This window comes from Bacillus basilensis, assembly GCF_050630465.1.
In the GTDB taxonomy this organism is placed as follows: Bacteria; Bacillota; Bacilli; order Bacillales; family Bacillaceae_G; genus Bacillus_A; species Bacillus_A basilensis.
The window spans coordinates 115343-171661 of sequence record NZ_JBNTQO010000002.1 but is presented as its reverse complement, the minus strand read 5'-3'; the positions used below and the strand labels follow the sequence as shown (position 1 = coordinate 171661).

Annotated in this window: 68 protein-coding genes and 1 pseudogene (2 of these 69 only partly in view); 17 read left to right on the top strand and 52 right to left on the bottom strand. The window is 36.3% G+C overall.

What is annotated here, in order from left to right; all coding sequences use genetic code 11:
* From bfmBAA to ACQVV1_RS04275, 6 genes are all read right to left on the bottom strand, one after another.
* Nucleotides 1-600, bottom strand: partial view of a 3-methyl-2-oxobutanoate dehydrogenase subunit alpha gene (gene bfmBAA, locus ACQVV1_RS04300; protein WP_431168643.1) — the 5' portion only. The gene continues 402 nt to the left of window position 1, outside the view; 600 of the gene's 1002 nt are visible here — the first part of the coding sequence; it begins with the start codon at nt 598-600; its stop codon lies beyond the left edge, outside the window.
* A 27-nt stretch (nt 601-627) separates the two neighbouring features.
* Nucleotides 628-2049 carry a dihydrolipoyl dehydrogenase gene (gene lpdA / locus ACQVV1_RS04295; protein WP_063223013.1) on the bottom strand — a complete coding sequence of 474 codons (1422 nt, stop codon included), beginning with the start codon at nt 2047-2049 and terminating at the stop codon, nt 628-630.
* 4 nt (nt 2050-2053) lie between these two features.
* The gene (gene buk / locus ACQVV1_RS04290; RefSeq protein ID WP_060632217.1) at nt 2054-3157 is read right to left on the bottom strand and encodes a butyrate kinase; all 1104 of its coding nucleotides are present in this window, start codon (nt 3155-3157) and stop codon (nt 2054-2056) included.
* Between the two features lie 87 nt (nt 3158-3244).
* Entirely contained in the window at nt 3245-4345 is a 1101-nt protein-coding gene (locus ACQVV1_RS04285) for a Leu/Phe/Val dehydrogenase (RefSeq protein WP_242252175.1), read from the bottom strand.
* 34 nt (nt 4346-4379) lie between these two features.
* Nucleotides 4380-5279: a phosphate butyryltransferase gene (gene yqiS, locus ACQVV1_RS04280; RefSeq protein WP_063223011.1), complete on the bottom strand. Its 900-nt coding sequence runs from the start codon at nt 5277-5279 to the stop codon at nt 4380-4382.
* Between the two features lie 195 nt (nt 5280-5474).
* Nucleotides 5475-7547: a sigma-54 interaction domain-containing protein gene (locus tag ACQVV1_RS04275; RefSeq protein ID WP_242252177.1), complete on the bottom strand. Its 2073-nt coding sequence runs from the start codon at nt 7545-7547 to the stop codon at nt 5475-5477.
* A 136-nt stretch (nt 7548-7683) separates the two neighbouring features.
* On the opposite strand from ACQVV1_RS04275, the gene ACQVV1_RS04270 reads away from it, so the two are divergent.
* Nucleotides 7684-7917: a DUF2627 domain-containing protein gene (locus ACQVV1_RS04270; RefSeq protein WP_431168642.1), complete on the top strand. Its 234-nt coding sequence runs from the start codon at nt 7684-7686 to the stop codon at nt 7915-7917.
* Between the two features lie 49 nt (nt 7918-7966).
* Here ACQVV1_RS04270 and ACQVV1_RS04265 read toward each other — a convergent pair whose 3' ends face one another.
* A complete protein-coding gene (locus tag ACQVV1_RS04265; protein WP_242252178.1) occupies nt 7967-8695 on the bottom strand; it encodes a glycerophosphodiester phosphodiesterase in 729 nt (242 codons plus the stop codon).
* Between the two features lie 50 nt (nt 8696-8745).
* Here ACQVV1_RS04265 and ACQVV1_RS04260 point away from each other — a divergent pair, with 50 nt between their 5' ends.
* A complete protein-coding gene (locus ACQVV1_RS04260) occupies nt 8746-8892 on the top strand; it encodes a YycC family protein (RefSeq protein ID WP_001247671.1) in 147 nt (48 codons plus the stop codon).
* A gap of 239 nt (nt 8893-9131) precedes the next feature.
* On the opposite strand, the pseudogene ACQVV1_RS04255 reads toward ACQVV1_RS04260, so the two are convergent.
* The 15 genes and pseudogenes from ACQVV1_RS04255 to accB form a co-directional block, all read right to left on the bottom strand.
* A pseudogene (locus tag ACQVV1_RS04255) lies at nt 9132-9692 on the bottom strand (PRK06770 family protein).
* Nucleotides 9693-10047: 355 nt separating this feature from the next.
* Complete coding sequence (gene spo0A, locus ACQVV1_RS04250; RefSeq protein WP_033686380.1) at nt 10048-10842, bottom strand: sporulation transcription factor Spo0A; 795 nt, start codon at nt 10840-10842, stop codon at nt 10048-10050.
* A gap of 287 nt (nt 10843-11129) precedes the next feature.
* Nucleotides 11130-12428, bottom strand: coding sequence for a SpoIVB peptidase (gene spoIVB / locus ACQVV1_RS04245; protein ID WP_063223004.1), 1299 nt, complete (start codon nt 12426-12428; stop codon nt 11130-11132).
* 118 nt (nt 12429-12546) lie between these two features.
* Entirely contained in the window at nt 12547-14286 is a 1740-nt protein-coding gene (recN, locus tag ACQVV1_RS04240; protein WP_242252181.1) for a DNA repair protein RecN, read from the bottom strand.
* A 267-nt stretch (nt 14287-14553) separates the two neighbouring features.
* On the bottom strand, nt 14554-15003 hold the full coding sequence (gene argR, locus ACQVV1_RS04235) for an arginine repressor ArgR (RefSeq protein WP_001032581.1): 450 nt from the start codon (nt 15001-15003) through the stop codon (nt 14554-14556).
* A 142-nt stretch (nt 15004-15145) separates the two neighbouring features.
* Nucleotides 15146-15985, bottom strand: coding sequence for a TlyA family RNA methyltransferase (locus ACQVV1_RS04230; RefSeq protein WP_001274744.1), 840 nt, complete (start codon nt 15983-15985; stop codon nt 15146-15148).
* Between the two features lie 3 nt (nt 15986-15988).
* Nucleotides 15989-17881 (bottom strand): 1-deoxy-D-xylulose-5-phosphate synthase, encoded by a 1893-nt coding sequence (gene dxs / locus ACQVV1_RS04225; protein ID WP_063223002.1) that lies wholly within the window; start codon nt 17879-17881, stop codon nt 15989-15991.
* Between the two features lie 303 nt (nt 17882-18184).
* Nucleotides 18185-19075, bottom strand: a complete 891-nt coding sequence (gene ispA / locus ACQVV1_RS04220; RefSeq protein WP_242252183.1) for a (2E,6E)-farnesyl diphosphate synthase — start codon at nt 19073-19075, stop codon at nt 18185-18187.
* Nucleotides 19075-19305: an exodeoxyribonuclease VII small subunit gene (gene xseB, locus ACQVV1_RS04215; protein WP_242252187.1), complete on the bottom strand. Its 231-nt coding sequence runs from the start codon at nt 19303-19305 to the stop codon at nt 19075-19077. The genes ispA and xseB overlap by 1 nt, the downstream gene beginning before the upstream one ends.
* The gene (xseA, locus tag ACQVV1_RS04210; RefSeq protein WP_242252189.1) at nt 19295-20653 is read right to left on the bottom strand and encodes an exodeoxyribonuclease VII large subunit; all 1359 of its coding nucleotides are present in this window, start codon (nt 20651-20653) and stop codon (nt 19295-19297) included. The genes xseB and xseA overlap by 11 nt, the downstream gene beginning before the upstream one ends.
* 26 nt (nt 20654-20679) lie before the next feature.
* Nucleotides 20680-21540, bottom strand: a complete 861-nt coding sequence (gene folD / locus ACQVV1_RS04205; RefSeq protein ID WP_063222998.1) for a bifunctional methylenetetrahydrofolate dehydrogenase/methenyltetrahydrofolate cyclohydrolase FolD — start codon at nt 21538-21540, stop codon at nt 20680-20682.
* Nucleotides 21541-21563: 23 nt separating this feature from the next.
* A complete protein-coding gene (gene nusB / locus ACQVV1_RS04200) occupies nt 21564-21956 on the bottom strand; it encodes a N utilization substance protein NusB (RefSeq protein ID WP_063222997.1) in 393 nt (130 codons plus the stop codon).
* A gap of 347 nt (nt 21957-22303) precedes the next feature.
* Nucleotides 22304-22696, bottom strand: a complete 393-nt coding sequence (locus tag ACQVV1_RS04195; RefSeq protein ID WP_000807630.1) for an Asp23/Gls24 family envelope stress response protein — start codon at nt 22694-22696, stop codon at nt 22304-22306.
* Nucleotides 22697-22719: 23 nt separating this feature from the next.
* Nucleotides 22720-24072 carry an acetyl-CoA carboxylase biotin carboxylase subunit gene (accC, locus tag ACQVV1_RS04190; protein WP_063222996.1) on the bottom strand — a complete coding sequence of 451 codons (1353 nt, stop codon included), beginning with the start codon at nt 24070-24072 and terminating at the stop codon, nt 22720-22722.
* Nucleotides 24073-24088: 16 nt separating this feature from the next.
* Nucleotides 24089-24577 (bottom strand): acetyl-CoA carboxylase biotin carboxyl carrier protein, encoded by a 489-nt coding sequence (gene accB, locus ACQVV1_RS04185; RefSeq protein WP_063222995.1) that lies wholly within the window; start codon nt 24575-24577, stop codon nt 24089-24091.
* Between the two features lie 469 nt (nt 24578-25046).
* Here accB and ACQVV1_RS04180 point away from each other — a divergent pair, with 469 nt between their 5' ends.
* Nucleotides 25047-25241 (top strand): DNA recombination protein RecO, encoded by a 195-nt coding sequence (locus tag ACQVV1_RS04180; protein WP_080468491.1) that lies wholly within the window; start codon nt 25047-25049, stop codon nt 25239-25241.
* A 99-nt stretch (nt 25242-25340) separates the two neighbouring features.
* On the opposite strand, the gene ACQVV1_RS04175 is transcribed toward ACQVV1_RS04180, so the two are convergent.
* From ACQVV1_RS04175 to ACQVV1_RS04135, 9 genes are read right to left on the bottom strand one after another with little or no spacing between them, the layout of a single operon-like run.
* Nucleotides 25341-25997: a SpoIIIAH-like family protein gene (locus tag ACQVV1_RS04175; RefSeq protein ID WP_063222994.1), complete on the bottom strand. Its 657-nt coding sequence runs from the start codon at nt 25995-25997 to the stop codon at nt 25341-25343.
* Nucleotides 25998-26012: 15 nt separating this feature from the next.
* Nucleotides 26013-26675 carry a stage III sporulation protein AG gene (gene spoIIIAG, locus ACQVV1_RS04170; protein WP_242252191.1) on the bottom strand — a complete coding sequence of 221 codons (663 nt, stop codon included), beginning with the start codon at nt 26673-26675 and terminating at the stop codon, nt 26013-26015.
* Between the two features lie 4 nt (nt 26676-26679).
* Nucleotides 26680-27297 (bottom strand): stage III sporulation protein AF, encoded by a 618-nt coding sequence (gene spoIIIAF, locus ACQVV1_RS04165; protein ID WP_242252192.1) that lies wholly within the window; start codon nt 27295-27297, stop codon nt 26680-26682.
* Between the two features lie 12 nt (nt 27298-27309).
* A complete protein-coding gene (spoIIIAE, locus tag ACQVV1_RS04160) occupies nt 27310-28482 on the bottom strand; it encodes a stage III sporulation protein AE (RefSeq protein WP_242252194.1) in 1173 nt (390 codons plus the stop codon).
* Between the two features lie 10 nt (nt 28483-28492).
* Complete coding sequence (gene spoIIIAD, locus ACQVV1_RS04155; protein ID WP_077317075.1) at nt 28493-28876, bottom strand: stage III sporulation protein AD; 384 nt, start codon at nt 28874-28876, stop codon at nt 28493-28495.
* Between the two features lie 23 nt (nt 28877-28899).
* Nucleotides 28900-29103 carry a stage III sporulation protein AC gene (spoIIIAC, locus tag ACQVV1_RS04150; RefSeq protein WP_000020914.1) on the bottom strand — a complete coding sequence of 68 codons (204 nt, stop codon included), beginning with the start codon at nt 29101-29103 and terminating at the stop codon, nt 28900-28902.
* Nucleotides 29104-29117: 14 nt separating this feature from the next.
* Entirely contained in the window at nt 29118-29633 is a 516-nt protein-coding gene (gene spoIIIAB, locus ACQVV1_RS04145) for a stage III sporulation protein SpoIIIAB (RefSeq protein WP_016086319.1), read from the bottom strand.
* The gene (gene spoIIIAA, locus ACQVV1_RS04140) at nt 29627-30553 is read right to left on the bottom strand and encodes a stage III sporulation protein AA (RefSeq protein WP_242252197.1); all 927 of its coding nucleotides are present in this window, start codon (nt 30551-30553) and stop codon (nt 29627-29629) included. Before spoIIIAA ends, spoIIIAB begins: the two co-directional genes overlap by 7 nt.
* A 27-nt stretch (nt 30554-30580) precedes the next feature.
* Nucleotides 30581-30862 (bottom strand): YqhV family protein, encoded by a 282-nt coding sequence (locus ACQVV1_RS04135; protein ID WP_000816054.1) that lies wholly within the window; start codon nt 30860-30862, stop codon nt 30581-30583.
* Between the two features lie 190 nt (nt 30863-31052).
* On the opposite strand from ACQVV1_RS04135, the gene ACQVV1_RS04130 reads away from it, so the two are divergent.
* On the top strand, nt 31053-31373 hold the full coding sequence (locus ACQVV1_RS04130) for a hypothetical protein (RefSeq protein ID WP_063222990.1): 321 nt from the start codon (nt 31053-31055) through the stop codon (nt 31371-31373).
* 36 nt (nt 31374-31409) lie between these two features.
* Here ACQVV1_RS04130 and efp read toward each other — a convergent pair whose 3' ends face one another.
* From efp to ACQVV1_RS04110, 4 genes are read right to left on the bottom strand one after another with little or no spacing between them, the layout of a single operon-like run.
* Nucleotides 31410-31967 (bottom strand): elongation factor P, encoded by a 558-nt coding sequence (gene efp / locus ACQVV1_RS04125; RefSeq protein ID WP_063222989.1) that lies wholly within the window; start codon nt 31965-31967, stop codon nt 31410-31412.
* Nucleotides 31968-31988: 21 nt separating this feature from the next.
* Nucleotides 31989-33050: a Xaa-Pro dipeptidase gene (gene pepQ / locus ACQVV1_RS04120; RefSeq protein ID WP_242252199.1), complete on the bottom strand. Its 1062-nt coding sequence runs from the start codon at nt 33048-33050 to the stop codon at nt 31989-31991.
* Nucleotides 33051-33054: 4 nt separating this feature from the next.
* A complete protein-coding gene (gene aroQ / locus ACQVV1_RS04115) occupies nt 33055-33495 on the bottom strand; it encodes a type II 3-dehydroquinate dehydratase (RefSeq protein WP_063222987.1) in 441 nt (146 codons plus the stop codon).
* Between the two features lie 52 nt (nt 33496-33547).
* Entirely contained in the window at nt 33548-34036 is a 489-nt protein-coding gene (locus tag ACQVV1_RS04110; protein WP_242252200.1) for a YqhR family membrane protein, read from the bottom strand.
* 244 nt (nt 34037-34280) lie between these two features.
* Between ACQVV1_RS04110 and ACQVV1_RS04105 the strand changes: the two genes are divergently transcribed.
* Nucleotides 34281-35201, top strand: coding sequence for a DUF1385 domain-containing protein (locus ACQVV1_RS04105; protein ID WP_431168641.1), 921 nt, complete (start codon nt 34281-34283; stop codon nt 35199-35201).
* A gap of 79 nt (nt 35202-35280) precedes the next feature.
* Complete coding sequence (locus ACQVV1_RS04100; protein ID WP_063222984.1) at nt 35281-35682, top strand: SA1362 family protein; 402 nt, start codon at nt 35281-35283, stop codon at nt 35680-35682.
* On the opposite strand, the gene ACQVV1_RS04095 is transcribed toward ACQVV1_RS04100, so the two are convergent.
* The 3 genes from ACQVV1_RS04095 to splB all read right to left on the bottom strand — a co-directional run bounded on the left by ACQVV1_RS04095 (nt 35679) and on the right by splB (nt 37993).
* Complete coding sequence (locus tag ACQVV1_RS04095; protein WP_431168640.1) at nt 35679-36341, bottom strand: HAD-IA family hydrolase; 663 nt, start codon at nt 36339-36341, stop codon at nt 35679-35681. The two genes, ACQVV1_RS04100 and ACQVV1_RS04095, sit on opposite strands and share 4 nt — an antisense overlap.
* A 53-nt stretch (nt 36342-36394) precedes the next feature.
* Nucleotides 36395-36823, bottom strand: coding sequence for a transcriptional regulator MntR (gene mntR, locus ACQVV1_RS04090; protein WP_001143080.1), 429 nt, complete (start codon nt 36821-36823; stop codon nt 36395-36397).
* Nucleotides 36824-36967: 144 nt separating this feature from the next.
* A complete protein-coding gene (gene splB / locus ACQVV1_RS04085; RefSeq protein WP_063222982.1) occupies nt 36968-37993 on the bottom strand; it encodes a spore photoproduct lyase in 1026 nt (341 codons plus the stop codon).
* 156 nt (nt 37994-38149) lie between these two features.
* On the opposite strand from splB, the gene ACQVV1_RS04080 reads away from it, so the two are divergent.
* The 4 genes from ACQVV1_RS04080 (at nt 38150) to ACQVV1_RS04065 (ending at nt 40885) form a co-directional block, all read left to right on the top strand.
* Nucleotides 38150-38467, top strand: coding sequence for a PadR family transcriptional regulator (locus tag ACQVV1_RS04080; RefSeq protein ID WP_000556083.1), 318 nt, complete (start codon nt 38150-38152; stop codon nt 38465-38467).
* Nucleotides 38468-38472: 5 nt separating this feature from the next.
* Nucleotides 38473-39159, top strand: coding sequence for a DUF1129 domain-containing protein (locus tag ACQVV1_RS04075; protein ID WP_431168639.1), 687 nt, complete (start codon nt 38473-38475; stop codon nt 39157-39159).
* Between the two features lie 7 nt (nt 39160-39166).
* Nucleotides 39167-39847, top strand: a complete 681-nt coding sequence (locus ACQVV1_RS04070) for a DUF1048 domain-containing protein (protein WP_431168694.1) — start codon at nt 39167-39169, stop codon at nt 39845-39847.
* Nucleotides 39848-40036: 189 nt separating this feature from the next.
* Complete coding sequence (locus ACQVV1_RS04065) at nt 40037-40885, top strand: hypothetical protein (RefSeq protein WP_431168638.1); 849 nt, start codon at nt 40037-40039, stop codon at nt 40883-40885.
* A 28-nt stretch (nt 40886-40913) separates the two neighbouring features.
* Here the strand turns inward: ACQVV1_RS04065 and ACQVV1_RS04060 are convergent, their stop codons facing one another.
* Nucleotides 40914-41750 carry a lipoate--protein ligase family protein gene (locus ACQVV1_RS04060; protein WP_242252205.1) on the bottom strand — a complete coding sequence of 279 codons (837 nt, stop codon included), beginning with the start codon at nt 41748-41750 and terminating at the stop codon, nt 40914-40916.
* A gap of 171 nt (nt 41751-41921) precedes the next feature.
* Between ACQVV1_RS04060 and ACQVV1_RS04055 the strand changes: the two genes are divergently transcribed.
* Nucleotides 41922-42305 carry a rhodanese-like domain-containing protein gene (locus ACQVV1_RS04055; RefSeq protein WP_060632246.1) on the top strand — a complete coding sequence of 128 codons (384 nt, stop codon included), beginning with the start codon at nt 41922-41924 and terminating at the stop codon, nt 42303-42305.
* 39 nt (nt 42306-42344) lie between these two features.
* Here the strand turns inward: ACQVV1_RS04055 and ACQVV1_RS04050 are convergent, their stop codons facing one another.
* Nucleotides 42345-42881: a DNA polymerase III subunit delta gene (locus ACQVV1_RS04050; protein ID WP_242252206.1), complete on the bottom strand. Its 537-nt coding sequence runs from the start codon at nt 42879-42881 to the stop codon at nt 42345-42347.
* 378 nt (nt 42882-43259) lie between these two features.
* Between ACQVV1_RS04050 and ACQVV1_RS04045 the strand changes: the two genes are divergently transcribed.
* From ACQVV1_RS04045 to ACQVV1_RS04025, 5 genes are all read left to right on the top strand, one after another.
* Nucleotides 43260-44237 carry a LacI family DNA-binding transcriptional regulator gene (locus ACQVV1_RS04045; RefSeq protein ID WP_242252207.1) on the top strand — a complete coding sequence of 326 codons (978 nt, stop codon included), beginning with the start codon at nt 43260-43262 and terminating at the stop codon, nt 44235-44237.
* Nucleotides 44238-44333: 96 nt separating this feature from the next.
* Entirely contained in the window at nt 44334-44915 is a 582-nt protein-coding gene (locus tag ACQVV1_RS04040) for a TetR/AcrR family transcriptional regulator (RefSeq protein WP_003267456.1), read from the top strand.
* A gap of 71 nt (nt 44916-44986) precedes the next feature.
* Nucleotides 44987-45319 (top strand): DMT family transporter, encoded by a 333-nt coding sequence (locus tag ACQVV1_RS04035; RefSeq protein WP_000312339.1) that lies wholly within the window; start codon nt 44987-44989, stop codon nt 45317-45319.
* Nucleotide 45320: 1 nt separating this feature from the next.
* Nucleotides 45321-45635: a DMT family transporter gene (locus ACQVV1_RS04030; protein ID WP_242252208.1), complete on the top strand. Its 315-nt coding sequence runs from the start codon at nt 45321-45323 to the stop codon at nt 45633-45635.
* A gap of 15 nt (nt 45636-45650) precedes the next feature.
* Nucleotides 45651-45908: a DUF3975 family protein gene (locus ACQVV1_RS04025; RefSeq protein WP_242252209.1), complete on the top strand. Its 258-nt coding sequence runs from the start codon at nt 45651-45653 to the stop codon at nt 45906-45908.
* Nucleotides 45909-45925: 17 nt separating this feature from the next.
* On the opposite strand, the gene ACQVV1_RS04020 is transcribed toward ACQVV1_RS04025, so the two are convergent.
* The 12 genes from ACQVV1_RS04020 to gcvT all read right to left on the bottom strand — a co-directional run bounded on the left by ACQVV1_RS04020 (nt 45926) and on the right by gcvT (nt 55062).
* Nucleotides 45926-46111 (bottom strand): hypothetical protein, encoded by a 186-nt coding sequence (locus ACQVV1_RS04020; protein WP_242252210.1) that lies wholly within the window; start codon nt 46109-46111, stop codon nt 45926-45928.
* 251 nt (nt 46112-46362) lie between these two features.
* Entirely contained in the window at nt 46363-46956 is a 594-nt protein-coding gene (locus ACQVV1_RS04015) for an ABC-2 transporter permease (RefSeq protein ID WP_242252211.1), read from the bottom strand.
* A gap of 14 nt (nt 46957-46970) precedes the next feature.
* Nucleotides 46971-47594, bottom strand: a complete 624-nt coding sequence (locus ACQVV1_RS04010; RefSeq protein WP_242252213.1) for an ABC-2 transporter permease — start codon at nt 47592-47594, stop codon at nt 46971-46973.
* Between the two features lie 32 nt (nt 47595-47626).
* A complete protein-coding gene (locus ACQVV1_RS04005; protein ID WP_431168637.1) occupies nt 47627-48259 on the bottom strand; it encodes an ABC-2 transporter permease in 633 nt (210 codons plus the stop codon).
* 14 nt (nt 48260-48273) lie between these two features.
* Nucleotides 48274-48942 (bottom strand): ABC-2 transporter permease, encoded by a 669-nt coding sequence (locus ACQVV1_RS04000; protein ID WP_242252219.1) that lies wholly within the window; start codon nt 48940-48942, stop codon nt 48274-48276.
* Nucleotides 48923-49795 carry an ABC transporter ATP-binding protein gene (locus ACQVV1_RS03995; protein ID WP_242252221.1) on the bottom strand — a complete coding sequence of 291 codons (873 nt, stop codon included), beginning with the start codon at nt 49793-49795 and terminating at the stop codon, nt 48923-48925. Before ACQVV1_RS03995 ends, ACQVV1_RS04000 begins: the two co-directional genes overlap by 20 nt.
* 3 nt (nt 49796-49798) lie before the next feature.
* Nucleotides 49799-50173, bottom strand: a complete 375-nt coding sequence (locus tag ACQVV1_RS03990; protein WP_097950576.1) for a GntR family transcriptional regulator — start codon at nt 50171-50173, stop codon at nt 49799-49801.
* Between the two features lie 118 nt (nt 50174-50291).
* Nucleotides 50292-50483 carry a hypothetical protein gene (locus tag ACQVV1_RS03985; protein WP_000535935.1) on the bottom strand — a complete coding sequence of 64 codons (192 nt, stop codon included), beginning with the start codon at nt 50481-50483 and terminating at the stop codon, nt 50292-50294.
* 70 nt (nt 50484-50553) lie between these two features.
* Complete coding sequence (locus ACQVV1_RS03980) at nt 50554-50757, bottom strand: DUF3929 family protein (protein WP_000639160.1); 204 nt, start codon at nt 50755-50757, stop codon at nt 50554-50556.
* A gap of 368 nt (nt 50758-51125) precedes the next feature.
* Nucleotides 51126-52601 (bottom strand): aminomethyl-transferring glycine dehydrogenase subunit 2, encoded by a 1476-nt coding sequence (gene gcvPB, locus ACQVV1_RS03975; RefSeq protein ID WP_016086298.1) that lies wholly within the window; start codon nt 52599-52601, stop codon nt 51126-51128.
* A complete protein-coding gene (gene gcvPA, locus ACQVV1_RS03970; RefSeq protein ID WP_063222969.1) occupies nt 52598-53941 on the bottom strand; it encodes an aminomethyl-transferring glycine dehydrogenase subunit 1 in 1344 nt (447 codons plus the stop codon). Before gcvPA ends, gcvPB begins: the two co-directional genes overlap by 4 nt.
* Before the next feature lie 20 nt (nt 53942-53961).
* Complete coding sequence (gene gcvT, locus ACQVV1_RS03965; RefSeq protein ID WP_063222968.1) at nt 53962-55062, bottom strand: glycine cleavage system aminomethyltransferase GcvT; 1101 nt, start codon at nt 55060-55062, stop codon at nt 53962-53964.
* 391 nt (nt 55063-55453) lie between these two features.
* On the opposite strand from gcvT, the gene ACQVV1_RS03960 reads away from it, so the two are divergent.
* Nucleotides 55454-56319 carry the 5' portion of a DEAD/DEAH box helicase gene (locus ACQVV1_RS03960; RefSeq protein WP_063222967.1) on the top strand. The gene runs 817 nt beyond the window's last position, so 866 of the gene's 1683 nt are visible here — the first part of the coding sequence; it begins with the start codon at nt 55454-55456; the stop codon falls past the right edge of the window.

The following is a 56319-nucleotide window of genomic DNA, read 5'->3' as shown; positions in this document are numbered from 1 at the left end:
ACATGCTAATTGTTTTTCAACTGGAATAGAGATTGCATATTTATTATTTTCACACATGAAAATAACAGGAAGTTTGTGTACACCAGCAAAGTTTGCCCCTTCATGGAAGTCACCTTGGTTTGAAGAACCTTCTCCGAATGTAACAAACGTTACTAAATCTTTCTTCTCCATTTTTCCAGCTAGTGCAATACCAACTGCATGTGGTACTTGCGTTGTTACTGGAGATGAACCTGTAACAATACGATTTTTCTTTTGACCGAAGTGACCAGGCATTTGACGACCACCAGAGTTTGGATCTCCAGCTTTCGCGAAAGCAGACAACATAAGTTCTTTAGCTGTCATACCAAACGCTAGTACAACACCCATATCACGGTAGTATGGTAATGCATAATCTTTTTCTCTATCAAGAGCGAACGCTGCCCCAACTTGTGCAGCCTCTTGTCCTTGACAAGAAATTACGAATGGAATTTTACCAGCACGGTTTAATAACCACATACGTTCGTCAATTTTACGTGCAAGTAACATCGTACGGAACATTTCTAATACTTGCTCATCACTTAAGCCAAGCTCTTCATGGCGCTTTTCTTTTACTTCTGCCATTTTTCATAACCTCCTAAATCCACATTTTTATGCGTGTAACGCTTTTCCATCTACAGCTAATGCTGCTTCACCAATCGCCTCAGATAATGATGGATGCGGATGAATTGTATGTGCTACTTCCCAAGGTGTTGCATCAAGTACTCTTGCAAGACCAGCTTCAGAAATCATATCTGTTACATGTGGTCCAATCATATGAACACCAAGAATGTCATTTGTTTCTTCATCAACTACAAGTTTTACAAATCCATCAGATTCTCCGTATACAAGTGCTTTTCCGATTGCACGGAATGAGAACTTACCTACTTTTAACTTATAGCCTTTTTCTTTCGCTTCTTGTTCTGTTAAACCAACAGAAGCAACTTCTGGACTGCTATATACGCATTTTGATACCATAGAATAATCGATTGGTGTAACTTCTTTACCAGCAATATGTTCTACTGCAACAATTCCTTCATGAGAAGCAACGTGAGCAAGCTGTAAGCCACCGATTACATCTCCAATTGCGTAAATATGAGATTCTTTCGTTTGATAAAACTCATTTGTTTGAATGTATCCTTTTTCCACAACGATATCTGTATTCTCTAAACCAATGTTTTGCGTATTAGCTTGTCTTCCTACAGATACAAGCATTTTTTCTGCTTTAAATTCTTTATTCTCACCGTTATGTTCAGCTTGAATTGTTACTCCATTATCTTTTACCAATGTTTCTGGTAATACTTTTGCACCAGTTACCACTTTAATACCTTTTTTCTTGAATAGACGTTGCATTTCTTTTGAAACGTCCTGATCCTCTAGTGGTAATATCGTTTTCGCATACTCTAACACTGTAACTTCTACACCGAAGTCAGCAAGCATAGACGCCCACTCAATACCGATTACACCGCCACCAACGATAATAATCGAACTAGGAAGCGTTTCCATTTTTAGAGCGTGATCGGAAGACATTACGTACTCTCCGTCTAACTCTAAACCTGGTAATGAATTTGGACGAGAACCTGTTGCAACAAGTACATTTTTTGGAATTAACATTTCATTTTCTTCTCCACTTGCAAGTTCAACTGAAATTGTACCTGGCATTGGAGAGAAAATAGATGGGCCAAGAATACGGCCAATACCTTCAAACACATCAATTTTACCTTGTTTCATTAAATGCTGAACGCCTTTATGAAGCTGCGTTACAATCTTTTCTTTGCGCTCTTGTACTTTAGCAAAGTTTAGTTCTACATTACTTGCAATAACTCCGAACTCTTCTCCTTTTTTAGCAGTTGCGTATACTTCTGCACTACGTAAAAGAGCTTTACTAGGAATACATCCTTTGTGTAAACAAGTACCACCAAGATTTTCTTTTTCAACAAGTGCTGTTTTTAATCCTAGTTGTGATGCGCGAATAGCAGCAACATATCCACCTGTACCACCGCCAACGATGACTAAATCATATTCTCTTGCCATTATCTCAACCCCTAGCTACTGTTTGTTTTTCTCTTACAACATACTCTTTCGGCGCTTCTTCTTCACGTAATACACGAAGTGCCCCTTCTGCTAACGCTTCTAACTCATCTTCCCCTGGATGTACGATAACATCTGCAATCCAGTCCACTCGTTCTTTTATTTCATCAACAAGAATTTTACTGTACGCAAGTCCACCAGTTAATACGATTGCATCGATTTTCCCGTGAAGCACAGCACTTGCTCCGCCAATTTCTTTCGCAACTTGATATGCCATTGCTTTATAAATAAGAGTTGCTTCAGGATCACCTTTTTCAACCATTTGTTCTACTTTAATCGCATCATTTGTACCGATTAGACTTACAAGTCCACCTTGTCCGACAAGCTGTTTCACCATTTCGTCTCGGTAATACTCACCAGAGAAACACATTTCAACTAGCTGTCCTACTGGTACTGTACCAGCACGCTCTGGGCTAAATGGTCCTTCTCCGTTTAAGCCATTATTTACATCGATAACTTTTCCTTTTTTATGAGCACCAACCGTAATACCTCCGCCCATATGTGTAACTAATAAATTTAAATCCTCGTATTTGTGATTTAATTGATCAGCTACTTTACGAGCAACCGCTTTTTGATTTAATGCATGGAAGATACTTTTGCGTTCCATACCAGCAATACCGCTGATACGAGCAATTGGCTCCATCTCATCTACAACGACAGGGTCCACAATGAATGCAGGAATATTTAATCCAGAAGCAATTTCATAGGCTAAAATGCCTCCTAGGTTTGAAGCGTGATGACCACTAAACCCATTTTTTAAATCTTCTAACATCGCATCGTTTACTGTATACGTACCGCCTTCGATTGGACGAAGTAATCCACCACGCCCACAAACAGCGTTTAATTTTGAAATGTTAATACCATGAGAATGTAGAACTTCTAAAATCGTTTCTTTACGAAACTCATATTGGTCAATAATTCGCTTATATTTTCCAATCTGTTCTACGTCATGACGAATCGTTTCTTCTAGAACAGGTCTTTCATTATCAAAAACACCAATTTTTGTGGATGTACTACCTGGGTTAATAACAAGAATTCGATTTACAGACAATGTTGCTACCTCCACTAATAAATTTAAAAGGAAGTGGAAACCTCATAAGAGGTAACCACACCTTTTGTAAAAGTTATATATGAATGATTAGCGACGGCTAATAATGTCATGACCGTTGCGTAAGTATGTGCTACGAGAGTTTTTCAAGCTTGCAATGCGCTCTTCAGCTAGACGATCTGCTGCTACATAAGTTGGTATGCCATCACGTTTTGAAATTTCGATTACTTTTGCAATTGTGTCATAGATAGACTCAACACGTTTTAGTGCACGTTCTCTATTGTATCCATATAATTCATCTGCTACGTTAATTACGCCACCTGCATTAATTACATAGTCCGGTGCGTATACAATACCCATTTCATGAATGATGTCACCGTGACGATCTTCTTTTAATTGGTTATTTGCAGAACCTGCGATTACTTTTGCTTTAAGTTGTGGAATAGTTTCATCATTAACTGTTGCACCTAATGCACATGGTGCGTAAATATCACATTCAACACCGTAAATTTCATTTGGTTCAACTGCTGCCGCACCAAATTCTTCTACTGCACGTTGTACAGCTTCTTTATTAATATCTGTAACGATTAATTTTGCTCCTTCAGCGTGTAAATGTTTACATAGGTGGTATGCTACGTTACCAACACCTTGAACAGCAATTACTTTTCCTTCTAAATTATCAGTACCGAAAGCTTCTTTCGCAGCTGCTTTCATACCACGGTAAACACCGTATGCAGTTACTGGAGATGGGTTACCAGAAGAACCGAATGATGGTGAAATACCCGTTACAAAGTCAGTTTCTTCGTGGATAATATCCATATCATCTACTGTTGTACCAACATCTTCAGCTGTAATATAACGTCCGTTTAGCCCTTGAATATAGCGTCCTAATGCACGGAACATCGCTTCGCTCTTATCTTTACGTGGGTCACCGATAATTACTGTTTTCGCACCACCTAAGTTTAGACCAGCTGCTGCGTTTTTGTATGTCATCCCTTTTGCAAGACGCAATGCATCTTCAATCGCCGCTTCTTCAGAATCATATGTCCACATCCTTGTTCCACCAAGAGCTGGTCCAAGTGTTGTATCATGAATTGCAATAATTGCTTTTAAACCAGATTCTTTATCTTGACAAAATACTACTTGCTCATAATCATATTTTTCTAAGTATTCGAAGATTTCTAATGTCATTGTCGTTTCCCCCTAATGTTTTACCCTTTTTGGTTTATTTTGAAGCAGTCGCAACTGCCAATGCTAATGAATATACTTTTGTTTCTGCTGAATCAGCACGAGATGTTAAAACAATCGGTGCTTTTGCGCCAGCAATCATTGCTCCTACTTTTGCATCCGCAAAGTATACGAGTGATTTGTATAGCACATTTCCAGCTTCAATCGTTGGGACGAGTAAAATGTCTGCCTTACCTGCTACATCACTTACTATGCCTTTATGTTCTGCTGCAATTTGTGATACTGCATTATCTAAAGCAAGTGGTCCATCAACGACACAATTTTTAATTTGTCCGCGACGATTCATTTGAGTTAACATCGCTGCATCAATTGTTGCTTGCATCGCAGGATTCACAACCTCTACCGCTGCAATTGGCGCTACCTTTGGCAAATCCATTCCTATTGCCCGGGCAACTTCTACAGTATTCTGTATAATAGCAGCTTTTTGTGTTACATCAGGTGCAATGTTCATCGCTGCATCTGTAACAAAAATCAGACGATTGTAATTTGGAACTTCAAATGCTGCAACGTGTGAAAGTACGCTACCTTTACGAAGTCCCCACTCTTTATTTAATACAGCTTTCAAAATATTTGCTGTTGGGATGTTCCCCTTCATAAGCACATCTGCTTCGCCATTTCTTACAGCTTTAACAGAAAGTTCTGCAGCCTCAGCACTTGATGCCGCTGCAATCACTTCAATATGTTCTGAAGTTTGTAAACCATGTTCTTGTAGCATCCCCATTATTTTTTCTTGATTTCCATATAGACGAAATTGAGCTAGCTGTAATGTAATTGCCTTCGCTACAGCTTCAATTACTTCATGATCTTCAGCTACTGCTACAGCCACCGTTTTTTTAGGCTGGCCTGCCGCTTGATCAATTAAGTGTTCTAACTTCATATTTTGTAATCAACCCTTTCCGTCGTCCCTCGTCTTTTTATAAAGCAAATACCGTGCCAACTTTTAAAAGTGGTCTTACCAATAATGAAAACGCATTCAAAATGCAGTAAAATCAATACTTTGGAAAATAACAAAAGATTCTGTCTTATTTTGTCACTTTTTGTATACCATGCAATAAATTGCACGGTACGCAATTTATTGCATGCTATTTTTTGCACACTCATACTTTTCCAGCTTGTAATATAAGTTTCGAACCGAAATTCCTAACGCTCTTGCAGTTTGCGTTTTATTTCCACCAAACCTCTCTAAATATTCATGAATGATATTCCCTTCAAATTCTGTTACTAAATGTTCTAGTGGCTTTTCTTCTAACTCAGGTAATAAATGTGTTTGCTTTGACTCCACCTGCTCTTCATTATGTAATGGCGGTAAATGGTGTACATCAATATAGGTCTCGTTATAATTCATAAAGATAATAGCTCTCCCCAAAATATTTTCAAGTTCCCTCACATTCCCTGGCCATTCATATGATTGTAAATATGAAATAGCCGAATCAGTGAGCCCCTCTATATTTCGGCCATAATCTTGGTTTATTTTTTGAATTAATCTTTCTGCGATTGCCGGTATATCTCCTTTACGCTGACGAAGAGATGGAATTTGAATTGGAATTTTATTTAACCGATAATATAAATCCTCTCTAAACTCTCCTTCTAAAATGGCCTTTTCTAAATTCACATGTGTCGCCGCAATTACCCTAACATTTATCGGGATTGCTTTCGTCCCACCAACTTTTACAATCTCTTTTTCTTGCAACACGCGAAGGAGTTTCGCTTGTGTGTTTGCAGACAATTCTCCTATTTCATCTAAAAAGATACTGCCGTTATTCGCTTCCTCAAAGAATCCACGCTTCCCGCCTCTTTTCGCTCCAGAAAATGCACCTTCCTCATAACCGAATAATTCACTTTCTAACAACGTCTCCGAAATAGCCGCACAGTTTACACGAACGAACTTATTATATTTTCGATTACTTCCATTATGGATGGCATGCGCAAATAATTCTTTACCTGTCCCTGACTCTCCGCGTAGTAATACTGTTGCTGGTGTATTCGCCCCAAGTTTCGCCTGTTCAATAGCAGCCGTTGTTTCATCTGAATTTCCGACAATATCCTCAAATGAATATTTCGCTTCTAACGTTCGAATAATTTGCCTTGCTCTATTCAATTCATTTGTTAACTTTTGAATTTCTGATACGTCACGAATTACACCGACGCTTCCTTTCAATATTCCATCAACAATAACTGGCGCTACGTTTACAATTACATCTCGCTTTTTCTGCCCAATCTTCATATGTATGCCGCGTACCGCCCTACGTGTTCGAAGTACTTTCATATGCATACTTTCACCTTCTACAATATCGGTTGTAGCTGGTTTCCCAATAATGTCTTCTTCTGTTAAACCTGTTAATTTCGTATACGCAGGATTAATTACTAACCCTCTTCCTTTTTCATCCACGACCGAAATTGCTTCCTCAGAGGAGTTGATAATCGCCTCAAGTAACGTTTGAATCTCTTTTAAATCCGTAACTTCTTCTGCAAGGTCTACCACTTCTGTTATATCTTTAAAAATCGCAAATGCCCCTTGCACCTCGCCTCCCTCTTTTAATATCGGAATGCGGGTTGTAATAATTTTCTTTTCATTTTCCAACGTCAGTTCATAATTCACTTCTATTTGTTTCGTACGTATAATACGAAGCAACTTACTAGTCGGAATAACTTCTAAAATATATTTCCCCACCGCATCTTCCTTTTTATACCCGATAATACGCTCTGCACTTTTATTAAATAGGCGAACTTGTCCCTCTCGGTCGATCACAATCATACCGTCATGCGTAGAATTTAAAATTAAATCCCCTTGCTGCGTCTGTTCTTCTAACTTTCCAATTAAATCTTCCTTCTCATGTGCTAATCTCGTAACAATTTTCGCAATATCACCTGGTATAAGAAGAGTATCTTTATGCTTTTTCTTTAATAACTCTTTATGTAATTCATCATCACCTGTCATATCAAACATTACATCAATGCGCATAGAAAGAAACGGCGTTACACTCTCTCCAATTGTAACCCCGTATTCCTTAGCCATTTGCAATCCTTTTGCTATCGGATTTATATCAATAATCCCTATAATTTGAAATATATTCGAACTTTGCAACAGATTCAGCAGTGTACTGCCACCTTCACCTGCACCAACAATTAAAACTTTTTGTTTCATATATTACACTTCCTCTCGAAGTATCTCTGCAAAATTTTTCACACCCTTATCTTACTCGTTCAGCCCCCTCTTGACAAACCCCCTTTTCATATAACATCATTAAAATAAACAAAATAATCTGAAAAGGAGCGTTTATATGCAGCGTTACCTTGCTCTATTATTAGCACTCATCCCTATTTCATTAGCTGTGTTTGGCATTAAGTTAATGAGAGATACTGTGTTCGGAATTCTATTTCCTCCACTCTCTATACTATGGTTACAATTTTTAATCGGCGCTCTCTGCTTCGCGCTCGGGTTTTATATTTTTGGTGGCTTCGTCTTACACCGAGATCGTAAACAAAATAAAGTACAAGCTCGCTTTAGAAGATAGGAAAGCCCTACTATTTACAAATAAAAAAATGAGACCGTTACACGCGGTCTCATTTTTTTATTTGCAATAACGTTCTTGCCGTTTCAGGATAATCCGTAATAATCGCCGATATATTTATCTCAAAATATTTCAGCATAAGTGTTTCTTCATTAATTGTATAGGGCCGAACCTCTACATCACTTTCCATCGTTAGTTCAGCAACGGCATCTTGAAGATAACGATAATTAGGGTGCACTGCTGTAGCCCCCATTTTTTTTGCATATGCCCACGGACTATGCAAACCTTCGCGATATAAAATCGCTGTTTGAATATCTGGTGCCATCATATGACACCTTTTCATACTGTAGTGATTAAATGAAGAAAATATAACACGATCTTCTAGATTAAATTTTCGTACAAGCGTTATGACTTCTTCCTCTAAACCTCTGTATGGAATTTTATTATTTTTAAGTTCAATATTAAGTAGTAACTGTGTTTTTTCAATCCATTCTAATACCTCTTCTAAAAGAGGTATTTTACAAAACCCTACTTTATCACCAAATTTATAACTCGCATCTAAGTTACATAAATCCTCATATAAATAATTTCGAACCGCACCTTTTCCATTTGTTGTCCGGTTCACCGTTTCATCATGAATGACGACAACTTTTCCGTCTTTCGTTAATTGAACATCAAGCTCAATTCCATCCGCTCTAAAAGACTCCGCCGCTTCAAATGAAATCATTGTATTTTCTGGGTATGTTCCTGCTGCACCACGATGTGCAAATATAAGAGTCATCCTCACTCCCCCAATCTTATGCTATACTATACGAAAAAGGAGGTACTTCTATGAGACCATTACAAATTTCTCCAGACACTGCAGTCCGCCTATCAAAAGCACTAGGTGTTCCACTTGAACAACTTATGCATATGCCGCAGCACATTTTAATTCAAAAGTTAGTTGAATTAGAAAAACAAAATAAAGACGAAGAATAATACAGTCCTGTTTTCCAGGACTTTTTATTATTTTCTATTATATCATGGATGACTTCCCTGCTAAAATCCTTTAACAGATGTGCTACGATTCGATTTAGCCGGTCCTGCATCATCTAATAATGAATTACATATTTCTTTTTTTGTTACAAATCATTGAGAAAGCAGAGTATTTATTTATAAGTCCCTATTCCCCCTAAAGTAAGATAATCAAAAAAACTAAAAGCACTTTATATTATTTTTTATTGAACATGCGGAGCATCCCCTGATTCGTATAATTCTTTCGCTTTTTCCTCCCCGAATGTAGTTAAAATATAATGTTGCTCTTCTACCGCATCCATCGCTCTAGCGGCTTTACAAACGTTATCTTCTTGAGCATCCGAGATAACATTGTGATCTTCTACAATTTTACTAAAGTCTTTTTTGCCCATCTATCAGCAATTACTAACAGCTCATTTTTCTTCGCAAAACTACTCTTATTTATGATTTTTTTATTTTTCAGCATTATTTTGAATCATTGGGATAGACCCCGATTTTCGTTCCACCACTACTTTTTGATGAGTCATGTGATGCATCGCTGTAATGACTTCGCTTTCAGTAGAATTTTCCGTAACATACACATCAACAAAGACTCCATCTACTTCTCTACCTATTATCGTTAGATCTTCTTTTTTATCTATTTGAGCACTCACTTCTTTATCTACTGGATTATCGGCAAGCTCTAACATTCCAAATGTAACCGCAACAACAAGAACTCCCATAGTTGCTACTATTCCTAGCCAAGTTGATATTTTATTTTTCATTCCTCTTCTCCCTATCTATACCTATTTAATTGTCTTATAAAAAACTCTCTTATATGTAATATTACTAAAAATAGGGTTTATTTTCCATGAAACTAAGTAACCTCTTTTCATTTACCCAAACAATTTTGATAAAGTGAAACTTTAATCAGGATTTTACGGGCAATTCGACTACAAATAGCGGGATAAAATCAATATTACTTCTCCTTCTTTTTCTCAACAAAATAAAAAAACCAACGAATTCTAAAATTCATTGGTCTTTAAATAAAAAGTTCTTTGGTTTTAAATTTGATATAGAGTATCAATTTCAAGAATTATTAAACTTTACTAAAACTTAAATCCTTTACTACTTTTACTCTCAGCTAGCCTTATGTTCAAGTCTCAACTTATCCGCAACCATTGCGATAAACTCAGAGTTCGTAGGTTTTGCTTTTGACATGGATACTGTATAACCGAATAAGGACGAAATAGAATCAATATTCCCACGACTCCATGCTACTTCAATTGCGTGACGGATTGCGCGCTCGACACGGCTTGCTGTTGTATTATATTTTTTCGCGATATCTGGATACAATACTTTCGTAATAGATCCAAGTAATTCTATATCGTTATACACCATAGAGATTGCTTCCCTTAAGTACATATATCCTTTAATATGAGCAGGCACACCAATTTCATGAATGATACTCGTAATGCTCGCATCTAAGTTTTTCGGCTTTCCATCTATTGTCGTTGCTGAACGGAAAGATGGAAGTGGACGTTTAATAGTAGCGTTTGCCTTACCGCTTACTTGACGAATATGACTCGTTAAATTCTCCATATCAAATGGTTTTAATATGAAATAGGAAGCACCTAAATCAACTGCTTTTTTCGTCACATCTTCTTGTCCAAATGCTGTCAACATAATTACGCTAGGCTGTCTTAACCTTTCGATATGTCGCATTTTCTCTAGTACAGCTAAACCATCTAAATGTGGCATAATAATATCTAAAACAAGTACATCCGGCTGCTTATCTTTTAATAAATTTAAACACTCTTGACCATTATAAGCAGTACCTATTACTTCCATATCATCTTGAGCAGCTACATAACTCTCTAACATTGATACTAATTCTTTATTATCATCCACAAGACATACTTTAATTTTCTCCACAGCTTTTCCTCCCTTACCGAATCGATTCTCCGACATGTGTATCCTTCTAGGCTACATGAATTGTTCGACAATTGTGTGAAAATTCCCTTTTAAAGTTTGTTACTTTCCGATAAAATCACAAAAAAATATGTTTATCGTTCATTTATTCCCTTTCGCAACACATTCCATCATAGAAATACAACGAAACGTTCAACCCTTTTCTTTTATTTTACAACAAAAAACACCTCTTGCGGAGCTTTTACAAAATTTCAACGAATTTTTCAATAGAAAAGCGAGCTAATTATTAATTAGCTCGCTTTTCTTTCTTGATCATAAATGTTAATTCCAGCCTCATGTAACATCCATTCAATATGAACACCATACCCGGATGTTGGATCATTTACAAATACATGTGTAACAGCACCAATTACTTTCCCGTTTTGTACAATTGGGCTTCCGCTCATCCCTTGTACGATACCACCCGTTTTTGCTAATAAACGTTTGTCTGTCACTTTTATTACCATGCCTTTTGTCGCCGGAAACTTTTGCGGCACTGTACTAACAACTTCAATATCAAACGCTTCCACTTTATCTTGAGCAATAACTGTTAATATTTTTGCAGGTCCCTCTTTTACTTGATGAGATAGTGCAATAGGCATTGCTTTATCCATTACGCCATTTGTCATATTTGTATTCAATTTGCCAAAAATACCAAATGGACTATTTATTGTAATATTACCAATCACTTCACGATCTGGTGAGAATCTCGCTAATTTCTCTCCTGGATTCCCATGACTACCTCTTTCAATTGATGTAACTGTCGAACGCATAATTTGTCCATCTTCGACTTGAATCGGCTTTTTCGTATCGTTATCAGAAATGACGTGACCAAGTGCCCCATACTTCATAGAATCTGGATGAACAAATGTCATTGTTCCGATTCCAGCTGCCGAATCACGAATATATAAACCAATACGATAAGACGATTCTCCACTGTCTTTTTGTGGTGTTAACTTAGTGCGGATATGTTTTCCATCTCTTAACAAAACAAGATTAAGTGGTTCACCTGTTTCACCACTATTATGAATAAATGGTGCTACATCACTCATTCTTTCAATTGTTTTACCATTAATTTCAGTAATCATATCTCCAATTTGTACACCAGCTGTTTCACCAGGAGATACTTTCCCTTTTTCAGTTTGAATTAAATGATGACCTACAACAAGTACCCCTTTTGTGTTTAACTTCACACCAATTGATTGTCCGCCTGGAATAACTTTGAAATCTTTTAATACTTTCACATTTACTTTTTTCACTGGAAAACCAGCAAGTTGAAACACCATATCTGCTTCACCATTTTGATGAGAATTTACCATAAGTCCTTGTTTTTGTTCATTTGAACTTACTGTAAACACATGACGATCTGTTGATGCAGCTTTAAATACTGGTAATGAAGCTATTTCTGATTGTTGTCCTTCAAAAACAACAAGTTGCTTTGGGGATGAAATAAACGTCCGAAGCGGTTTAAAACACCCTATAAAAACTAAAGAAACAAGGAGAAAAATACCTATTATTTTGCGAAATCTTTCTAATTTCAATTTGTTCACTCTCCTCGCTCCTACCCCACATTCAGCCTCTTGGCTTCACTTTTTAATCTCTCCTTGCAGTGCTTTATTTATAACCGGAAGAATTAAGAAATCATCATTTGAGAAAAAAAGCTATCCATTACTGGATAGCCTCTGCTGTCTGTTTAAAACGATGCGCTTGCGTAAGTAATTCTTTCGCATGTTCTGTCGTTAAATCTGTAATTTCCACACCCGAAATCATTCGAGCTATTTCTGTTACTTTATCCTCCATAGTTAAAACGGTAACTGACGTAATTGTTCGATCATTTGCTACTTGTTTTCGAATAAATAAATGCGAATCCGCCATTGAAGCTACTTGAGGTAAGTGCGTAATACAAAGTACTTGCGAGTTTACTGATACTCGATAAATTTTTTCTGCAATAGCCTGTGCGACCCGACCACTTACACCCGTATCCACTTCATCAAAAATAACAGATGCAACACCTTGATGCTTAGAAAAAATGCTTTTTAAAGCTAAAATAATACGAGATAGCTCTCCGCCAGAAGCGACTTTTGAAAGTGGTTTTAGCGGCTCACCTGGATTTGTTGAAATATAAAATTCCACATGATCGTAGCCATCCGCCGTAAGTCTTACCGGCGCTCCCTCCACAAGAGGCTCTTCAGCATTTCCTTCTCGCTTCATAATTCTCACTTCAAATTTTGTTTTTTCCATGTATAATTCTTTTAATTCCTGATGAATGGCATTTGTAAGATGCTCTGCAAGCTCATGACGCATATTACTTAACAACGTTGCTTCTTTCAGAATAACACTTTCTAATTCCTTTAACTGCTTCTTCGTCGTTTCAATATGAACGTCTTTATTTTCAATCGTAAAAATTTCTTGTTCAATTTTATCAGCATACGCTAAAATCTCTTCTACAGTATTTCCATATTTTCTCTTTAGCATACGAATTTCATTTAAACGCGTTTCAATTTCGTCTAAACGATTCGGATCATATTCCATCATATCGAGCTTTTCTCTCAGTTGATACGCAACTTCTTCTAATAAGTAATAGCTATTTGCAATGGAATCATGATTTTCTTGATACATTTCATCTAAATGTGTAATACTCTCCATTTGTCCCATTGCGCTTCGCACATTGTCTAATCCTTGTCCATCAGCGCTTAACGAACGATATGCATCGCCTAATGCTTTGTAAATTTTTTCGAAATTAGAAATTTGCAATCGTTCTTCAGTTAAGTCATTTTCTTCATCCATCTTTAAATCCGCCTTACGGATTTCTTCATGCTGAAATTGAATTAAATCTAAGCGATGTGCCATTTGTTGTTCATTTTCACTTAATGATTTTAACTGTTTTTTCAACTTCTCATAATCAGCGTATACGTTTCGATATATATCCAATTGTTTAACGATACGTTCTCCATCAAAATGATCGAGCATAAATAGATGACGCTCTTCATTCATTAAATCTTGCGTTTCATGCTGCCCATGAATATCAACAAGTGTTTTTCCAATTTCTTTTAATACACTAAGAGTAACCAGTTTCCCATTTACACGACATACACTCTTTCCGTTTGCAGCGATATCACGCTTCAAAATAATCATGCCGTCTTCAATTTCTATATCCAACTCTTCTGCCTTTTCAATACATGGATGCTTATCATCTTCTACATAAAATAGCCCCTCTATCTCAGCTTTTTCTGTTCCATATCGAACAAATTCCGCCGAACCACGGCCACCTACAAGTAAACTAATCGCATCGATAATAATCGATTTCCCGGCTCCTGTTTCACCACTTAAAACCGTTAATCCTTTTTGAAAAGAAATATTTAATGCCTCAATAATAGCAAAGTTTCTAATCGATAATTCCGATAACAATGCCCCATTCACCTCGTTATAAACTAATCCCCTATTAAGGGCTTTTCTCAGTTATTTATTCAAATAGTCATACTATATGTTTGTATGTATAAATTACTTTTCTAACCGCTCCATTGTACCAAACATTTGTTTTACGGGTCAATCCACCTATTTTCTAATTTTATTCAAAGAAAATATTATATTACAATTAAGAATTCACGTTTTTAACCCATAAAAATATCCTGTTCACTTTCCACTTTACAGAGGAAAGCAAACAAGATTTTTTTGTTACAGCATATTTAAGAAACGATCAGAGACAACACCTGTATCTTCAGGTGTACGGCAAATAATTAAGCAAGTATCATCACCACAGATGGTTCCGATGATCTCATCCCACTCTAAATGATCAATAAGTGCCCCAAGTGAATGAGCGTTACCAGGCAATGTTTTTAGCACAAGCATATGTCCTGCCGTGTCTAATTTTACAAATGAATCCACTAGATTGCGTTTTAATTTTTGTAACGGGTTAAATCGTTGATCTGCTGGCAAGCTATATTTATAGCGACCATCATGTAATGGCACTTTCACTAAGTGCAGTTCTTTAATATCGCGAGATACTGTTGCTTGCGTTACATTAAATCCCTCATTACGTAAAATATCAACTAATTCATCTTGTGTTTCAATTTCTTTGTTCGCAATAATTTCCCTGATTTTAATATGGCGCTGACCTTTATTCATACATTTGCACCTCACACTATCTCTTACCATAGTTTAAACATTGGTATACTTCACTTATTCATGTTAACTTATAATTCGTTACTTGTACACAATTGTTTTTACAATCATTATACAATTACAACAAAAAGAGGAACAACATATGTTATTCCCCTTTCCCTTTTTGTTTTAGGACATCATGCGCCTCTGTAACTACTTGCTCAACAGAAACTGGAGAATGATTTTCGCCATTCTCACGTTCACCATGCCATTTCAGATGGATTAAAAATTCAATATTACCATCCCCACCCGTAATTGGTGAGAATGTTAAACCTTCTACGTCGTATCCTTCTTTTAAAGCAAAGTCGACAATCATTTCCACGACAGCCTCATGTACTTTTCGATCCCGAACGATACCTTTTTTCCCAACTTGCTCTCTTCCAGCTTCAAACTGTGGTTTAATTAACGCTGCTACATCCCCATTCGGCATAAGCATTGTTTTTAAAACTGGCAATATAAGCTTTAACGATATAAATGAAACATCGATACTAGCAAATTGCGGTAAACCACGTTCTAAGTCTGCTGGTGTTACGTAACGGAAGTTTGTTCGTTCCATTACGACAACACGCTCATCTTGACGCAATTTCCACGCAAGTTGATTATATCCTACATCTAATGCATAAGATAATTTCGCTCCATTTTGAAGCGCACAATCTGTAAAGCCACCAGTTGATGAACCAATATCTATCATAACTTTATCTTGTAAATCCAGATGAAATGTCTCTAATGCCTTTTCAAGTTTATAACCACCACGGCTTACATACGGCATAACTTGTCCCTTCACCGTAATCTCTGTATCTTGTGGGATTTTCTCTCCTGGTTTATCCAGTCTCATCTCATTCGCATATACAAGTCCGGCCATAATAGCGCGTTTTGCTTTCTCACGTGTTTCTATAAGTCCTCGCTCTACTAATAGTACGTCTACTCTTTCTTTTTTTGCACTCATTTGTTACGCCCTTTTTTGTTTTGATGGAATCATTGTATGAATACGGTCTACAACAGCATCTGTCGTTAAACCAATTTCTTCTAATAATTTTGTTACACTACCGTGCTCTATGAAACGGTCTGGAATACCCATTCGTTCAATTAACGCCCTATGGTACCCGTTCTCAGACGCAAATTCAACTACTCCCGTTCCAAAACCACCGATTAAGCACGCTTCTTCAATCGTTAAAATCGGTATATTTTTTCCTAAGAGATCATGTAAATATGCTTCATCCATCGGTTTAATAAAGCGAGCATTCACTACTTTCACTGAAACTCCAGCCTTTTCAAGACGCTCAGCTGCTTCCATTGCCATTGGTATTGTCGTACCAAATGTTAAAATAGCCGCTTGTGTACCTTCTTTTAACGTTTCCCATGAACCGATTGGAATCGCCTTTAATTCTTCATCCATATGAACACCAAGTCCATTACCACGCGCATAACGTAATGCGATTGGCCCATCTTCATATTGCATCGCCGTATATACTAAATGTTGCCCTTCATTTTCATCTTTTGGCATCATAAGTACCATATTCGGCAAGTGGCGTAAGAATGAGATGTCAAATACGCCTTGATGCGTTTCACCATCTGCTCCTACTAAACCAGAACGATCGATTCCGATGAAAACATTTAAATTTTGGCGGCATATATCATGAACAACTTGGTCATATGCTCTTTGTAAAAATGTTGAATAAATCGCTAAGAATGGCTTCATACCTTGCGTTGCCATACCCGCTGCCATTGTTGTAGCATGCTGTTCTGCAATACCTACATCAATCATACGATCTGGGAATTCTTTTTGGAATTTCTCAAGTTTTGATCCAACAGGCATTGCAGGTGTAATCGCAACGATACGCTCGTCCGTTCTCGCTAGCTTAAGTACTGTTTCACTAACAACAGCACTCCATGCTGGTGCAACTTCTTTCGGTTTAACGAAGTCACCTGATTCAATTTTATAAGGTCCAGTTCCATGCCAAGTTCCAATAACATCACTCTCAGCTGGTTTATAACCTTTTCCTTTTTTCGTAATAACATGAACAAGCACTGGGCCTTTTGTTTTCTTTGCATATTGCAACGTTTCGAATAGCTTTTCATAATCGTGCCCATCGACTGGGCCTAAATATGTAAAGCCTAATTCTTCGAAAAAGACACCGGATACTAGTAAATATTTAAGACTGTCTTTTATTTTCTCTGCTGTCGCAGCAACTTTCCCACCGACTGCTGGGATTTTCTTCAATATATACTCTAGTTCGTCTTTTACCCAATGGTATTTTCCTGCGGTACGTAGACGTCCAAGCACATTGTGAAGCGCACCAACGTTTGGTGCAATTGACATTTCATTGTCATTCAAAATAACAGTCATGTCTGTTTTCTCATGTCCAATATGGTTCAATGCCTCTAAAGCCATTCCGCCCGTTAAAGCACCATCTCCAATAATTGGTATAACATATTCTTTCGTTTTCTTTAAATCACGTGCTAGAGCCATTCCCATTGCAGCAGATAATGATGTCGAGCTATGACCAGTTTCCCATACATCGTGCTCACTCTCGCAACGTTTTGGGAAACCACATAGACCTTGATATTGCCTTAATGTGCCGAATTCTTTTGCACGTCCTGTTAAAATTTTATGTACATAGGATTGATGTCCTACGTCCCATAAAAATTTATCTTTCGGACTATCAAATAATTTATGCAGAGCAATTGTGAGTTCTACTACACCTAAATTAGGTGCAATATGTCCACCTGTTTGAGAGAGCTCTTCAATTAAAAACTTACGAATATCCTCACTCAATCCCTCTAGTTCACTGATAGACATATCTTTCAAAAAACTAGGGTTTTGAATTTGCGTTAGATCCACATGGATCACTCACTTTCATTTCATAATCTGTCAACATGTCAAATATTATAAAAAACATTTACACAAAACAAGAAATTCTCTTTTTTTTATGTTTCACCTTGTCCTGCTATTAACCAGTCTATTGCGCACTAATCCTATTATAAACCATATTTCTTGAGGCGATGAAAAAAATAGCCGCTAACACGAAGTGATAACGGCAATGTAATCTACATATATTTTTGCCAATAACAAGAAAAGAAAAACCTTTTCCTACATTTATATCATAAAATGATGAATGACTCAACAAATGGAAACGCTGTTATATTAGTTATTACGTTTTGCAATCAAATCGCAAATAGATAGTAAATATTCATCTTGTAATTGCAAGGAACCAATAGCATCTTTTGCTTTTGCAATTGTTTCTTCTAAAATGTCCTTTGCTCTATCTACAGTAAATAACGTCGTATATGTGCTCTTTTCGTTGGAAACATCACTACCAATCGGTTTTCCAATCTCTTCTTCGGTTCCTTCCACATCTAAAATATCATCTCGAATTTGGAAAGCTAGGCCGATATATTTTGCAAACGTAAGTAACTTTTCTTCCTGTTCTTCTGTGGCATCAGAAAGTATCGATCCTGCAAGTACAGCGAATTCAAGTAGTTTCCCGGTCTTATGTTTATGAATATACTCCAACTCATCAAGCGTAAGCTGTTTCCCTTCAGCTTCCATATCTGCCACTTGTCCGCCAACCATTCCTTCTGGCCCTGCGGCTTTTGCAAGCTCAAGTACAAGTCTTACTTTTTTCTCAGCAGAGATTTCCTTTTGTTCATATGCCATAATAACTTGAAACGCATACGTCAATAAACCATCACCTGCTAAAACTGCCATCGCTTCACCAAATACTTTATGATTTGTGGGCTTCCCTCTTCTTAAATCATCATCATCCATACAAGGTAAATCATCATGAACTAACGAGTATGTATGTATCATTTCAAGAGCACAAGCTGCACCTACTCCAAGATTTCTTTCTTTCCCAAACGCTTGTAATGTTGCAAATACAAGTAACGGGCGGAGACGCTTCCCACCCGCTTCCAAAGAATATGCCATCGCTTCACGAAGTACATTTGGACATTGTAATTCATTTGCATAGCTTACAAGCTTCTCTTCTACGAAAGTTTTACTTTCTTTCAAAAAAGTATCGAAAGCAATTGTCACTATGCTTCATCTCCTAAAGCAGTAAACGGTTCAAGCTGTCCATCTTCCCCAAGAATAACTGCCATTTGTTCTTGTACGTTCTTCAACTTCTCATCACAAAGCTTAGATAATTCCATACCCTCTTTAAAATAAGAAATTGCTTCTTCTAGAGGTACGTCACCTTGCTCTAGCTTAGAAACGAGATGCTCAAGTTGCGAAATTGCCTCTTCAAAGCTTAATTTATTTCCCATTATTCAATTCACGCTCCTCTATGCCTGATACGCTACAATCTAGTATTCCATCTTGTAATTGAACTGAAACAGCATCTCCAAGGCTGACATCTTTCACACTTTTTAACACTTGCTTCTCTTCATCATATACAAGCCCGTACCCTCTCATCATTACTTTAAGCGGACTTAACGCTTCAAGTTTTTGAGCAGCTCTTACAAAGGCAAATTCTTTCGTTTGAAGTAATGTTTGCATTTCACGTTGCAATTGCTTTTGCAACGTTTCAACCGCTACCTTCGTTTGCATAATTTTTTGAGATGGGTGGTGCTTCTCTAAATAAAATGAAAGCTGTTTTAACTGATTTACCTTTTTATCAATATAGCGCTCTTTCGCTAAAACAAGCTGTTCTAACGCTCTATCCAATTGCTCTTCTTTTTGCTCATATACTTGTCTTGGATAACGGAACGCATAAGATTTTTGCAATACTTGTAGTTTTTCTTCTTTTTTATGTACTAACTCTCTCATTGCTCTTTGCAATCTTAAAGTTCTTTGTAATACCTTTTCTTGTAACTCTATAATGTTAGGCGCTGCCAGCTCAGCGGCTGCAGTCGGTGTTGGCGCTCGTAAATCGGCAACAAAATCCGCAATTGTAAAGTCTGTTTCATGGCCTACTGCTGAAATAATAGGGATTTGACTCTTGAAAATGGCTCTTGCAACCGTTTCTTCATTAAACGCCCATAATTCCTCAATAGAGCCTCCACCGCGCCCGACGATTAGCACATCTATCTCTCCCATTTCATTCGCTGTACGAATCGCTTGTACAATTGAGGGAGCTGCTGACTCCCCCTGTACAAGTACTGGAAATACAATAACGTTTCCGATTGGATAACGGCGTTTAATCGTTGTTATAATGTCACGAATCGCTGCCCCTGTTGGTGACGTAATCACACCTATTGTTTTAGCATAAGGAGGAATTGTTTTTTTATAAACTTGAGAAAACAAACCTTCTTCCTCTAAACGAACCTTTAATTGTTCGTAAGCTAAATGCAAGTTTCCGATTCCGTCAGGCTGCATGTCTTGAATATAAATTTGATAAGAACCACTCGCCTCGTAAACAGAGATTTTCCCTTTCACGAGTACCTTCATCCCATTTTCAGGTCTGAATTTAATATTACGATTATGACCCGCAAACATAACCGCTGCGATTCTTGCATTTTCATCTTTCAATGTAAAATACATGTGACCACGGCTATGATTTTTAAAGTTGGAAATTTCACCTTTTAACCAAACAGACTGCAAATGCGGGTCATATTCTATTTTTGTTTTTATATAGCGCGTTAACGCTGTAACGGTTAAATATTGTTTCTCCATTTCTCTCTCCTCATAGCCGAATCAAATTATTTACAAACAACACCTGCACGTTTAGCAGATTCAACAGTATTATGAAGAAGCATTGTGATCGTCATTGGACCAACACCCTTTGGCACAGGTGTAATGTAACCTGCAACATCTAACACGTTGTCAAAGTCAACATCACCACAAAGTTTACCTGTTTCTAAACGGTTTACACCAACGTCGATTACAACCGCTCCTTCTTTAATATAATCAGCTGTTACCATTTTAGGTCGTCCTACTGCTACGATTAAAATATCAGCTAGCTTCGTTAACTCTTTCATATTTTGCGTCTTAGAATGACAGTATGTGACAGTTGCATTTTCATTTAAGAACAATTGTCCCACTGGCTTGCCGACAATATTACTTCTTCCAATTACTACAACATGTTTTCCCGAGATATCAAGATTAGTTTCTTTTACCAATTCTACAATACCGTGCGGTGTACATGGAAGGAATGTATCTTGTCCCGTCATCATACGTCCCACGCTAATTGGGTGAAATCCATCTACATCTTTTTCTGGTGAAATTCTTTCAATGATAGCTTTTTCTTCAATATGTTTTGGTAAAGGTAATTGCACTAATATGCCATTAATACGGTCATCGCCATTTAAGCGATCGATTTCAGCAAGTAAACGCTCCTCCGTAATTGTTTCAGGAAATTCAATTAGCTCTGAATAGATTCCTACTTGTTCACAGCCCTTTTCTTTTCCTTTTACATAAGAACGAGATGCTGGATCTTCTCCAACTAGAATAACTGCTAATCCTGGTACAATCCCTTGCTCTTTCAACTTCACAACTTCTTCTGTTAATTGTGTTCGTTTTTTCTCCGCAACTTCATTTCCTTTGATGATTACTGCTACCATTTTAAGATTCCCCCTTAAAGAAATTACAGTGTATCTTTTATATTAGATAAAACGCCGTTAATAAAACGACGAGATTCCTCATCCCCAAATGTTTTAGCAATTTCAATTGCCTCGTTAATTGTTACGTTGTGTGGAACTTCTTCCATGTATTTCATTTCATACACAGCTAGACGTAAAATACTGCGATCAACAATACTAATACGCTCAAGTTTCCATTTTTTTAAGTTTTGACGAATCGCTTCATCAATTACTTCTTTATTTTCTACAAAACCTACTACAAGTGATTCTAAAAACTCATTTGTTTCTTCACCTTCATCTAGCGTGTTTTCCACCGCTATTTTCGGTTCTAATTCACCTGTAATATCCATTTGATATAATGCTTGCATAGCTCTTTCTCTAGCCGTCCTACGTTTCATTGTAACTCTCCTTTATACTTCAAGTCTTTCCTTATGCTTTGTTATATTATTATAATTTATAAGCCGTCAATTCACTTACCCTTACAGTTTTCATTGATTTTCCAACCTTATAATACAATGATAATAACACAATTTATCGTTTCATACACGGGTTACAAGGCTGAAAAATAATAAAAAGATTAACTTCAAGTTCCATATCTTATCACAATGTACGTTTTTTGGAAAAATGAAACATTTTCTTTTAAATTTCTTTTTTTTTGAAATAGTATAATAATTAGAGGGTTTTAATTTGTGAAGAAATGAAACGATAAAAAAGATGCCTATGTTACTAGGCACCTTTTCCATTCTTACACTGGTTCAATTTCTGTTTTTTGTGTTTCGAATGTTACGCCAACGATGTGAACATTCACTTCTTTTGGCTCAAGCCCTGTCATTGTAAAGAGTGCTTGGCGAATGTTGTCTTGAATCTTTTGTGCAACAACTGGAATTGCTACGCCAAAATACATCACAACATAAAGGTCAACGATAATATCTTCGTTTGCTAATTCAACCTTTACACCTTTACCATGATTCTTCTTACCTAACTTCTCAACAACATCTGTAGCAAAATTACCACGCATTGCCGCTACACCTTCTACCTCAGCAGCTGCAATACCTGCGATTACTTCAATTACTTCTGGTGCAATTTCTACTTTACCAAGAGTTGTATCTTGACCCATATCTAACATATGTTCAGCCATGAAAAAAAACCTCCTTTAATGTATCACTGCGTCACAAGTTCATGCTCTTCCAAAAATTTCGTATTAAACTCACCTTTTACAAAATCAGGATGATCTAGCAATTGCAAATGGAACGGGATTGTTGTATGTACGCCTTCAATGACAAACTCACTGAGTGCACGCTTCATTTTTGCAATTGCCTCTTCACGTGTTTTCCCGTGAACAATTAATTTAGCAATCATCGAATCATAGAAAGGTGGGATTGAATATCCCGGATATACAGCTGAATCGACGCGAATACCAAATCCGCCTGGTGGCAAGTACATTTCTACTTTCCCCGGAGATGGCATAAATTTTTTGGCAGGGTTTTCCGCATTAATTCGGCATTCAATTGCCCAACCATTAAATTGTACTTCTTCTTGCTGTAACGATAACTTTTCTCCAGAAGCAACACGAATTTGTTCTTTAATTAAATCCATCCCTGTTACCATTTCAGTAACCGGATGCTCAACTTGAATTCTCGTATTCATCTCCATGAAATAAAAGGTTTTCGTTTTATATTCATAAATAAACTCAACCGTACCAGCACCTGTATAATCAACCGCTACCGCCGCTTTTACTGCCGCCTCACCCATCTGCTTGCGCACATTTTCATCAAGTGCAGGTGATGGACTTTCTTCTAGTAGTTTTTGCAAGCGGCGCTGAATTGTACAATCACGCTCTCCTAAATGAATGGCATTTCCGTGTGTATCTGCCATTATTTGAATCTCAACATGGCGGAAATCTTCAACGTACTTTTCTAAGTATACACCAGGGTTCCCAAAAGCGGTACTAGCTTCTTGCTGTGTAATTTGAATTCCTTTTACAAGCTCTTCTTCATGGCGTGCAACACGAATACCTTTTCCACCGCCACCTGCAGTCGCTTTAATAATAACTGGATATCCAATTTGATTAGCAAGTTCGATCGCTTCTTCGGTATTTTTAATAATCCCTTGTGAACCTGGTACAATCGGAACCCCTGCTTCTTTCATTGTATCACGAGCAACGTCTTTTGTGCCCATCTTTGAAATAGCTTCTGGACTTGGGCCGATAAAAATTAAGTTACATTCACGGCATAACTCTGCGAAATCTGCATTCTCTGCTAAAAATCCGTATCCCGGATGAATAGCATCGCAACCTGTTAACTTCGCAACACTAATAATGTTCGTTAAATTTAAATAGCTTTCTTTCGAAACGGTTGGCCCTACACAATACGCCTCATCTGCAATTTGTACGTGAAGTGACTCTTTATCTGCTTCTGAATAAATTGCGACTGTTTCAATATCCATTTCTTTACAAGCACGAATAATTCGTACAGCAATTTCCCCACGATTAGCTATTAATACTTTTTTTATCATCACAAAGACTCCCTTATTACGCTTTCACAAGAAATAGCGGTTGTCCATACTCAACAAGCTGTCCGTTATTAACAAGAATCTCAACAATTTCACCTTCTACATCAGCATCAATTTCGTTAAATAACTTCATAGCCTCAACAATACATACGATAGAATCTTTTGATACTCTATCTCCAACACTTATATATGGAGGTGTATCAGGCGAAGAAGAAGAATAGAATGTACCTACCATCGGCGATGTAATTTTATGTAGGTTTTCATTTTGAACAGCTTTTTTCTCTTCTTGTTTTGGCACTTCCACTTGCGCTGCCGCTACTGCTGTTTCAACTTCAACAGGTGCCACTGGTTGAACGGCTTGTTTTGCTACAGGTGCTTGCACCGCAACAACTTCATTACCACGCTTTTTCATTTTGATTGTCGTACCATCTTTTTTGTATTCAAATTCATCAATATTAGAGCTATCAATTAATTTAATTAATTCACGAACTTCTTGAATTTTAAACATGTAAAATCCACTCCCATACTCTTGTTTGTCCCGTTTTTACAGATTCTCGTCATTCAAACTAGATTGACTGTAAAAATACGATGTACTCTATTAGAAAATGCATTTCATTCACTAATAGAAATAGTTACTATTTCCATCTTACGATAAATTTTTTAAACATTCCAATTTATATTTCTTTATAATAAATCGAAACTCCTGTAAAAATATTATTCCAATAAAAATTTATTACCTAGTAATAATACCAAGTTTCACACAAAATTGGCAAGACCACTTACTAAAAAACATTCCTTACTTTTTCAAAATGCTACAGAGTAAACATATAATTACCGTTTCACTCTTCACCTCATACATAGTCAATAACATATTTTTACCAAATATTATTTTTTTGTTTACACGTCGTTCATCATTCCTTCATATAAGAATAGTATGTTCAAGGTATAGAAAATATATCGTATCGAGGTGTGGACATATGATATGGCTCATTCTCTTCTTACCTGCCGTAATAGTCTGGGCATTCGTTCTCTTCATCCACGTCAAATCCGGAAAAAGTAATCATCGCTACCATGAACCGCTAATCTTTTACTCACAACGCATTTCTCCGTTCCGAGTTGAGCATAGTAAAAACAACTACAAAGACGAAACAGAAAAAAGCTATCGAAAATGATAGCTTTTTTCTATTATTATTTTTATCTAACTATTTTCAAACAATCCGATTCGTAAAAACTAATAATCCGCGGAGGATTTCCCCGCGGATTATTAGTTTTTATTTTGTTGGTGGATCAAATTTCACACCTACATCTTTTGATCCGCCTTCACTTCTTACAAGTTGTATAATTTTATTGGCTTCTTTTTGTGAATGTTTTGCTGCTTTTACAGTTACTCTAATGTCAGTCCCATCAGCTCTTACAAGGGCATCTTTATATCCTCCTTGAGACTTAATTACTGTCTCAAGTAATTCTTGTTTCGTTTCCATTGTAGTGATTGCATCAAAATTATCTTTTGCTTTACTCTTTTCTGTTGCTGAAGATTTTGCTGAATTCATCACTTCTTGTAATTTTGCTTTTTGTTCACTTCGCTGATCTTCCATTTGCATACGTAATGCTGTGAAATTTTCATCACTTGATTGAACTGTTACGTTAGCATCTTTCTTACTTGTTTCTTTTGTAGCGCTCTCTTTTTTGTCTGTTTCTTTATTTGTTTCTTTATTTGATGTTTCCTTGCTTGTAGTTTCTTTTTTTGGCGTTTCTTTAGGTGCTTCGTTTGTTACTGCTTTATCAGTACCTTGTTTTTCTTGTCCAATCTTTTCACCTGTCGCCGGCGATGCTGTATTCATTTTGTCAGGAGTTGTTACGTAATACACAGATAGTACAACAACTAAACTTAACATCGTTAATAGCCAAACTGTTTGTTTTTTTAACACTTTATTTCCTCCCTATCAATTTTTCGGTGATACTGAAACGCGATGAGCTGGTACATCTAGCAGCCGTATTACAGCTTCTTTTACCATCGCTTTAACTTGTATATTATCCACTCCCTTTGCTACGACAAGAACACCTCGCACTTTCGGTTTTTCTGTTCGTAAAACAACGGGAGTTTCTTTATCCCCTTCACGTATAATGACTGTCTTTTCATCAAGAGACTCGTCTTCTACTTTCCTCTGACCGCCTGTTTTATCTGTTTCACCTGTTGTTTGTGAACGTTTCACTGTATTTTTTTCTAATATTTTTTCTTCTGATGAATCTAAATTCACTTTAATCGTTACATCTTTTACTCCTGCCATTTCTTCTAAGGCTGCTTTTAATTCTTGTTCATACGCTTTTTCATATTTTTCTACATTCGACATATTATTATTATTTTTTTGTCCAAAAGTTGGTACGTCTTTTTCTTGGTTTTGAGTTTTTTGTTCTTTAAATACAGGTACTTCTTCTTTTTTACCTGAAAAGAGACTACTAGAAAACATAAGCAAAATTCCAAGTATGAGTAGGACAAGTAAAAACTTAGGTGTTACCTTTTTCCCCTTCTCATTGCTTTCTTTTTCATCCCCATTCAATAAGTTTCGAAAAAATGAGAACTTAGAATTTTTATCTTTATTGTCCATTTACTCAACCTGTCCTCCCTTCCATTTGAACTTGGATTTGTTTATTCTCTAGTTGCCACCTGCTTGAAAAGAAATCTTTCATTTCTACATTCGTTTCTTCTACTTTTTTCGGAGGTTCTTTCGTATTAATTTCAACCGGCTTTACTGTTTCGATTGCATCATTTTTACTAGGTTCTTTTTCTTTCAACGTCACAACAACAGATTGAATATCTTTCGCTGACTTTACTTCCGCTGTACTTTCCGCTGCGACTATTTGTATTTCAGAGACTGTCATACCATACTTTTTCTCGAACTCTTTTCCTACTTCTTTTTTCATTTTGGTAGCCATCTCTTCTAAACTATATGCACGTGTTAGAGCTTGTATTTCTTTTTTCTTCGAATCTATTGAATTTTTTACAGATCCTTCTGCTACATACTTCTCTTCATTAAAATTCGCGATTACTTCATTTACATCTGTTTGCAATAGTTTAAAAAGAGGAGTTAAAATTAATACAACTAATAATAGACTTACAACAAATTTAACGTACTTTTGCAAATTAGAATTCGGAAGAATAAGATGAAGCATTGTCGCTAAGAGTAAAAATACGATAATATTTCTAATCCACTCTGTAACAAATTGCATACCCTCCACCTCCTACCGCATCATAAGTGTAATGTTCCCCGCAGCAATAATAATTGTGATACTTAAAAAGAACATAAACGATACGATAGCTAAGCAAGCAAATACATAAATGATGCTCCGTCCAATGATATCTAAACATTGAATAATTGCTCCGCCACCAACTGGCTGTAATACTGCTGCTGCGAACTTATAAATAAACGCGATACAAAAAATTTGAATCGCTGGAAAAGCAACAATTAAACATAAAATAACGAGCCCGATAATTCCGACTGTATTTTTTAATAATCCCGACGCACTAATAACAGTATCCGCCGCCTCTGTAAACATTCTTCCTACTACTGGAATAAAGTTCCCTGTTACAAATTTAGCAGTTTTCACAGCGATCCCATCAGCAACAGCTGTCGCTGTTCCTTGTACAGATAATACCCCTAAAAAAATTGTTAAAAAGATACCGATAATCCCAACGCTAACGTTTTGCAGAAGCTTGGACAATTTCGTAACTTTATATTGATCACTCATCGTACTTACAATACTTAATATCGTTGCAAGTAATAAAAGTGGTAGAACAATATAATTCATTAGAAGCCCACTTGTATTCATTAAGAAGATGATAATCGGATGAAAAAACGCTACAGATACAACACCGCCTCCAGTTGCTATGAGTGCAAGCAAGATTGGCAATAGCGCTAATATGAAATCTACCATTGTTTGTATCGTTTCTCTTGCATATGTCATGACGACATAAAAACTATTTAAAGCGAAAATAATAAGTACCATATATACAACCGCATCAGCAATTTTACTTACGCTACTCTTTGAAAATGCCGATTGCAGTGATTGCAACAATGCACTAAAAATTGTGAGCATAATGAGCGTTCCAAGTAGCTTCCCATTTGCAACAAGCTCGTGAAATAAATACTTTAATAAACCAAGCATCCACTCTTTTATAGAAATCTCTTTTTCTCCCTTTACAAACTCCATAAAGCTACCTTTTTGACTCTCTGGTAAGTAACCCCCATATTTTGTAACAAGCCCGTCCCAAAATTGCTTCACATCTTCAATTCCGAGCTTATCCAATTGTTGATCAACGACGCTTGTTTCTACAGGAGAAGCTTGTACAACAACCGGTAAAGAAAAGAAAAGGAAGCAAGCAAATAGCAGCTTAGCTCCAAAGCCCCTCAACATTCACTCCCCCTTATCCCGTCGGTAAAAATCCGAGAATAGTTTCAATTACAACCGTCAATATAGGAATCGCCATAACAAGAATTAAAATCTTTCCAGCTAATTCAATTTTCGAAGCGATTGCACCTTGACCAGCATCCTTTGTAATTTGCGCTCCAAACTCAGCGATATAAGCAATCCCAATAATTTTTAGCAACGTTTCTACATATACGTTGCTAACTTTTGCTTCACTCGCTACTCTTTCAATCATTTGTAAAATAGCGTGAATTTGATCGATCAAAAGAAGGAACATCACGCTACCTACGAACACAATGAATAATGACGTAATGCTAGATTTATGCTGATTCAATACAGCTGCTAAAAACGTAGCAACGAGGCCTAATCCGACAATTTGTATAATTTCGATTCGAACCGCCTCCTTTACTGGAAGAGAAAGACACTTTTAATCTTGTCGAATAACGTATTAATTAAAAATGCGACATGAAATAAAATAACGACAAAACCGACGAGGATAACCCAATTTGCAATATCCTCACGCTTTAATTCTTTTAGTACGGTATGAATAAAAGCTAAAACAATGCCGATTCCGGCGATTTGAAATATTAATCCAACATCAATGGACATCGCCTTTCTCCCTCCTATAGCAGTAAAATTACGATAAGTAGCCCCGCTAGTACCCCTAAGCTCTTAATCATCTTTTCATATTGCAGTTGTAATGCTTTCGCTTCTTCTTCTTCTCTCTCTAAATGTGTAATACATAAGCGAATATGTTTTTGTTGTGATTCACGATCATGTTGTCCAAGCGTTTCACCAAACTGTTGCAAAATCTCGTACTCAGTTTGTTGAAATGCCGTTAACTTCCAATTTTCTTTCAAACTATCTATCCAAGCTTCTCTAACTGTTTGTTCTCCGCTTTCTAGCCTTCTAGCGAAACTTTGAAATATCCAATTTAACGGCTTCGGCATTTGTTTCACTAATCGCTCGGCAGCTTCTGATAAAGGTGTATGCCCGTACATAATTTCTGCTTCTAGTGATTGAAGTGCCGCTTTTAATAATCTAAGTTGCCTCGGCCTCTCACTGTACCTTTTAGCGTATGAAAACCCGAAAAAGGTGCTGACCGCAACGATTAACACTGCACCAAATATTTTCACCATACACCTTGCACCTTTCTATGAGGCAATACCGATTTTCCATCTTTATCTTTCACTTGCATTACTGTTCCTGGCCCTCTTGCTTTTGACAATTCCACAAACCTATCAAATACACCAAGTTCCAGCACTGCCTTTAATGAAGGACGTTTCACAACATCATCATAAGAAAATCCATGTGCGCTTATAAAAAGCTGAACCCCTGCATGTACCGCCTCCATAATTGCTTCACTATCTTCTTTACGACCAATTTCATCCACAATTAATATATCTGGGCTCATAGAACGAATCATCATCATCATTCCTTCAGCTTTTGGACATGCGTCTAACACATCTACTCGTGTGCCAAAGTCATATTGCGGGATACCTTTCACGCAGCCAGCAATTTCTGAGCGCTCATCAACAATCCCCACTTTACAAGAAGGAATTTTCGAAGCACTTACACCTTGACTCATGCAGCGTGCTACATCTCTTAAAAGTGTTGTTTTTCCCGTTTGCGGCGGACCTATTACCATCGTGTTTAACCATCGTGTTTCATACAAATATGGCAAAAGTGGTTCAGCAATTCCTATTTTTTGACGAGCAATACGAATATTAAAGGAAGAGACATCTCGAATCATTTTCACTGCGCTTTTTTCTGTAATGACTTTTCCAGCTAAGCCGATTCTATGTCCTCCTCGAAGTGTCACATACCCACGTTTTAATTCCTCTTCCATCGTATAAATTGAGAAGTGACTTAATTTATTCAATAAGTAAATAGCATCCTCTGCTGTAACGATATAGTCATAAAAAAACACTTCACCATGAGCAATACACTCTAGCGGTCTTCCAATTCGAACACGGATTTCCTCTAGAGCATCGCACCACTTACAACTTTCCACTAACTGCTTCATCGTTTTCGGTAAAACTTCTAATACTTCTTTCATCAGCTTCTCCCCACTATACTCGACTTACTATTTCAACAACGCGATAAAAATGCAGCCAATTCCAAGCGCTAGAAAAAAGAGTTTCAAAAAGGAAATCTCACTTGCCACACTTGCTATACCTATTGTCATTGTTAAAATTAATACGGTCGGTCCAACAAACGCCAACATACCATTTATAAACAATGCTTTCTTCGCATCATTCACATAGAGCATAAGCAAAGCGGCGAATATTTCCGCGCTACCTGAAAACAACCGAAGTAACCCCATCACAAGCACGGATGTTTCCATTGCCGCTAGCCACTGTTTCATTCTCCCACCTTCTCCCATAACGGTTACTAGTGCTGCACTCCAAAAAAGAATTTATTTGTACAACCATATGCAGAGGTTGTCTATTTCAGAAGTAAAAACATATTTTTTCTCTACCATGTACAATTAATTTGAATATTCTTATTTTTATTGGTATTTTATGGTATATTTATTAAAAAGGCCGGGGGAAAATATGAAGGTATTAAAAATTAGTTTAACTATTGTAGTAGAATTAGCTCTTATTTATCTTTTTTCATTATTGGTCGGTTGGTCATTTATGGAGTCCTTTTTTCTTGGTAGTTTAGCGATATTTGCAATTACGTGGTTCATTATTATGAGTAATCATAGAAACAACATTACGGATCACGCAATAAATAAAACATTAACTGGCGTTGAGACTGGCGAGATAAAACCATTTCAAATTGTTTTGACTCCATATATTATGGGCACCCTTTCACTTGTCTTAGTTAGTTTTGTTATAACAGCGATTTATTATTTGCCCTATTTTCTATAAAAAAAAGCACGCGTGATAATCACGAGTGCTTTTCTACTATGCACGAGAAACGTATTTACCTTCACCAGTGTTGATGATAAGCATTTCGCCTTCGTTAATGAAGATTGGTACTTGTACAACAAGACCTGTTTCTAATGTAGCTGGTTTTGTTACGTTAGAAGCTGTATCTCCTTTAATACCTGGCTCTGTTTCTGTAACTTGTAATTCAACTGTGTTTGGAAGTTCAACACCAAGTACTTCGCCTTGGTAAGTCATGATAGATACTTCCATGTTTTCTTTTAGGAATTTAAGCTCGCGCTCGATTTGTTTTTCGCCAAGTTCGATTTGCTCATAAGTTCCATTATCCATAAATACGTGAGCCTCACCGCTCGCGTATAAGTATTGCATACGACGGTTTTCAATGTGTGCTTTTTCTACTTTCTCACCAGCACGGAATGTTTTCTCTTGAACAGAACCTGTGCGAAGGTTACGTAGTTTAGAACGAACGAATGCAGCACCTTTACCTGGCTTTACGTGTTGGAAATCAAGTACTTGCCAAAGGGCGTTGTCCACTGAAATTGTTAAACCTGTACGAAAATCGTTTACTGAAATCATGTAAAAAAATCCTCCTGTGTATTACAAAATAATAAGTTCTTTTGGTGATTTCGTAATTACTTCATTACCTTCACTTGTTACAATGATATCATCTTCAATACGTACGCCGCCAATACCTGGAATATAAATACCTGGTTCTACTGTTACAGCCATACCTGGTTCAAGTACTGTATCAGAACGGAACGCTAAACCTGGTGCTTCATGGATTTCAAGGCCGATTCCATGACCAGTAGAGTGTCCGAAGTATTCACCGTATCCTTTTTCCGTTATGTAATCACGTGTTAACGCATCCGCCTCGCGGCCAGTTAAACCAGCTTTAATACCGTTCACACCACGTAGTTGTGCTTCTAAAACGATATTATAAATTTCTTTCAATTTATCAGATGGTTCACCAACTGCAATCGTACGAGTAATATCAGAGCAATATCCTTTGTAATAAGCGCCGAAGTCTAATGTAACGAAATCTCCTGTTTCTATCACTTTTTCAGATGCCACGCCGTGCGGTAATGCCGAACGAAGACCTGAAGCAACGATAATATCAAACGAAGAAGATGTTGCTCCTTGTTTTCTCATGAAAAATTCAAGTTCATTTGACACTTCAATTTCAGATACTCCCGGGCGAATGAATGATAGAATATGTTCAAAGGCAGCATCTGCAATCTGTGCAGCTTCCTTTAATATCTTAATCTCTGAATCAGTCTTTATCAAGCGTAACTTTTCTACAAGCCCAGAAGTTGGGATAAATTCAGCATCGATCACTTCTTTATGAGCTGAATAAGAACTATATGTAAGAGTATCTTGCTCAAAGCCAAGCTTTTGAATTCCTAGTTCCTTCACTTGCTTTGCAACTTCATCGATAATTAATCCTGCATGCTGTACAATCTCATATCCAACAGCTTGTTTACTAGCCTGCTCTACGTAACGGAAATCTGTAATAAATTGAGCACGTTTTTTCGAAATCAGTACAACACCAGCTGTTCCTGTGAAGTTAGCCATATATCTACGACTATGTTCATTTGTTAACAATATACCGTCAATACCAGCCTCATCAAATGCACTTCTTAATCTTTCGATTTTCTCCATTACTTTATGCCTCCCTAAATTTCTCCATTAATGCAAATAACGCTAACTTATAGCCATAAAAACCAAATCCAACAATTTGTCCCGCACAAACAGCTGCCGTCACAGATTCGTGACGAAACGACTCACGCTGGTGAATGTTAGAAATATGTACTTCAATAACAGGAATCGAAATGCTCGCAATTGCATCTCGAATCGCATAGCTATAATGCGTAAATGCTCCAGGATTTAAAATGATTCCTTCATATATATCTTCCGCCTCATGAAGACGATCGATAATCGCACCTTCATGATTCGATTGGAAACATTCTAACTCCACTCCCATTGTTTCTGCTTCTTGCTTCATATCTGCTTCAAGTGTCGCTAGCGTGCCCTTTCCATATACATTTACCTCACGAACACCGAGGCGATTTAGGTTAGGACCGTTTACGAGGAGTACCTTTTTCATATGCTTAAAACTCCTTAATATTAAATATCTATACAACATTTTAACATAGGAGTTACTTATTTGAATAGTTTGTCTTCTCCTCCGCTTCTCGCTCAGCTTTATTCGTATTTACTGCATAGGAAACAGAATACGCTATAAACACACCATACAATATAAAAATGCATATCGTCGTCACAATTGTTTCTTTTGGTAAATGGAGTGCACTTTTAATAGTAGGCGCTAGTAACCCTATTCCTAAAAATAGTAACGCCCACCAAAATAGACCATAAATCATCCCTGGAAGAATCCCTTCAAACTTTGCCAAAAATGCTTTATACAAAAAAGCAATTAAAATCGAAATTAGCCCCATACAAACAATTCCTGACACATTACCCCATACCCCTTCTTTCCAGCTTCCAAAGGCAAATGGTAATAGGAAATAATTCGGTCCCGCTTCCGTAAATGAAAATATATGAAGGAAATACCATATTCCCCCCCAAAAGATTCCACCAAATAAACCAATTTGTACAAAATTCCTTGTTCCTAATTGTTCTTGACTCACATCGACACCTCCGCTCACTAGTATGCCCGAAACTATTTTGTACCATGTTTAAATACTGCGAAATTTGTCTATAAAAAGAATAGGAAATGTCCGACTCTCGTAATATTTTCCCTTGTCATCTACTTGTATTTGTCGATAAAATAAAAGAAACTCGGTGATTGTCTTATTTCAAAATGACAGAACCCAGTATGACAATTGCCTCTTTTTCTACATAAGAGAGAAACAAATACAGGTTGGTGTTAACATGGCAAAAGAGTCAAAACAAATATATGGCGGGCAAGCAGTCATAGAAGGAGTTATGTTTGGCGGTAGAGAATATACTGTTACAGCGGTTCGTCGTAAAGATAAATCGATTGAATTTTATCGATTACCACGCGTTCGTAATAAAGCATTATCTATCCTAAAAAAAATTCCATTTTTACGAGGGATTGCCGCTATTGTGGACGCAAGTGCAAACGGAGCAAAACATTTAAACTTTGCTTCAGAACGATTTGATGTCCACCCAGAAGACGACGAACAAATTGCAAATAAAAAAGAAGAACAATCGAAATTAACGATGGTATTAGGAGTTGCAGCAGTCGGCGTTTTATCTTTCATATTCGGTAAAGTCATTTTCACAGCAGTTCCTGCACTACTAGCTGAATTAACGAGACCGATTTTCCCATCTCATACAGGGCAAATCATTGTCGAAAGTGTCATTAAGCTCATGCTATTATTGAGCTATATATACTTTATTTCTTTAACCCCACTTATTAAGCGGGTATTTCAGTACCACGGTGCGGAGCATAAAGTAATCAATGCTTATGAGAATAATCTTTCACTGACTGTAGAAAATGTTCAAAAACAAACGCGCCTTCATTATCGCTGTGGCAGTAGCTTTATTATATTTACAGTCATTATTGGTATGTTTGTTTATTTTCTTGTCCCTACAGATCCACTTTGGGCCAGAGTGGTAAACCGAATTTTATTAATTCCAGTCGTTCTCGGCATTTCTTTTGAAGTGTTACAATTTACAAATCGATTACGCGATATTCCAGTATTACGCATACTTGGATATCCCGGATTATGGCTGCAACTATTAACAACGAAAGAACCAACAGATGATCAAGTGGAAGTAGCCATTGCATCGTTTGAAGAATTATTACGTTTAGAAAACAAACAATAATTATTTAAAAATGGTGTTCAACTCCTTTCCTCATCGTTAATATACTAATTTTAATATATGTTTTTAGGAGGTGTCCCTTATGAACGGTCGTTCGTTTACATTCGCTATATTTGTGCTTATTATCGGATTAGCAATATTCGGCCTTGTTTCATCTGTTATTACAGATCCAATGGGAGTGTTAAGAAATATTGGTATCATGTTGGCTGTCGTTGGTATCTTTTATTTACTCTACAAAATGTTTACAAACTCTAGTGGTTCTGCAAATTCGCAAAGCTCATATAAGCGTGCTGCAAAACAATCGAACCGCAAACACGGGAAACAAAATGTAGCACCCCTAAGCAATTCTTTCTTGAAACGAAACGCTTCTGATGACAAGGGAAAAAAGGGTAATTCTCCATCGTTGAAACGAAAAAGAAAACAATCTCATTTAACTGTCATTGAAGGCAAAAAAAACAAAAAGAAAGACCGTGCTTCCTTTTAGGAAATACGGTCTTTTTTTATACTTTGAAGCACTTCTTTCAAACTTTTATCTCTCATACTTTCAATTCGAAGGTGATGATTTTCGAACTGTAAATTCCTTGTCACATCATTAGGCACAACGACGCATGTTAACCCTGCTGCAATCGCGGCTTTCAATCCGTTTAACGAGTCTTCAAATACAACAGCTTCAGACGGATCAATCCCTAAATCGTCTATCGCTACCCGGTAAAGTGCTGGATCCGGTTTTACCTTCACAACATCTTCTCTCGTTTTAATGACTTCAAAATAATCTCGAATTTGTAGCTCTTCCAAAAAAGGAATAATCCATTCTCTAGATGAACTGGAAGCTAATGCAATTTTCAATCCCATCTCTTTCGCTTCCGCTAAATATTCTTTTAGCCCGTCACGAGCTTCTGGTATTTTCATTTTCTCTTTATGTAAAGTTTTAACTTTCTCTTGTAATGCATGCTTGTTAAACTTCTCTTTTAATTGCTCATTCAAATATGTATACAGTACATCGTCTGTCGTTCCAATACATTTTGCAAATTCCTCTAAAGGTAACTCTCCGCCGTACTCACGAACAGCCTCTCTGAAAGAGTGAAACCATATTGTTTCTGTGTCCACAATTAATCCATCAAAATCAAAAATAATTGCTTTCATGATTCTCCCATCCTTTTCGATTGAAATAAAAAAGGAAACGCCATACGTTCCCCTTAATTACTTTTCTCTTCATTTGCTTTTTGAACACCGCGAAGTGTTTCCACTCTAACTTCATCTTGTTCAAAGTATTGCACTAAATCACCGATACGATCAATTGATTCCCAACTTAAATGATGTTCAATTCCTTCTACATCATTATAAATTTTACTTTCATCCACACCAATAATGCGCATAAACTGCTCTAACAATTCATGACGATATACGAGACGTTCTCCGATTTTTTTACCTTTTGATGTTAATACAAGCCCTCTATATTTTTCATAAATTAGATATTCGTCTTTGTCTAATTTTTGTACCATTTTCGTTACAGAGGATGGATGTACACTAAGCGCTTCAGCAATATCAGATACACGGGCATAACCCTTTTCATCAATCAACAAATAAATTTGTTCAATATAATCTTCCATACTAGGGGTAGGCATCGGTTTCCTCCATCCAATTTCATTTTGCTCATTCCGTACGAAGCAATCAATAAAATGATACACCAGAAAGAATAACGTGACAAGGTAGAAACGAGCCTAAATCTGCAAAAGAGAAAAGAACTTGCTTTCAAATACAAGTTCCTTTTACGTAAAATATTGAATTTCTGCGTTCGGAAAAAAGTGCTGAATATATCCTCTAATCGTTTCTTCCAATACTTCTGCGTCATCTTTTTTATATACGTATTTTCCAATGCCATATCGTCCCCATTTATATTTTCGCTTCTCTTCATCCATTTCAAGCTTCGTATTCGGATAACGCTCTTGAATAACCTTTTTTGCTGGTTTTGTAAAGCGATGCTGAATTAATTCAAACGATAAATTTGGTATCGTCATATCCTTCAATGCATTGTACAATCTTTCAAATAACTCACGGTATCCGTCTTCCCATCCCTCATGCATATAAATTGGCGCTACTATAAACCCGAGCGGATAGTTAGCCCCCGCTACTTTACGAGCAGCCTCAATTCGGTCTTCAAACGGTGATGTCCCTGGCTCAAAATTTTTAATCACATAACGAGAATTAATACTAAACCGGAAACGAGTTTTCCCATTATGTTTTGCATCTAATAAATGATCAACGTGCGAATATTTTGTAACGAAACGTAAACGCCCATGCTCACTTTCTCCAATGAATTCAATTGCCTGCTTTAATGCATGTGTTAAATGATCAATTCCAACGATATCTGATGTACAAGCCGCTTCAAACCTTGTTATTTCAGGTGCTCTTTCATCCATATATTGCTTTGCCTTCTCAAATATTTCATCAAGATTCACATACACGCGAACGTAAGGCTTACTCCCAAGTGTCGTTTGCAAATAGCAATAATGACAATGTCCCATACACCCTGTTGCAAGCGGAATTGCATATTCAGCTGACGGTTTTGACGTATCAAACTTTAATGTCTTCCTCACTCCAACAACAAGTGTCGCCTTTGCATTACGATACTTTTGCAGATCATTTTCACCTGGCAAATTTCTAATTTGATTATGGGATGTCGTTTCACGAATTTCTAATCCCATCTTCGTAAACTTCTCATACAGCTCTTTTCCAAGTGGATATTCGAGTGCCTTCGGTTCAAAGTAAACGAGTTTTGGCATAAATGGTTTCATAGGCTTCCCTCCTCTCGTTAGTATGGGAAACATTGAAAAATTAACACGCATTAAAGTTTTCCACTTTAGTAACTTGCTTTGCAAGTTACTGAATGTTATAATTTGGATAACATCTAACTTGCAACGCAAGTTAGATGAGTAAAAGGTGGTGAAATCATGCACAGCCAAATGTTAAAAGGTGTACTCGAAGGTTGCATCTTATACATCATTTCACAAGAAGAAGTGTACGGATATGAACTGAGCACAAAATTAAATAAGCACGGATTTACATTCGTAAGCGAAGGAAGCATATATCCGTTATTGTTACGTATGCAAAAAGAAAAATTGATTGAAGGAACATTAAAAGCATCCTCACTCGGTCCAAAGCGAAAATATTATCACGTAACCGATAAAGGATTAGAGCAGCTTGAAGAATTTAAACAAAGCTGGGGAATGGTTTCAACGACCGTAAACAACTTATTACAAGGGGAGTGATGGGGATGAAAGCGAAAGATTTAATTGAATTAAATAACCAAAAGCGTAAATTATTAACTACAGAAAATGAAACCGCCTATAGTGACATGTTAATATACATCCGCTTGGCTAAAGTGCCAGAATACCATGCGGAAGAACTGCTAATTGAAATTCTAGATCACCTTATTGAAGCGCAACAAGAAGAAAAAACTGCTTATGATATTTTTGGCGACGACTTACAGGCATACTGTGACGAACTAATTGCTGCCCTACCGAAGCCAAGTTTATGGGAACAATTATCAATTCCTTTATTTATAACTAGTTATTTGTTAGCAATATACTTTGCTATTTCTTCCGTAACTGCATTGGTATTCCCCTTATTTTCAAATGAAACACGTTTTAAATTTGTACACATTGATTTCATTTATCTACTTGCATTTATACTGTCCATACATCTCATCATACGTTTTATTTTCGACTTTATTAACACTGATTTATTTAAAAATAAAACAACTATTTGGAGGCAACTAGGAAGTTTTTTAATACGCCATAGCCTATGGATACTATTAATCGGTATTTCCTTTTTCTTTATTAAACAGCCCTATACTACATTACAAATCTCACCTTGGATCGGCACTTTACTGGCCATCTCTTGTTATGCACTATATAAACTCTTCTACAAAAAAGAATATTTAGACTTCAAAAAGGAGTAACGATATGATGACTGAAAAAGAAATGGTTAAGTTAAACAATGAAAAGAGAAAGTTATTAACAGCCGAAAACGAAGCTGCTTATGGTGATATGCTTATATATTTACGCCTTACTAACGTTCCACAAAAGCAAATGGAAGAATTACTTTTAGAAATATTGGATCATCTTTTAGAAGCACAAGAATACGGTAAAAATGCACATGATATTTTCGGAGAGGATTTAAAAGCTTACTGCGATGAATTAATTAACTCTTCAGAGCATCAAAATTCTTTCCAACAAGCTGCTGTTATTGGGTTTGCAGTTAGTTTATTATTAGCTATTCAGATTGGATTCGATACACTCACTACTCTTATACAAAAACTATTTTCAGATACAAACACTTCAAGAATTCCATTTAGTATTCCTGGAACAATAGTATCTGCTACCGTTTTAACAATTGGTGCTTTCATAACTTTTTCTTTATTTAGACGTTTCTCTTTTACAATCTTAGTTTCCTGGAAACAAAAAGCACTCCTCTTATTATCAGTATTTTTACCTTTTGTCTTATCAGTTGTCGCAAACGTATTTTTCAAAACACGACCATACTTATTTTATAATTTTTCTATTTGGCAAGGTGCTCTTATTACAATTTCTTTTTATATTCTGTACAAATTTTTATATAAAACATCTAAATTTTTAACAGCCCTTTAAAAGGCTGTTTTTCTTCTGTCTAATTTTACAAATTGAAAAATTTCATAAAGAAAATAAGAAAAATGCAAAATAATTAAAGTTAATTGTTGACGTGATGCTTTTATTATCGGTATCATAAATCTTCGTGAGCAATTATTTTTCGTTATACGATTTTTTTATTATTACTGAATTTTTGAGAGGAGAAATTAGATGTCAGTTAAGAAGAAAACGCAAGTACGCACCGGCAAAATGGTACGTGAACTAATGTTAGCAGACGAAGATGTAAATGCTTCGCTAATTATGGTATATAGTGAAAACGGTGTAAACGCAGAAATTAAAATCGAGGGCTTAACGCCGAAATGTAACGAAGAATTATTTTTGAGCGGAAACGTGGATTGGAACAAGAGTGTTATTTATAAAATTGTCGATTTCACTGGAAACGCTGAAGTTGGTAAAGTTACATTAACAGCGATGAACAAAAATAATGTTTCTCTAGAGATAGAACGCGTTATGTGGAGTAAAGAAAATAAAGAGGCTGCTGAACAAGAAGAAACAGTTGTAGAAGCTACTCCGAAAAAAGAAGTAGTTGTAGAAGCTCCAAAAGCAGTTGCACCTGCTCCAAAGCCTGTTACACGTGTGGAAACACCTGCTCTTACACCTAAGCCTAAGCCTACTCCGGTATCGACACCGAAGCCAGTAAGTGTAGAAGCAGCTGTGGAATTATCCACTCCAGCACCTGTGAAAAAAGCAGTACCAACTCCAGTTACAAAGCAAGAGACAGCACCGGTCGCTCCTGCAAAACCGAAGCAACCTGCTTTAACTGAAACAAATTCAAAACTACAAGAAAATTATGTGAAACTCGTGAAAAAGACAATTGAAGTTTGTCAAGATTACGAGCTTGGCATCGACATAGATGATTCTATTGAAGGATTAAAAAAAGAGCTACAAAGCCAAGGTATTAGCGTTACATTTGACAAAGAAATTATGGACGTTGTCAATCGCCTTCGTTCTTTACAAGATAAAGGAATCAAAGTAGAAAAAGTACTTAATTTACTATAAAAAAATAAAAGGTGGCAATTGCCACCTTTTATTTTTTATAATTCCATTCCTTACTTTCATACTTCTCTTTTGCTAATGTTTGCACTTCATGTAACTGTTCTTCTGTTAATTCATACGGAACAAGCTCTACACCTAATCCTTTTTCAAAACCAACCTCAAACGCTTTAATTAACTGCTCGATTGTAAACGTGCGGTCTGTTAATTCATTAATCGCTACTGCTTTAGAAGAAAACATACTCTTCATACGCTCTTTTACACGTTCATTCGGGAATAAAAACAAATCGTATAATTCATCTAAATCTATTTCTAATGGAATCGATCCGTGCTGTAAAATAACACCTTTTTGACGTGTTTGCGCACTACCTGCGATTTTTCTTCCTTCTACTACAATTTCATACCAAGACGGTGCATCAAAGCATACGCCTGAACGTGGATTTTTTAAATTTTCACGATCTGCTTCTGTTTTTGGAACTGCATAATACGCTTCTAACCCTAATGCTTTAAAACCATCTAGTAAACCTTGCGAAATAACACGATACGCTTCTGTAACTGTTTTTGGCATATTTGGATAATCTTCAGACACAATAACACTGTACGTTAATTCTTTATCATGTAATACACCCCTGCCGCCCGTTTGACGACGAACGAATCCATATTTTTTTTCGTTAACTACGTCCATATTAATATCTTTTTCAACACGCTGGAAATACCCGACTGTTAATGTTGGTACTTCCCATTCATAAAAGCGAATGGTTGGCGGCATTTTCTTTTCACTTTGCCAATTTAATAAACATTCATCTAACGCCATATTAAATGCCGGTGAACATTGACCAGAGTTAATATAACACCATTTTTCTTTTCCCATCCTGCACCTCATATAACCAATTATTTTTCACATTCTCTAGTCTACCAAATTCGACAAAATTTGTGAAAGAATACGAAATTTCTTCTTATTATGCAAATGAATCTGTTGCATAAATACATATGGGCATTATAATATTGAAAGTAGGATAAGAAAAAAGGGAGCGATAGAATCGTGTCAACAACTTGGATTATTTTATTAGCCGTAATCGTAGCGTTCATCGGCTACACTGTATGGATGTATTTCTATCAGAAAAAATTAATTAAAACTCTTACAGAAGAAGAATTTCGCGCTGGCTACCGTAAAGCTCAGCTTATCGATATTCGCGAAGCAGACGAATATAACGCAGGGCATATTTTAGGCGCACGTAACATTCCATTATCACAAATTCGCCTTCGCCATAAAGAACTTCGTCAAGATCAACCTGTTTACTTATACTGCCAAAGCGGATTCCGTACAGGTCGTGCAGCTCAATACTTAAAGAAACAAGGCTACAAAGATTTCTACCAATTACAAGGTGGATTCAAAACGTGGACTGGAAAAATTAAAAAGAAATAATAACATACAAAAACTAGCTGAATCATTCAGCTAGTTTTTTCATTTCATATTGTTGGCAATGTATAATAAATTTTGCTTAATGACATCCTCATCATTCTCTTGTACATTACGATACAACAGTTGATATTCAATCCCCTTTTCCTTCCAAATAAGCGTAGCAAATTCTTCTCCTCGCTCGAAGTCATCCTTATTTTTAAAATAAGCCAATGCTCCATTATTCAATTTCATTTGTTCTTGAAATCGCTTCTCTTCCACGATATTCGGAAAACTATAAGGAAAGTTCGCAACATTTAACTCAATATACTCATTTCTACCTGGCTCCTGCTGTTTATATTTAATCGTTAAGACAGCATTCTTTTTCCCAATCGTTCTTACTTCACCCTTTACATCACTCGTAATGTCATACGGTAAAAACGCCGGAACTTTAAACTTCACTGGAAAATATTTTGGAAGCTCCTTCAGCGGAATTGGATCCGTAACACGATCCATAACTCCCCCTGTTGTTCCCACAAAGTTTTTTTCTTCTTGCATCGTTTGCTGAAACGAACACGAACTTAGCACTAGACTAGAAAACACGAAACAAATGATTCTTTTTTTCAATTTGTTTCCGTCCTTTCTTCATACCGCTCTCTTTATGAACGAGGCGTTAATGCCCGATTGGTGGGGGCTAATAATCTGCGGGGATGCCCCACTGATTAAAGTTTCACTTTGTATGCTATTCATATTCGCTCCATTAACAAACTCCTCCTTTGAAAACTTTCCACGTTATTCTCACACATTCTGACAAAACTTTTTTGTAAATAAAAAAGGCCCTATCATTCTCACGCCCAAATAAAAAGGTTACGCGAATAAAAGGAAGCCTTATTTATAACATAGTTTGTGAAAAGCTTTTCAGGTCAAGATTTTTTCATTCTTATTATTTTCCCTTTATAATAAGGGTAAGAGGTGATACATATGGCCAATATAAAACAAATTGCAAAAACCGCTGGTGTATCCATATCAACTGTTTCCCGCGTCCTTAATAATCACCCTTACGTAAAAGAAGAAAAACGTAAGCGTGTTCTAGATGCTGTTGAAGAATTGAACTATGCAAAAAATATAAATGCTATTCATTTAATAAAGGGAAAAACATATACAATCGGTGTTATGCTCCCTTTCATTAACCTTCCATACTTCAGTACCATTATTGAAGGAATTGGAAACGAAGCATTAGCAGCTGGATATCACATTAATTTATGTCAAACAAATTACGATAGCATTGAAGAAATTCGCGTTCTTGAAATGATGAAAATGAAACAATTCGACGGAATGATTATTTGTTCTCGAACGAGTTCGTGGGAACAAATTGAAGCTTTCGCAAAATTTGCCCCCATTATTTCATGTGAAAAAATGAAGCATCCCCTCATTTCATCCGTCTACGTAGATCACTATGAAGGCTTCCGTCTCGGCACTACATATTTACTAAGTAAGGGCCATGAAAAAATCGGAATCTGTTTAGCAAGAAAAACGAGCGCAAATTCTATGGAGCGCGAAAAGGCATTTGCTGATACACTTCGTAACGAAGGGAAAACGTTACATCCCGAATGGATTTTTCATCAATGCTATACAATGCAGGACGGAGCACAAATACTTCATCGCATTTTAAATATGAAAAATCGTCCAACCGCTATTTTCACGGCAAATGATCAAGTTGCAGCTGGTTTATTAACTGAGGCAAAAAAACAAGGCATTCGAGTACCAGAAGACCTTGCTATCCTTGGATTTGATAATCATGAAATTTCAAAGGCGTTAGAAATTTCAACAATTGAACATCCTGGTCTCGCAATGGGCTCACATGCGTTTTCTTTATTCCATAAACAAACCCAAAGTGAGCAAATTATCGGGAACGCAAAAGAACTTTCATTCCATTTAATTGAGCGAGATACTGTCTAAAAAGAGCGTTACCTATAGCGCTCTTTTTCAGCTCTTCACCTATTGACTTTATATTTTTACTCGCATATAATTAACCTAACGAACGGTAGGTAGGTGATGAAAATGACAGCAAACCGCATTAAAGCTGTAGCACTTTCTCATTTCGCACGCTACGGCTACGAAGGAACTTCATTAGCAAATATTGCTCAAGAAGTTGGGATTAAAAAACCATCAATTTACGCACACTTTAAAGGAAAAGAAGAGCTATATTTTATATGCTTAGAATCCGCTCTTCAAAAAGATTTGCAAAGCTTCACGGGCGATATCGAAAAATTTTCAAATTCGTCTACTGAAGAATTGCTCTTACAATTACTAAAGGGCTATGCAAAACGATTTGGTGAAAGTGAAGAATCAATGTTTTGGTTACGAACTTCTTATTTTCCGCCCGATGCATTTCGCGAACAAATTATTAATAAAGCAAATGTCCACATTGAAAACGTCGGAAAACTATTATTCCCTGTATTTAAAAGAGCAAGCGAACAAGATGAGCTGCATAATATTGAAGTAAAAGACGCCTTGGAGGCTTTTCTATGCTTACTGGACGGTCTTATGGTTGAACTACTATACGCAGGTTTAAATCGTTTTGAGACTCGTTTAGACGCTTCTTGGAAAGTATTTTGGCGCGGACTTTCAAACTGACGGATTGCTCCTTTGCAATGCGTCGTTTTTAAGCCCTTTACCTAACGACTGGTAGGAAGGAGAAATGACATATGGCTTGGATTTATGTAATCATAGCTGGTATTATTGAAATCTTTTGGGTGATTGGACTAAAAAAAGCGGAGGCACCACTTGAATGGGCTGGTGTTGCGCTATTAATTACAATTAGTTTCGTCTTATTATTTAGAGCTTATAAAGATTTACCTGTCGGTACTGTATACGCAGTCTTTACAGGAATTGGAGCTGGTGGAATCGTTCTTACAGAGATTTTCATCTTCGGAGAACCTTTCTCTATTGTAAAAGTATTATTAATTGGTTTAATCTTCTTTGGCGTAATTGGTCTAAAACGAGTAACAGAAGAAAAAGAAGCGAAGGAGGCCGCATAAAATGGCTTGGGTATTTTTAATTCTAGCTGGTATTTGTGAAATTATTGGTGTACTCTTTATGAAAGTAGCCACTGAAAAGAAAGGCTGGGCACCAAAACTTATTTTAATCGCTAACTTCGGCGTAAGCTTCTTCTTCTTATCTCTTGCGATGAACACATTACCGATGGGAACTGCTTACGCGATTTGGACTGGAATCGGAACTGCCGGTAGTGCACTTCTAGGCATTCTAATTTTCCGCGAATCAGCGGATTGGCGTCGTCTTGCCTTCTTAAGCTGTATTCTATGCGGTGCTGTTGGCTTAAAACTATTAAGCTAACGTGAGGTGAATGTCATGTGGAAAGAAAAAGGAAAACAAATGTTAGCATGGATTACACTTGGTATCGTCATTCTATTACAAATAAGTTTTCATATAATAGAATGGTTGTTTCATAAAATAGTATTCATTCTCACATTCCTTCCTAACATGACAATTGAAATGATATCAATCGTTTGGTCCATTATTGCCTCCATTGCAATCGTCATTATATGGAGTATCGCCAAGCTTTGGAATAAGTTATTTAAAAAGGACAGTTCTTCTGAAAAAGAGTAACTGTCCTTTTTTTATATTCATTCAGACTTTCTGTAAAAATTTGATGAGATAAGACAAAGAAGACCAACGATGACAATACTTATACCAATTCCCTTATGCAAATTAGGAAATGGCGATGGTATATCTGAATAAAAATTTGCTAATATGAGACCGATTGAAAATAAAAGTACCCCTATACTATATAACCATTTTCTTTTATTCATCATTCTCCCCTCCTAAAATTTTTCATACACTCCTTTCTTTTGGACATACTACCTAAAAAAGGAGTGGATAATATGCAAAATTCTATACATAAGCAAATCCTATTTTTATTTTTCCTCTTTCTTATTCTCGTTATCGTTTTCAGCTTTATATTACATACTCCAAAAGATGTTGTACCGAATAGCCTCTCTGTTTATAAACTCTTACTTTCCTATTGTTGTTATTGAAGAAGGTGCCTTTTATAGGGCACCTTTTAAAATTCTCTTTTTTCATAAAGCTTTACCGAAGCAAGTACAGATAAAAGCAACATACAAATTGAACAAATTAACAATACTCCATTATGTAAATGAATTTGTTCTATGTTAATTTGGAAGAACATTTCTACAATAACAATCGGCGCCATTAGTATAAAAAGCGTAATAAAAATAGATTTTTTATCTCCTAGCCAAAACGATATCGGTAAGACAAGACTTAAATATATAAAAACAAAGGCAGTAATCGTAACTAAAGCTGTCGTAATAAATTCAAATCCCCCGCCTGCAAACCGAATAATCCCTAAAGGGCTAGACACTATCATACTTATAATAAAAATAATAAGTGCCATTATGTATTTAGCTACTACAATTTCTTTTTTTGCTAGCGGTAAACTATTTAACATTACTTCACCATCATATTTTTTATCATCATTAAATGTTTTTAAAATTGCCATAACTGGAATTATAGCAGACATAATTACGTAAAAGCTTTTAATATCTGTTAATGTCATATACAAGAAAAGAGGATATATTAAGTACCATATTAAATGCTTCCATTGCATAATAAAATCTTTTATTATGAGTTGTCTCACGATTACTCCTCCCCTCATAGATCACGCTCATTATATAAGCTAATTGAAAGCAACATGGACATAACATACAAAAGGATGAGTCCTGCTATAAAACAAATATTTACGACTAGACTCGTGCTCCAAGCATTTTCTACATCTAACCAGACGTTACTTACAATCAGTCCACTTAAATACCCCAACGCTAGTCCGGCGAACGGAGCAATTTGTTTTGCACTGCTATATCCTACTGAGAATTCAATCGGAAGTACAATTATGCTACAAACAAACCCACCTGTTATACCTCCGAGCATTTCTCCCCACAGCTTAAATCCAGTCATCTGTTCATTTTGTAACTGTATTAAACCAACTACTAGTGAGAAACATCCACCTAGAGCAACTAAAATACTTACAAATATGTATTTCCCTATTACAATATCTCTACGCTCAAACGGTAAACTATTTACTATCGTTTCACTTTTATTTTTCCCCTCATAACTCATTGACAGTACCGTTCCAAGAAAAGGTATAGATACGCTAATCGTCATAAGGAAGCTATCACTACGAAAATCAACAATAGCAAGGAAAACCAAACATATAAGATAAACAAACCCTAATTTTCTTTGCAAGATCATATCTTTTAAGACGAGTTGCTTGATCATGTATTACACCTCCTAATATGAAAATGTCCCTTCTATAACTCTACCTCCTGAAACATCTTCATTGAGAGAATCATTGATATGAATATGCTTACTAACACTCCGGTTCCAAGAACACCCATTGCTAGTGTAGCATCTTCAGATTGAAGTACTTTTAACATAATTGTTTTATCACCAAAAACATTGCACATAAGACCGATCATACTTGTTAAAGGCAAAACCATAATAACATTCAAAACAGAAGTAGCTTTATATCCTCCAATGTAATTAGCAGGTATCGTTACAATACAATAGATCAAAGTTGCTACTATTGCTGAAAATATTGCATATCCAGGCATGACTATATCCCTGCCCAATAAAATATTCCCTAATATTACGACTATAAAAGTTACACTCAAACCAACCATAATAAATAATGTGCTTGAAATATATTTAGCTATAACTATCTCTTTTCTCGTTATAGGCAAACTCACTAATACTTTTTCTGCTTTACTTTTCTCTTGATAATAAAAAGAAATATATATAATCGTACTACATGTTATAAATAATCCTATTGCAATCCCCATTGGTTCGACGGAATCCTTAAAAATAGATAAAATAGGGATTAAAAAATAGAAAGGAAACATCTTCTTCTGTAAAAAAAACTCCTTCAAAATCAACTGTTGCATATGAATTCTCCTCTCTATAAATCACGCGTTTCATAAATTTTAATTGTCAGTAGCATAGAAACGATATAGACACTAGCTAGTGTGATTAATCCAACTATAAATATGCCAAAATGTAATGGATTCATAATCCAATTTATAAATGGTGGTGTAGCTTGGTTCAGATCATCACTAATAAACATCCAAAGAAGTACACCAATCCCCATTGCTGCCGCTGATACTATACTTCTCATGCCCTTTGATTTTGTACCATAATAACTAGGAAAAAATGTCGCCACAAATACTAAAGAATAAATCACTCCACTTACCACTACATACCATGGAATTTCAATATAAAAATTAGGATGATATACACCAATATCATCAATAACAGCGATACCTCTTAAAAGGAATACAATTATCATAGTTGAAACCATGGCACCGACAATAAATATTGCACAGGAAATATATCTAGCAATAATGATATCCTTCCGACTTACTGGTAAACTATTTATAATAATGTCACTTTTATTTCTTTCATCCATAAAGGTTAACGTCATAACGGAGGAAAGGGTTATAAATAGACAACTCATTGGAAATAAAAATTCACCACTTGGCTCTAACATAAAAAACAAAAGGGGCATAACAAAATTCACTAACCACATGACCCGAAAAAAGAACAAATCTTTATATACGAGCTGACGCATAGGCACTTCTCCCTTTCGCGGTGTAAACGATAATATCATCTAATGTAGGCTTTTCTAGTACAACCTCATTCCCAAACCAATCTATAATTGCTTGTTTATCTTTCGCTAAACCTTCGAAACTAAATTTATTTTTTCGTAATCCAACAAATAGTTCTTTTCCTTCTCGGTCTAATAAATCATTACTTCCTTTTACGATTACGTAGTTCTCCATTAAGTCTTCTTTTTCACCAGTAAATATAATTTCTCCATCATTGATGAACGTAATATAATCTGCGATGCGCTCTAAGTCTGTTGTAATGTGCGTTGAGAATAATACAGATACTTCATCTTCCATTACAATTTCTTGCAACATATCAAGCAATTCGCTTCGAACAACTGGATCTAATCCTGCTGTCGGTTCATCCATAATGATAAACTCTGCGTGATGCGAAAGCGCGATGGCAATCGCAAATTTCATTTTCATCCCTTTTGATAGTTCTTTAATTTTTTTATACTTCGGAACTTGCAATCTATGCATATACGATTGATACTGCTCTTCGTCCCACTTTTTATATAACGGTGCAATAATACGCTTCATTTGTTCACACGTTAAATCTTCGTAATAATGATTTTCATCATAAACAAAGCCGATATTTTGTTTTATTTCCTTTTCGGCTTTCTTATTGTCCTTGCCAAAAATTTTTATATTGCCACTCTCTTTTCTAATTAAATTCATAATCATTTTGATTGTCGTACTTTTCCCGGCCCCATTCGGTCCGACAAATCCCATAATATATCCTCGTGGTAATGTAAAACTTATATTTTTCACTGCAAAATCTTGATAGCTTTTACAAACGTTTTTTAGCTCTAACATTCCTTATTCCCCCTCATATAAACACGCAATCATCTGCTGTAAATCTTCAAGTGACAGCTGCAACGCTTTACTTTCATTCACAATCTCTTCCACTTTACTTTCCAATAGACGTAGTCGCTGTTCTTTTAGTAGTTCATTATTTTTACGTGAAACATAAGTCCCCTTCCCAGCAACAGTTTCTATATATCCTTCTTTTTCAAGCTCCTCGTACGCACGCTTCGTTGTAATTACACTAATTTGTAATTCCTTCGCTAAGCTACGAATAGACGGTAATTGATCTCCACCCTTTAAACCACCATTTAAAATAAGCTGGCTTAATTGTTTTCTTATTTGCACATAAATAGGGTCTTGGGAAGAATTCGAAATAATAATATTCATGTTTTCCTCCAGTGTGTGTATATACTGTGTATACCTTATATATACAGTATATACACAACATCCTATTTTTGGCAAGAAAAAAAGACCAACATTTTCCTGTTGGTCTTTCGTATATGTATCACTTTTCAAAGCGATCTAACATCTCATCTCTCATTCCGAAACTCACTACCGCAATTCCTACATACATAAATAGAAGGAACGCCGGATGAACTGTGTTGTACCAAGTGCTATCAACAATTAAATAAATCGTTAATGCCACAACAAGAACAAACGCTAAGATAAACATATAAAAGTGTCTTGTACTACCCATGATAAACTCCTCTCTTCTCACTTCACCATTCAACAGTATATTTTATCGAATAATTCGATATGACTCAAGGTTAACTTTCTGTTATGTAATCAAGTTCCACCTTTACAATGTCCTCACACGCTATTGAAATGATCGTTCCTTGCTTATCAATTGCCGTCACTTCTCTATTATCCATTACACGATGCGCTACTCTTTCTAGCACTTTTCCTTGATCTCGGTAACAAAATTCTTTTACATCTTTAATCGTTTTTCCGTTTTCTAAATGGTATATCATTCTATAACACCGATATCCCACATTTTCACCCCCAGCTTGCTCGTTTTTTCACATATACATAAAAATGAGTAATTTTTCCTCATCACATCTTCTTAATTTCAATAAAATTCTAACAAAAATAAATACTTTTATCAAACCGACTTTTTCAACAAAATCACCTATAAAACCGCTTCTTTACAACATTATGAAACAAAAAATATAAAATTTTAACATTTTCTTCACTACTTCTGCATAAAGTGAAACTTTAATCAGTGGGGGTTTTTGTTCATCCCCACTGATTATTAGTTGAACCAATCGGACATTAACGGGCAGTTTCTCCATACAAAAAAAGAACTCGCACATAGCGAGTTCTTCCCTTGTTATTCTAATCAAACTTGTACAGGAGCTAGCTTTTCATAACGTAAAACTGGTTTACGAGCAGCCAATGTTTCATCCAAACGTTTAATTACCGTTGTATGCGGCGCTTCTTGTACAACTTCTGGATTTTCTTCTACTTCTTTAGCAATTTGAATCATCTTATCAATGAAACCATCTAATGTTTCTTTTGATTCTGTTTCTGTCGGCTCAATCATAATACATTCTTCCACATTTAATGGGAAGTAAATTGTTGGTGGATGGTAACCGAAATCAAGCAGGCGTTTTGCGATATCTAATGTACGTACACCAAGTTTCTTTTGACGACGACCTGATAATACAAACTCATGCTTACAATGTCTATCGAATGGAAGATCATAGAATGGCGCTAATCTTCTCATCATATAGTTCGCATTTAATACCGCATACTCCGTTACTGCACGTAGTCCATCTGGACCCATAGAACGAATGTATGTGTATGCACGAACGTTAATTCCGAAGTTACCATAGAATGGTTTTACGCGCCCAATTGCTTCTGGACGATCATAGTTAAAGTGATAGCCATTTTCCGTTTTCTCTAAAATTGGTTTTGGTAAGTACGGAATTAAATCAGCTTTCACACCTACTGGACCAGAACCTGGGCCACCGCCGCCGTGAGGACCTGTAAATGTTTTATGAAGGTTTAAATGCACAACGTCAAATCCCATATCTCCTGGGCGTGCTTGGCTTAATACTGCATTTAAGTTTGCACCATCATAGTATAATTTACCACCTGCGTTATGGACGATTTCTGCCATTTCTAAAATGTTTTCTTCGAATAAACCTAATGTATTAGGATTTGTTAACATAAGTGCTGCTGTTTCTTCGTTTACAACACGTTTTAAATCTTCTAAGTCAACAAGACCATTTTCATTTGATTTTACTGTAATTGTTTCAAAACCAGCTACAGTTGCAGATGCTGGATTCGTTCCGTGAGCAGAGTCAGGCACAATTACTTTCGTACGGTTAAAGTCACCATTTGCTTCATGGTATGCACGAATTAACATTAAGCCTGTCCATTCTCCGTGTGCACCAGCTGCTGGTTGTAAAGTAACAGTATCCATACCTGTAATTTCGATTAAATGCTCTTGTAAGTCATACATTAATTCCATTGCACCTTGTACTGTCTTTTCATCTTGAAGTGGATGAATATTTGCAAATCCTGCGAAACGAGCTACACTCTCATTGATTTTCGGATTATATTTCATCGTACAAGATCCAAGTGGATAGAATCCAGAATCAACGCCGTGATTACGGTTTGAAAGTGCTGTATAGTGGCGCATAATATCAAGTTCAGATACTTCCGGTAGCTCTGCATCTTCTACTCGAATATAATCGCTCTCAAATACATCTTCTAGTTTCACTTCTTCTACATCTAATTTGGGTAAGCTATATCCTACGCGTCCTTCTTTAGTCACTTCAAAAATAAGTGCTTGGTCTTGGTTCTTCATTGGATAGCCCCCATTTCATTTACAAGTGTGTCAATTTCCTCTTTTGTACGAAGCTCAGTTACTGCTACAAGCATATGGTTCTCTTGCTCTTTATAATCACGGCCTAGATCGTAACCGCCGATAATATTCTTTTGTAATAATACATCGTTTACTTCTTTCACTGGACGTTTGCAATCTACAACGAACTCATTGAAGAATGGTCCAGCAAATGTTACTGTGAAGCCTTTCGCCTCGAATTGACGTTTTGCGTATTGTGCTTTAGAAATGTTTTGACGTGCCATTTCTTTCACACCTTGTTTTCCAAGTGCTGTCATTGCAACAGAAGCTGCTAATGCATTTAACGCTTGGTTTGAACAAATATTAGATGTCGCTTTATCACGACGAATATGCTGTTCACGTGCTTGTAACGTTAATACAAACCCACGTTTACCATCTGAATCTACAGTTTGTCCAACAAGACGTCCTGGAATTTTACGCATAAATGCTTTCGTTGTTGCAAAGTAACCACAGTGTGGTCCACCGAACTGCGTTGGGATACCAAATGGTTGTGCATCACCGATTACAACATCAGCACCAAATTTTCCTGGTGGTGTTAATGCGCCTAATGATAATGGATTTGAAGAAACGATAAATAATGATTTTTGTTGATGAACGATTTTTTCAATATCAGCTAATTTTTCAACTTGTCCGAAGAAGTTTGGATATTGAACGATTACACAAGCAACTGTATCATCTACTTCACTTTGTAATACGTCTAAATCTGTTACACCATCTTTATGATTAATTTCAACAACTTCAAGATGTTGACCTTTTGCATACGTTTCAAGTACTGCTCTTGATTCCGGGTGCACTGCACTAGATACAAGAATTTTCTTTTTGCGAGTATGGCCAGCCGCTAGCATTGCCGCTTCAGCTAAAGCTGTACCACCGTCGTACATAGAAGAGTTTGCTACATCCATTCCTGTTAACTCACAAATCATTGTTTGGAATTCAAAGATTGCTTGTAATTCCCCTTGTGAAATTTCTGGTTGGTATGGCGTGTAAGCTGTATAAAATTCTGAGCGAGAGATAACATGATCTACAATTACTGGAGCGTAATGATCGTATACGCCTGCTCCTAAGAAAGAAGCGTATTCTTTTAAGTTAGCATTTTTACTAGCCATTTGAGATAGCTCTTTTAAAAGCTCTGGCTCTGATTTTGCCTCTTTAATTTTTAAATCCCCTTTAAAACGAACACTCTCTGGAATATCAGAGAATAACTCATCAATCGTTTGAACGCCGATCGTTTGTAACATTTCTTTTTTGTCTTCTTCTGTCATTGGAAGATAACGATGCAACATGAAATCTACCCCTCTCCCCGTTACTTTGAACGTTTATAAAATGGTGTTGGAACAACTACTGCTTTGACGCGTTTATTACGAATTTCAATTTCTACTTCTGTATCAACTGCTGCGTATTTTACATCAATTAGTGCTAAACCAATGCTTTTCTTTAACGTTGGAGATTGTGTACCACTCGTTACTTCCCCGATTTTTTCTTCTCCAATAAATACAGGGTAATGTGTACGAGGAATTCCACGTTCAATTACTTCGATGCCGACTAACTTACGAGGCGCACCGTTTTCTTTTTGCTCTTTTAAAGTCGCTTTTCCAAAGAAGTCTGCTTCTTTATTTGGTTTTACCGCAAAGCCAATTCCAGCTTCAATAGGTGTAATATCTTTTGATAATTCTTGACCATAAAGTGGTAATGTTGCTTCGAAGCGAAGTGTATCACGAGCACCTAAACCACATGCTTTTAAACCTTCTTCGGCTCCAACTTCAAGAAGCTTCTCCCAAAGCTTTGCAGCATCTTCACTCTTACAGTAAATTTCGAATCCATCTTCACCTGTGTAACCTGTACGAGATACAAGTGCTGGAATTCCATCTACAAGAATATCATTTTTAAATTTAAAGAACTTAATTTCTTTCAAATCTTCTGACACAACTTTTTGTAAAATGCCTTCTGCTTTTGGTCCTTGAATTGCAAGCTGTGCAACTTCACTAGAAACATTGACTACTGTCGTATCGCCAATTACATGGCTAGCTAACCATTCGTAATCTTTCTCGATATTTGATGCGTTGATAACTAATAAATAGTCTTCTTCACCACGTTTGTAGATTAATAAATCATCTACTGTACCACCATTTTCGTAGCACATAGCTGTATATTGTGCGCCTCCTACCTTTAAGGTAGATACGTCATTTGTAACAACACGTTGTAAAAATGCTAAACTATCTACACCTTTTACCTCAACTTCTCCCATATGAGACACATCGAACAAACCTGCCGCTGTACGTACAGCTTCATGTTCTTCTTTAATGCTTGAAAATTGAACTGGTAACTCCCAACCACCGAAGTCGATTGTTTTCCCACCATACTTCGCGTATACATCAAATAACGGTGTACGTTGTAATGTAATCATGCTCTCTCCCCCTTATGCTCTGACAAATCAATAAAAGTTGTTTCCCTTATCTAAACATTTTCACTCTGAAAAGATAGGATATACGGAATCTCATTACATTTTTTTATGAAAGCGTAAATAAAAAATCACTTTCTTGGATAAAATACGAAAGATTCCATACATTTCACACCATTATCCTAACATTATTCGCTATATTTCATCAATATTCTAGCATAAAAAATAATTTAGAATTTTTCATTCTTAATCTTATTAAATACAACTTTCAAAATTTAGCCCTTTATCTTTGCCTATTCTTTAACTTTTAGTATGTGTAATAGCGCCTTGTTACAAGGCTTATATAATAAAGATTTTTTCATAATTACTTTAGTTTATAAAAGGTGGGAGAGTCATAATGAATGTCGATATTTCCGTAGATCGGACGTGGCAAAACAATTTTTTAAATAGAATTGACGAAGATGGCCCTTGGACAAACTGGGATTTATATCATTTAGCTTATGAAACAGAAAAATCGTTACTTGTTCCTACTTTCGATGGACTACAAGCACCGAAACATTTATCCCATTTCACACCGCTTCCTCATCAATTAGAAGTCGCTCAAAATGTCATTGAACAAATGAATGGCAAAGCGATTCTAGCAGATGAAGTAGGGCTTGGAAAAACGATTGAAGCTGGACTCATTTTAAAAGAATATATGGTCCGCGGCCTTGTGAAAAAAGTACTTATACTCGTCCCAGCCTCTCTTGTATCACAATGGGCATACGAACTAAATACAAAGTTTTTCATACCAGCTGTAGCCCAAAAGAAAAGCTACTCGTGGGAACAAGCCGATGTGATTGTATCATCAATTGATACTGCAAAACGTTCACCACATCGTGATATCGTTTTGAACTTAGAATATGATCTTATTATTATCGATGAAGCGCATAAACTTAAAAATAATAAAACAAAAAACTATGAATTTGCACAACGATTAAAAAAGAAATTTTGTTTATTATTAACCGCTACTCCTGTTCAAAATAAGATTGATGAAATTTTCAACCTCGTTTCTTTATTAAAACCAGGACATTTAGGCAATCAGTCCAACTTTGAAGAATATTACGCTTCAAAAAATCGTTCAGCCGAATCAGATGAAGATTTAAAAGCTCTTATTAATAAAGTGATGGTCCGAAATCGACGTCATAATACTGGAATTGATTGGCCAAAGAGACATGTACGTACAATTTTTATTGAGTTTAATGAAGAAGAGCAAGCTTTGTA

What these genes read in the sequence shown, in the direction of transcription:
- lpdA (WP_063223013.1), bottom strand. Translation starts at nt 2,049, where the DNA reads ATGGCAAGAGAATATGATTTAGTCATCGTTGGCGGTGGTACAGGTGGA.
- ACQVV1_RS04285 (WP_242252175.1), bottom strand. Translation starts at nt 4,345, where the DNA reads ATGACATTAGAAATCTTCGAATACTTAGAAAAATATGATTATGAGCAA.
- yqiS (WP_063223011.1), bottom strand. Translation starts at nt 5,279, where the DNA reads ATGAAGTTAGAACACTTAATTGATCAAGCGGCAGGCCAGCCTAAAAAA.
- ACQVV1_RS04275 (WP_242252177.1), bottom strand. Translation starts at nt 7,547, where the DNA reads ATGAAACAAAAAGTTTTAATTGTTGGTGCAGGTGAAGGTGGCAGTACA.
- ACQVV1_RS04270 (WP_431168642.1), top strand. Translation starts at nt 7,684, where the DNA reads ATGCAGCGTTACCTTGCTCTATTATTAGCACTCATCCCTATTTCATTA.
- ACQVV1_RS04265 (WP_242252178.1), bottom strand. Translation starts at nt 8,695, where the DNA reads ATGACTCTTATATTTGCACATCGTGGTGCAGCAGGAACATACCCAGAA.
- ACQVV1_RS04260 (WP_001247671.1), top strand. Translation starts at nt 8,746, where the DNA reads ATGAGACCATTACAAATTTCTCCAGACACTGCAGTCCGCCTATCAAAA.
- argR (WP_001032581.1), bottom strand. Translation starts at nt 15,003, where the DNA reads ATGAATAAAGGTCAGCGCCATATTAAAATCAGGGAAATTATTGCGAAC.
- ACQVV1_RS04230 (WP_001274744.1), bottom strand. Translation starts at nt 15,985, where the DNA reads ATGAGTGCAAAAAAAGAAAGAGTAGACGTACTATTAGTAGAGCGAGGA.
- xseB (WP_242252187.1), bottom strand. Translation starts at nt 19,305, where the DNA reads ATGGGAAATAAATTAAGCTTTGAAGAGGCAATTTCGCAACTTGAGCAT.
- xseA (WP_242252189.1), bottom strand. Translation starts at nt 20,653, where the DNA reads ATGGAGAAACAATATTTAACCGTTACAGCGTTAACGCGCTATATAAAA.
- folD (WP_063222998.1), bottom strand. Translation starts at nt 21,540, where the DNA reads ATGGTAGCAGTAATCATCAAAGGAAATGAAGTTGCGGAGAAAAAACGA.
- nusB (WP_063222997.1), bottom strand. Translation starts at nt 21,956, where the DNA reads ATGAAACGTAGGACGGCTAGAGAAAGAGCTATGCAAGCATTATATCAA.
- ACQVV1_RS04195 (WP_000807630.1), bottom strand. Translation starts at nt 22,696, where the DNA reads ATGGCTGAACATATGTTAGATATGGGTCAAGATACAACTCTTGGTAAA.
- accC (WP_063222996.1), bottom strand. Translation starts at nt 24,072, where the DNA reads ATGATAAAAAAAGTATTAATAGCTAATCGTGGGGAAATTGCTGTACGA.
- accB (WP_063222995.1), bottom strand. Translation starts at nt 24,577, where the DNA reads ATGTTTAAAATTCAAGAAGTTCGTGAATTAATTAAATTAATTGATAGC.
- ACQVV1_RS04180 (WP_080468491.1), top strand. Translation starts at nt 25,047, where the DNA reads ATGATATGGCTCATTCTCTTCTTACCTGCCGTAATAGTCTGGGCATTC.
- spoIIIAG (WP_242252191.1), bottom strand. Translation starts at nt 26,675, where the DNA reads ATGGACAATAAAGATAAAAATTCTAAGTTCTCATTTTTTCGAAACTTA.
- spoIIIAF (WP_242252192.1), bottom strand. Translation starts at nt 27,297, where the DNA reads ATGCAATTTGTTACAGAGTGGATTAGAAATATTATCGTATTTTTACTC.
- spoIIIAE (WP_242252194.1), bottom strand. Translation starts at nt 28,482, where the DNA reads ATGTTGAGGGGCTTTGGAGCTAAGCTGCTATTTGCTTGCTTCCTTTTC.
- spoIIIAC (WP_000020914.1), bottom strand. Translation starts at nt 29,103, where the DNA reads ATGTCCATTGATGTTGGATTAATATTTCAAATCGCCGGAATCGGCATT.
- spoIIIAB (WP_016086319.1), bottom strand. Translation starts at nt 29,633, where the DNA reads ATGGTGAAAATATTTGGTGCAGTGTTAATCGTTGCGGTCAGCACCTTT.
- spoIIIAA (WP_242252197.1), bottom strand. Translation starts at nt 30,553, where the DNA reads ATGAAAGAAGTATTAGAAGTTTTACCGAAAACGATGAAGCAGTTAGTG.
- ACQVV1_RS04135 (WP_000816054.1), bottom strand. Translation starts at nt 30,862, where the DNA reads ATGAAACAGTGGCTAGCGGCAATGGAAACATCCGTGCTTGTGATGGGG.
- ACQVV1_RS04130 (WP_063222990.1), top strand. Translation starts at nt 31,053, where the DNA reads ATGAAGGTATTAAAAATTAGTTTAACTATTGTAGTAGAATTAGCTCTT.
- efp (WP_063222989.1), bottom strand. Translation starts at nt 31,967, where the DNA reads ATGATTTCAGTAAACGATTTTCGTACAGGTTTAACAATTTCAGTGGAC.
- pepQ (WP_242252199.1), bottom strand. Translation starts at nt 33,050, where the DNA reads ATGGAGAAAATCGAAAGATTAAGAAGTGCATTTGATGAGGCTGGTATT.
- aroQ (WP_063222987.1), bottom strand. Translation starts at nt 33,495, where the DNA reads ATGAAAAAGGTACTCCTCGTAAACGGTCCTAACCTAAATCGCCTCGGT.
- ACQVV1_RS04105 (WP_431168641.1), top strand. Translation starts at nt 34,281, where the DNA reads ATGGCAAAAGAGTCAAAACAAATATATGGCGGGCAAGCAGTCATAGAA.
- ACQVV1_RS04100 (WP_063222984.1), top strand. Translation starts at nt 35,281, where the DNA reads ATGAACGGTCGTTCGTTTACATTCGCTATATTTGTGCTTATTATCGGA.
- ACQVV1_RS04095 (WP_431168640.1), bottom strand. Translation starts at nt 36,341, where the DNA reads ATGAAAGCAATTATTTTTGATTTTGATGGATTAATTGTGGACACAGAA.
- mntR (WP_001143080.1), bottom strand. Translation starts at nt 36,823, where the DNA reads ATGCCTACCCCTAGTATGGAAGATTATATTGAACAAATTTATTTGTTG.
- splB (WP_063222982.1), bottom strand. Translation starts at nt 37,993, where the DNA reads ATGAAACCATTTATGCCAAAACTCGTTTACTTTGAACCGAAGGCACTC.
- ACQVV1_RS04080 (WP_000556083.1), top strand. Translation starts at nt 38,150, where the DNA reads ATGCACAGCCAAATGTTAAAAGGTGTACTCGAAGGTTGCATCTTATAC.
- ACQVV1_RS04075 (WP_431168639.1), top strand. Translation starts at nt 38,473, where the DNA reads ATGAAAGCGAAAGATTTAATTGAATTAAATAACCAAAAGCGTAAATTA.
- ACQVV1_RS04070 (WP_431168694.1), top strand. Translation starts at nt 39,167, where the DNA reads ATGACTGAAAAAGAAATGGTTAAGTTAAACAATGAAAAGAGAAAGTTA.
- ACQVV1_RS04065 (WP_431168638.1), top strand. Translation starts at nt 40,037, where the DNA reads ATGTCAGTTAAGAAGAAAACGCAAGTACGCACCGGCAAAATGGTACGT.
- ACQVV1_RS04060 (WP_242252205.1), bottom strand. Translation starts at nt 41,750, where the DNA reads ATGGGAAAAGAAAAATGGTGTTATATTAACTCTGGTCAATGTTCACCG.
- ACQVV1_RS04045 (WP_242252207.1), top strand. Translation starts at nt 43,260, where the DNA reads ATGGCCAATATAAAACAAATTGCAAAAACCGCTGGTGTATCCATATCA.
- ACQVV1_RS04040 (WP_003267456.1), top strand. Translation starts at nt 44,334, where the DNA reads ATGAAAATGACAGCAAACCGCATTAAAGCTGTAGCACTTTCTCATTTC.
- ACQVV1_RS04035 (WP_000312339.1), top strand. Translation starts at nt 44,987, where the DNA reads ATGGCTTGGATTTATGTAATCATAGCTGGTATTATTGAAATCTTTTGG.
- ACQVV1_RS04030 (WP_242252208.1), top strand. Translation starts at nt 45,321, where the DNA reads ATGGCTTGGGTATTTTTAATTCTAGCTGGTATTTGTGAAATTATTGGT.
- ACQVV1_RS04025 (WP_242252209.1), top strand. Translation starts at nt 45,651, where the DNA reads ATGTGGAAAGAAAAAGGAAAACAAATGTTAGCATGGATTACACTTGGT.
- ACQVV1_RS04020 (WP_242252210.1), bottom strand. Translation starts at nt 46,111, where the DNA reads ATGAATAAAAGAAAATGGTTATATAGTATAGGGGTACTTTTATTTTCA.
- ACQVV1_RS04010 (WP_242252213.1), bottom strand. Translation starts at nt 47,594, where the DNA reads ATGATCAAGCAACTCGTCTTAAAAGATATGATCTTGCAAAGAAAATTA.
- ACQVV1_RS04005 (WP_431168637.1), bottom strand. Translation starts at nt 48,259, where the DNA reads ATGCAACAGTTGATTTTGAAGGAGTTTTTTTTACAGAAGAAGATGTTT.
- ACQVV1_RS04000 (WP_242252219.1), bottom strand. Translation starts at nt 48,942, where the DNA reads ATGCGTCAGCTCGTATATAAAGATTTGTTCTTTTTTCGGGTCATGTGG.
- ACQVV1_RS03995 (WP_242252221.1), bottom strand. Translation starts at nt 49,795, where the DNA reads ATGTTAGAGCTAAAAAACGTTTGTAAAAGCTATCAAGATTTTGCAGTG.
- ACQVV1_RS03990 (WP_097950576.1), bottom strand. Translation starts at nt 50,173, where the DNA reads ATGAATATTATTATTTCGAATTCTTCCCAAGACCCTATTTATGTGCAA.
- ACQVV1_RS03985 (WP_000535935.1), bottom strand. Translation starts at nt 50,483, where the DNA reads ATGGGTAGTACAAGACACTTTTATATGTTTATCTTAGCGTTTGTTCTT.
- ACQVV1_RS03980 (WP_000639160.1), bottom strand. Translation starts at nt 50,757, where the DNA reads ATGATATACCATTTAGAAAACGGAAAAACGATTAAAGATGTAAAAGAA.
- gcvPB (WP_016086298.1), bottom strand. Translation starts at nt 52,601, where the DNA reads ATGAAGAACCAAGACCAAGCACTTATTTTTGAAGTGACTAAAGAAGGA.
- gcvPA (WP_063222969.1), bottom strand. Translation starts at nt 53,941, where the DNA reads ATGTTGCATCGTTATCTTCCAATGACAGAAGAAGACAAAAAAGAAATG.
- gcvT (WP_063222968.1), bottom strand. Translation starts at nt 55,062, where the DNA reads ATGATTACATTACAACGTACACCGTTATTTGATGTATACGCGAAGTAT.